The following is a 57,671-nucleotide window of genomic DNA, read 5'->3' as shown; positions in this document are numbered from 1 at the left end:
TCATCCGCTTAAAGCTAGATTGTAGCATGGCAGTGATGTTCCCGACGAAAAGCGTGATGATGACAATCACCAGTAACACCGGCGTCCAAAAGTCGTGCAATGGAATCAACACCGTGTTAAAAAGCCGTAAGAATCCAACAAAAGAAGCAACCTTTACAACGGTACTCATAAAGCTAGTGATCAATATTGGTGCGCCCTCATATACGTCGGGCGTCCAGAAGTGGAAAGGAGCCGCTCCCACCTTAAAGCATAAACCACAAAGCAATAGCAACACCCCGCCATAAAATAATGGTGAAATCTCGGAGGATGTCTGTACATAGGCTTGTAGTTCCGTGAGGTCAAATGTGCCCGAAGCGCCATATAAGAGGGTAATACCAAAAAGAAGAAATCCCGTAGAAAACGCACCCATCAAAAAATACTTGAGTGCCGCCTCGTTAGAGGCAAGATCCGTTTTCCGAATCCCCACAAGGATATATAAAGCGACTGACATCACCTCAATTCCAATAAAGAGCATCGCAAAGTTATGGTAGGCATTGACGAGCAAAGCCCCCGTCAATGAAAATATAATCAAACAAAAATATTCAGAAAGATACTTGCTGATGTTCCTAAAATACTCTCTAGAAAGCAAAATGACAAAACCTGTAATTATCACACATAAGATAGAAAAAGACAAAGCTAAACGATCAAAAATCATCATCCCGTGAAACTGCGGCAGCGCTTCGCTGTTCCATCCCGCCACCAGAAAACCTAGCGTTGCGACCAATCCCAGCAAGGTTACAGGAATGAGTGCATTCTTCGCTTTGAACAAGCCTAGATACAACACCACTATTCCCAAAATACACAATGTAATAATTGCCCCCATAATATTCTACAATCGCTAATTAAAATTTAATCTGATTCAATAAATTGGTTACCGACGCTTCTGAAAGCTGTAAAATCACTTTCGGCCATACCCCTAAAAATAGAGTAAAAAACGCAATAATTACCAATACTAATAACTCATACCCTTTAATATCTACCACCTTTACATACCGTTCTGGTAAAGCTCCCAACATCGATTTCTGATAAAGACGCAACATATATACAGCTCCCAAAATCAAAGTTAGTCCACCAAACACAGCATACCATACGCCGTAATCAAACACACCTTTTAACAGCAAAAATTCGCCGATAAAACCGTTGGTTAAAGGCAGTCCCACTGCACCCATCAAAATCAGGAGAAATACGGCCGCTAAACGAGGAGCTTTGCTCGCTACTCCCCCCCACTCCGCGAGCGTACGCGTCCCTGTCCGCTCCTGTAAGATATCAATAATAAAAAACAACCCCACCACATTCAAACCATGATTCACCATCTGGATGATTGCCCCTTGCAACCCTTCCGAGTTCCATGAAAATACACCGGCGGAAATAAGGCCAACGTGCGCAATAGAAGAGTACGCAATCAAACGTTTAGCATCTTGTTGCCTAAAAGCAATGATAGAAGCATACACGATACCGATCACGCAAAGAACCATGATAACCTGACTATAAGCCAACGCGCCGAGCGGAGCAACAGGCAATAACCAACGGATCAATCCATACACGCCCATCTTGAGCATGATACCTGCCAACAGCATCGTTCCGGCGGCAGGCGCATGTGTATAAGTATCTGGTTGCCAAGTATGGAATGGAAAGATCGGAATCTTTATAGCAAACGCGAAGAAAAATGCCCAAAATACCCAACGTTGGGTAGACTCGGGCAAGTCCAATGCTACGAATGCGCTCCATTCAAAGCTTGGCGCAGCACTCTGGTTGTATAAGAAGATAAGCGCCACCAACATCAACAAGCTTCCAAAAAACGTATAAATAAAAAACTTGAGGTTAATACGAATCCGGTCGCCATCTCCCCACAACGCACAGATAAAATAAATAGGAATTAAAGCCGCCTCCCATCCAACATAGAACGTAAAAGCATCCAACGCTAAAAATACAAGCAATAATCCCGCTTGCATAAAAGAGATTAACGCAAAGAAATTACCTTTATGCGCCTTACGAAATGAAGACAACACAATGAGCGGAATCAACCCATTTGTCAACAACAACATGGGCAGGCTGATACCATCTAAGCCAATATGAAACTGAATTCCTAAGGATTCCACCCACATCCAACGCTGTTCAAATTGTACACTCGCATCCGGCACAAACCCACACAAAAAGGGGATGGAAAGCCCCAGTTCAAGCAGTGAGGCAATCAGTGCTATCCATTTTGCCCGTACCACATCCTTTACGAAACATAATACTAGTGCTGAAATAATAGGTACTAATAGTAATATAAATAGGTTACTCATTGTTTAATTGTCAAAATTATGTACTAAATACAGCATAAAGCAGAATAGCAATCACACTAATCACCATCATCATAATATAAAACCCTACGTGCCCGCTTTGCAATTGCCTTATACCTTTTCCAGTTCCGATAAAAAAGTTACCCACCCCATTCACGAATCCATCAATGCCCAGGCGGTCCACATATTTATAAAGACCAACTGATAATCTGTTTAACGGCTGTACAACGAGGGCATTATAAAATTCGTCCACATATAGCTTGCGAAAGGATAATTTATGCAATCCTTTAGATGATTGCGTATCTGCTACCGGAACCGCTTCTTTTCTTACATATCGGTTGTAGGCAACAAAAGCCATGATCAAGGCACCGCCGGCGGATACACCCATCAACAGGTATTCCGTACTATGACTTAACGACAGCGCTTCCGCATGTTCACTGCCCGCTTCAAAAATCGGAGCCAAGAAAACCGCTAAGTTATGATGTCCGCCCAAAGCTTCCGGAATGTTGATAAAACCACCGATCACGGACAACACCGCCAAGACAATCAACGGCACCGTCATTTGCCAAGGCGATTCGTGCAAATGTTGTTTCTGCGTTTCCGTCCCTCGGAACTTCCCGAAAAATGTTAAATACAAAAGACGGAACATATAAAACGCAGTGCATAGGGCGGTCAAAAAGCCGATTACCCACAAAAAGGGCTGATGCTGAAATGCATGTGCTAATATCTCATCCTTAGAAAAGAAACCAGCAAAGGGTGGAATACCGCTAATAGCAATCGTTCCGATTAACATCGTGATAAACGTGATGGGCAACGCCGTTCTTAAACCACCCATCTTACGCATATCCTGTTCATTGTGCATCGCGTGAATCACCGACCCCGCTCCAAGAAACAGTAAAGCCTTAAAAAATGCATGTGTCAGGACATGAAAAAAAGCCCCGGTGAACGCACCTACCCCGAGGCCTAGAAACATGTATCCCAACTGAGATACCGTAGAATATGCCAATACCTTTTTAATATCAGTTTGTGTAATCGCAATAAACGCCGCCAACAATGCCGTTGCTAACCCTACAACCGCCATGATCTCCATTGTTATCGGCGAAAGCGTAAACAAGATGTTCGATCGCACGACCATATAGATACCTGCTGTCACCATAGTAGCCGCATGAATTAAGGCAGATACTGGGGTTGGTCCCGCCATGGCATCAGGTAGCCACGTAAACAAAGGAATCTGCGCTGATTTTCCTGTCGCTGCAAGAAACAATAATAGCGTAATCACAAGCAGTATAGAATTACCCATCGGCATGCCTGCTGCAGCGGCGAATACAGTTCCGTATTCCAAGCTGCCGAAGGTTTCTAAGATAAAAAATAGCGCAATGAGAAAGCCCAAATCACCGATACGATTCATCACGAAAGCCTTCTTCGCTGCCGAAGCATACGAAACATTTTTGAACCAAAATCCAATCAACAAATAAGAACAAAGCCCAACGCCTTCCCATCCAATAAACATCACCAAGTAATTAGACCCTAATACAAGGATGGTCATGAAGAAAATGAATAGATTAAGGTAAGCAAAGTATTTTCCAAATCCTGCATCACTAGCCATGTAGCTACACGAATACAGGTGAATTAAAAAACCAACGCCCGTAATAATCAGGAGCATAATAGCACTCAGCGGATCAGCTAAGAAAGATAGCGCTACCTGCAGTTTACCGACCGTAAACCAGTCAAAGAGATGGACGTATATTTCTCCCGAGGCACCAGTCGCGCGCGCAGCTGCGATCTCAAAGTAAACCAACAAGCTTAATACAAAAGAAGCGAGTACCACCCCACAGCCCACAATGGCCGTAACCGCTTTCGGCATACGATTTCCCATTAAGCCGTTTATTACAAAACCTATAAAAGGTATCAATGGGATCAGCCAGATTAATTCAGACATACAATTTGTTACTAAAAATTCTCCTATTTAATTACCAACGCAACTTGCTTAACGATTCAATATCCACCGATTTGGTGTTTCTGTATACCATGATAATAATTGCAAGGCCAACAGCCACCTCCGCTGCTGCCAATGCCATGATAAAAAAAACGAACACCTGTCCTGTCGGATCGCCCCTATAGGCCGAAAAAGCGGCCAACAATAAATTGACTGCGTTCAACATCAACTCAATGGACATCATGATAATGATTACGTTCCGACGGATAAGCACCCCCATAACACCGATAGCGAAAATGATACTACAAAAAATGATGTAATGGTTGAGTGGAACACCTTGAATTTGCGTTACTATATTCTCCATTATGCTTTTTTAATCTCTTTAACTTCCTTTTTTGCCAATAATACCGCTCCGATCATCGCTATCAACAATAAGATCGCCGAAATCTCAAAAGGCAGTAAAAACTCATTAAACAACACATTTCCCAGGTGTTCTACGAGTCCAATATTCGTATTGCCAGTTACGACCTCATTTGATGGCTCAATTACACGAAAAGCACCTAGAAGGGTTGCAAACAAACACATCCCTGCAATAACACCCATAATCTTCACCAAATTGGATCGCACGGGTTCCGTATCCCCATTGAGATTCAGCAGCATGAGGACAAATAGAAAGAGCACCATAATGGCCCCCATATATACGATAAAGTTGACTACAGCTAGAAATTGTGCGTTCAATAAAATATAATGAACGGTCAGCGTAAAAAACGTAACCACCAGGTACAACACACTGTGTACAGGATTTTTAGTAAAGATTGTCATCAACGCAAAAAAAATAGCGACAAAAGCGACAAAATAAAATAAGGACATGTTAGTTCGTTTTTTCCGGGTTTAGTTTCGTAATGTCAAATACAGGTTCGACCAATTTGTCTTTCCCGTAGATAAAATCCTTTCTTAGATATTCCGCCGTCACATGGGGACCGTCCAGATAAATCGCTTCTTTCGGGCAGGCTTCCTCACACAAACCACAAAAAATACAACGCAGCATATTAATTTCATATACTGCAGCATATTTTTCCTCCCGGTACAAATGCTCCTCCTCCTTTGTCCGCTCTGCGGCAATCATAGTAATCGCTTCCGCCGGACAAGAAAGCGCACAAAGACCGCAAGCAGTACAGCGTTCACGCCCTTCTTCATCCCGCTTCAATGAATGCAGCCCTCGGAAATTCTTCGAATAAGATCGCTGCACCTCTGGATATTTAACCGTCGGAATTTTCTTGAAAAAATGTCGTATCGTAATACCCAGCCCCTTCGCAATAGCAGGCAGGTACATACGCTCCCAAAAATTCATGGGTTTCTGTTCGATAACTTTTTTTCTATTTGATAAAGATTGCATAGTCTCAAAAATAAGTATCCTTCACGACGATTACCACTGCTGTCAACACAATATTTGCTATCGCCAGCGGAATCAATATCTTCCACCCCAGACCCATCAATTGATCATAGCGAAAGCGGGGCAACGTCCAGCGCACCCACATGAAGAAAAAGATAAAACCAAAGATTTTAAGGAAGAAAGCCAATACACCAATAATCGTGATCCAGTTCTGCGATAGGCCTAATTCGTACATGAACGGGAAATTATATCCCCCAAAGTACAATGCTGCCATTAACGCGGAAGACACAAACATGTTGATATATTCGGAAAACATATAAAGACCGAGTTTCATCGAAGAATACTCCGTATGGTATCCTCCAATCAGTTCCGTTTCGCACTCCGGCAAATCAAACGGTACCCGGTTACATTCCGCAAAAGCACATACCATAAAAATCAAAAATCCCAATGGCTGTACCCAGATATTCCAGTTCACAAATCCCGACTGTTGGGCAACAATCTCTCCCATTGACAGCGTTCCCGTCACCATTAATAAAGCAATAATCGAAAGCCCCATCGGAATCTCATAGCTGATACTTTGCGATGCCGCACGAATAGCCCCCATTAACGAAAACTTATTATTTGATGCCCATCCGCCTAACATGATACCATATACACCCAAGGCTACAACGCCAAAAATATAAAGTATGCCCACGTTGATATCAGCCACCTGCAAGGTCACTTCGCGTCCGCCAATGGTTAGTGTTTGTCCCCACGGAATAACGGCCGAACTGATACAAGCGGTGATAATCGCCAAAGTGGGGCCCAATATAAACAACGGTTTGTGCGCCCCTGCCGGAATAATTTCTTCTTTAAAAAAGAACTTACCTCCATCGCAGAGCGGCTGCAAAATCCCACCAAATCCCGCTCGGTTAGGCCCATAGCGATCCTGCATAAACCCGGCTATTTTACGCTCCGCCAACGTCGAGTACATCGCAATAACCAACGAAATCGTAAAGACCACCACCACCAAAATCAATTTTTCTAAAATAAAAGCTCCTTCCATGTGTTTCCTTTGCTTATTTTAAACGTTCCGTTCTTTCCAACTGCTCCTCGTTCGCTTCCTGTAACTGCAAGTTCTTTTTGATCACCGGCGGTGGATTGAACACGTCGTAATGATTGGCATCGATGACAGATTGTTTGCTGATCGAGGTAGGTTCTTCCAATACCCAGTCGGCTGTCTTCTTTGTCTCAAAACGGCAAGTATCGCAGATAAACGCTTCCACCTCGTTATATTCATCTTTACGAGCCGTGACACGTAAAACTTCTTCACCCTTATACCACAGAGTGACTTTGCCAGAGCATGTGGGGCAATTGCGGTGTGCATTTACTGGCTTGGTAAACCACACGCGGCTTTTGAAACGGAATGTCCTATCCGTCAATGCACCCACAGGGCATACGTCAATTACATTTCCGATAAAATCATTGTCCAATGCATTCTCGATAAAAGTAGAAATTTCCGCATGGTCGCCACGGTTAATGATCCCATGTTCCCGTTTGCTAGTCAATTGATCCGCCACGTAAACACAGCGATAGCACAAAATACAGCGATTCATATGTAACTTTATATTATCGCCGATATCGATAGGCTCAAACGTGCGGCGTTTAAACTCATACCGTGTTTGCGACACACCGTGTTCATAACTCAGATCCTGTAGTTTACACTCTCCCGCTTGGTCACAAACCGGGCAATCCAATGGATGATTAATCAATAACATCTCCACCACACCTTTGCGTGCTTCCAATACGTCCGGCGAAGTAATATTCTGCACTTCCATTCCGTCCATCACGGTCGTCCTGCAAGAAGCGACTAATTTAGGCATCGGACGAGGATCCTTTTCTGATCCTTTGGATACCTTAACCAAACATGTACGACACTTTCCACCACTACCCTCCAATTTCGAGTAATAGCACATCGCCGGAGGCACAATATCCCCGCCGACCTGACGCGCCGCGTTCAATATCGTCGTTCCTGGTGCCACTTCCACCGGAATCCCATCTATCGTTACCTTAAATTTTTCGTCTGCCATCGTTTATTTTTTAACTCTCCATCCGTCACTCACTACTCATCACTCCCTCAGTCACCAATCCATAATTCCTTGTCTGCGCCTCCTCCGGATGTAAGATATGCCATTCAAATTCGTCCCGGAAATGCCGTATGGCACTCGCTACCGGCCAGGCCGATGCATCGCCTAACGGACAAATGGTATGTCCATCGATTTTTTGCTGGATGTCCCACAAAAGATCAATGTCAGAAATATCTCCATATCCATATTCGATCTTGTGCAATACCTTTTCCATCCATCCAGTTCCTTCTCTACATGGAGAACATTGCCCACAACTTTCGTGATGATAAAAACGCGTAAAGTTTAGTGTATTGCGCACGATACATTGATCTTCGTCAAACGCGATAAACCCGCCAGAACCCATCGCCGTACCCGTTACAAAGCCTCCATCCGCCAACGACTCATACGTCATCAGACGAGGTTCCCCGTTGGCTGTCTTCAGCGCAAGGTGAGTCGGTAAAATCGGCACCGATGAACCGCCCGCAACCACCGCTTTTAGACGCTTTCCGTTTGGGATACCTCCACAATATTCATCAGAGTAAATAAATTCCTCCATGGGCAAGCCCATTTCAATTTCATATACTCCCGGACGAACCAAGTTGCCCGAGGCCGATATTAACTTCGTGCCCGTGCTGCGCTCGATACCGATTTTTGCATATTCTTCTCCACCGTCATTCACAATGGGCACGGTTGCCGCAATTGACTCCACATTGTTCACCACCGTTGGGCAACCATATAGCCCTGCCACCGCAGGGAAAGGAGGTTTGATGCGCGGGTTGCCCCGTTCACCTTCAAGCGATTCCAACAACGCCGTCTCTTCTCCACAAATATAAGCCCCCCCTCCGGGTTGAACATGTATTTCTAAATCATAGCCCGTTCCTAAAATATTTTTGCCCAGAAAACCCGCCGCTTTCGCTTCCGCAATCGCTTTTTCCACTATCCGAATCTGCGGCATCATTTCCCCTCGGATATAAATATACGATGTATTCGCGCCCAATGCATAGCTCGAAACAATCATGCCCTCAATCAGTGCGTGCGGGATATGAGTCATTAGAAAGCGATCCTTAAAGGTTCCCGGCTCCGATTCATCTCCATTGCAGACTAAATAACGAGGAACGCCTTCTGGCTTCGCCAGAAAACCCCACTTCATTCCGGTGGGGAACCCTGCGCCACCACGTCCGCGAAGTCCCGATTTCTTCACCTCCTCCACGACCTCGTCTGGCGACATCGTCCGGAGTGCTTTTTCTACTGCACGATAGCCACCATTTTGACGATAAACGTCAAAAGTATGGATTCCCGGAACATCAATATGTGCCAATAATAACTTACGTGCCATACCTATTTTGTTTGTGCTTTTTGCTTCAATTCATCAACCAACTGGTCCACTTTCTCCTCTGTCAGGTTTTCATAAAACGTGTATTCGGGGCCGATCTGTAACACAGGAGCATAACCACAAGCCGCAAGACACTCTACGCCACGCCAAGAAAATAGGCCATCCGCCGTCACCTCCCCCTCTTTAACGCCCAGCTTATCTTCTATATGTTGCATCATACGTTCAGCTCCCACCAAACAACAAGGGCCTGTACGGCAAATTTCCAAAACATATTTACCCTTAGGTTGCAGAAAAAACATCGTATAAAAAGAAGCAACCTCATACACCTCAATTGGGCGTATGTCCAAATAAGCGGCAACCTTGTCCATCGCATCCACACTCAGCCAACCGTATTCGGCCTGCACCAAGTGTAAAATAGGTAAAAGTGCTGATTTCTGTCTGCCTTCTGGATAGCGCGCTACTGTTTCCGCAAACTTGTCCAGCAAAGTTAGACTAAATTCCACCGTCGTATTTTCTTTAACACTAAGCATCTAATTCTCCTGCAATAACGTTTAAACTACTCATATTGATAATCGCGTCAGAAATCAGCATCCCACTACTCATAGGAGCAAACATCTGGTAATTAATAAACGATGGTCTCCTAAAGTGTAAACGATAAGGCGCTCGGCCTCCATCATGGATGAGATAGAATCCCAATTCGCCATTTGCACCTTCCACCGCGTGATATACCTCAGATTTTGGCGTTTCCCATTCACCCATGACGATCTTAAAGTGATAAATAAGCGCTTCCATATTGGTATATACCTGCTCCTTCGGAGGCAAGTAAAAATCGGGCACGTCGGCGTGGAATACACCTATCGGTTCTTTCTTAATCTTTTCCAGCGCCTGCTCGATGATACGTAGCGATTGCCACATTTCATCATTGCGTACCATAAAGCGATCGTATACATCACCGTTTGTGCCTACAGGAACATCAAAATCAAATTCCTCATAGGAAGAATACGGCGCTGTGGCACGCACATCGTAATCCACTCCCGTCGCACGAAGAATCGGGCCCGACCAGCTGTAGCTCAAGGCATCTTCCGGTGTAACCGCCGCTACTCCCGAGGTACGCTCAATAAATATCCGATTACGGACAAATAAGTTTTCGAATTCTTTGAGCACAGGTGGGAAACGTTTGATAAACTCTTCTATCTTACGGAACGCAATCTCGTTAAAATCACGTTCGAAACCGCCGACACGTCCGATATTAGTGGTTAAGCGCGATCCACATATCTCTTCATAAATCTCGTATATAAATTCCCGCTCCTGCATCAGGTAGAGAAACCCGGAAAAAGCCCCCGTATCCACTCCTAAAATTCCGTTACAAATGATATGGTCCGAGATACGCGCCAATTCCATCACGATAACCCGCATGTATTGCACGCGCTTCGGCAGCTCAATGTCCAGCAACTTCTCTACCGTCATGTGCCACCCCATATTATTTATTGGGGCCGAACAATAGTTCAACCTATCCGTCAGCGGTGTTATCTGGTAAAAAGGCCGGTGCTCCGCAATTTTCTCAAAAGCCCGGTGTATATAACCTATTGTAGAGACACCGCTCATAATGCGTTCGCCATCGATCTGTACCACGTTTTGGAACACCCCGTGCGTAGCTGGATGTGTGGGTCCTATATTGAGGGTGATAAACTCATCCTGTGGATCGTTGTCAAAGAATACGGCTGCATCCGGTGTTATCTTGGTTATCGGTTTACTCATCTTACTCTCCTGTAGGGTTTAACGTCCAAAATAAAAATCTTTTTTATCTACCCGATTCGGATCCTCGAGCGGATATTCCTTGCGCATCGGAAACACTTCTAATTCATCCATATTCAGGATCCGTCTCAAGTCGGGATGTCCATCGAACACTATCCCGAAAAAATCGAAAGTTTCGCGTTCCATCCAATTGGCCCCGTGCCATATGGGGGTAGCCGAAGGAATCACCGGTGTAGGCCCACTAATAAATACCTTTACCCGCAGACGTAGGTTTTGCAACAGGTTATGCACATGATATACCACACAAAAATCTCGGTCTTCATTTGGATAATGCACGCCCGTAATATCCGTCAAATAATTGAAACGTAAGTGCGCGTCATCCTTTACAAAAGCAAGTAAATCCAGGATAGTCTCTGCTTCCGTCGCCACTGTCAATAAACCATGCGGCTCCGCAATTACCCGTACCTGCTCTCCAAACTTATCCTGCAGATGCTTTATAACGATTTGATTATCCAGTTTATCCATTGTCTGTCGCTATTCCATATTTCTCCAACAATGCCTTATACTCCGGCGTATTCCGGCGGTTTAACGATTCATTCCGCACGATTTCCTGCAATTTCAGCACCCCGTCCAATATCGCTTCAGGGCGTGGCGGACAGCCGGGAACATATACATCCACCGGAATAATCTCGTCGATACCCTGCAGCACCGAATAGGTGTCAAAAATTCCACCACTCGAGGCACAGGCGCCGACAGCTATCACCCACCGGGGCTCCGCCATTTGCGTATATACTTGCTTTAATACAGGCGCCATCTTTTTGGCTATCGTACCCATCACCAACAGCATATCAGCCTGCCGTGGCGAGAAACTTGGGCGCTCAGCACCGAAACGGGCCAAATCGTACGTAGATCCCATAGTCGCCATAAACTCAATTCCACAACACGACGTGGCAAATGGAAGCGGCCACAGCGAGTTAGCCCTAGCCAAACCAATCACTTTATCTAAAGATGTTGCAAAAAAACCCGCTCCTTCTATACCCGGAGGCGCCTCTGCCAATGTCACTTTACTCATGGCTATCGTTTTTTAAATTACCAAACACTAATCCCAATCCAACGCACCGCGTTTCACTTCATAGATTAAGCCGAGAACGACTATACTCAAGAAAATCCCCATTTTCCATAACCCATCCATACCCATTTCTCTAAAGTTGACCGCCCAAGGGTACATAAATATAACCTCCACGTCGAAAATAACGAACAAAATGGCAGCCATAAAATACTTCACCGAAAAAGGTTGCCGTGCGTTACCAATCACCTCGACGCCCGACTCAAATGCCCCCAATTTGTTCTCCGTACGAACTTTTGGACCAATTAAGTGCGTACCAATAATAGTTAAAACACCAAATGCCACAGCCACCCCTAGTTGTATCAGGATAGGTATATAATCTACTGAAGTGCTCTCTAAGTTTACACTTTCCATAATAGTTCACTAATTTGTTCTCTCTAACAAATATATCATTTTTTCCAAATAAAAAAAGGGGCTCCGTAAAGCCCCTTTTTATTTATTTCCATTCTAAATTACAGTTGATCAACGAATTGTCCGGCGAACTCATCTTCTGGGCTAACCTTGATCGTTTCCTGAAAATGCGCTTTCGCTTTTTCCGTTTCTCCTTTTAAATAAAAGTAGTAACCTAAGTAGTTATTTGCATCAACAGTATAAGAAGTTACTGTGGTTTCAGGCAAGTCTGTATTCTGAATCTCCTGCAATAATCTCGTGAAAGAATCTACAAATAGCCCCTTCGCATTTTCGGGATCATACATTACCCCGTCCAACGCAAGCTCAGATAAACCCTTGTAATACAGAGAGTTCACCAAGTATTTCTTTTTTACGTCCTCTTTTTCCGTTCCGATAACTGTCGTAAACGATTTGATCGCTTCATCAAGGGTAGGTTTTGCTGCTGCAATTTTCTGCGCACCAAGCTCTGGTGTTATTTCTTCACCTTCTGCTGGCGACACCAATCTCGACCCTTTTGTATACTGGCCTAAACCGACGAAATAGTTTGCATCGAAATAATAATCAGACTCCGGATTTGCCGCTGGTAAACGGAAAATCTTAACGGCTTCTTCGACCTCACCATCTTGATACTTTTGAAACGCAGTCTCTGCAATTTCCGTTTCCAAGTTATCCTCTTCTGTTTGTTTCTCCACCGCTTGTTTCAACAACGCTTCACCTTTTTCTGCATCGCCTGCACTTAGATTAGCCAAACCTGCATAAAGGTAGTCACGTGGGATCAAACGCTCCGGCTGTACTTTTTCGAACAAGATGTTCATGTTCTCTGCAGCTTTCGCATAATCTTTATCTTGGTTATAAGCGATATACCCTAGATAACGGTAAACTTTTGCATCTACTCCTGGCATAGCCGATAATTCTTCCGCAACGGTCTTCAACTCCGCGTAGTTACCAGAATACACCAAGAAGTCAGCATAACGCGTTTTTGCCTCAACAGACGCATCTCCCGTCAAGCTTAGGTATTTTTGATAATACTCCAATGCTTTTTGGTTGATCTCCCGATAGTCGTCTTCTGGAGCTTTCAATGAAGATAAGTAATACGTCTCCGCCAGCTCACGATAAAGTGGTGCATAATCCGGGTTCTCGCTGGACAGCTTCGTCAATGATTCGACAACTACATCGTATGCTTGCGCCCTTCTCGAAATCAACGCTTGTCCAATCTTTGGCGCCAATAAGCTAGGATCCATATACTCCGCATCGCGATAATTTACAAAAGCCTGGCTGCTCTCGCCCATACCCGAATACGCATCACCTAAGGCGATCAATATCTCCGGATCCTTATCATTCTTTTCCTTTGCTTGCGTTAGGTATTCTATTGCTTTCGTATAATCAGGCTCTGGTGCTTTGATATAGGCCTGCCCGATATAAAGCAAAGGCAGATATTCCTTACGTTTCAAATCCGAAACAGCTGTTGAAAATTTCGTTTCAGCCGCCGTCTTGTCGCCCTTCATTAGATCAACAATACCGAGTCCTACGTTATTCAGTTTTTCCTTTGGCGCATTCGTTACCCCTTGGTTAAACACATACGCAGCAGAATCAATTTTATCATTGATTAAATGGATTTGCCCAAGATAAAACCAGTTCTCTCCATCTTTCGCTTTCTTCTCTACCAAATTCTGAAGCATACTTTTCGCTTCATCATATTTCTCTTCAGCTATAGCCGTCTTAGCATCCTTTAAGCTCTGTGCACTTACAGACCCTATTGTACCCGCCAATAGAAGACTTAAAAATAATTTGCTTTTTGTCATAATCTATTTGTGTTCTATTTTTTCCTTTTTAACTAATTACCCACGAATTTAACACGAATTATCGCAAATCTAAATGAATTATACGATTTTTTGTACTTCGCTCTCGTCTCTATTTGACATCCTATCTGTCCAAATGTTTAATTAATGAACATTCTTGCCACGCATCATGCGTCATCTAAAGAGAAATATCATCCCTTATAATAATGTCGCGTCCCGGCATTGTTGCAGGTACCAAACCCGATTTCAATACGATACGTTGACCTCGATCACCAGTCAAAAACGCAGAAAACCCTATACCCAATCCTAAGTTAGGCTGATAATTCTGCACGTAAAATGTACGACGCAACGGATACTGCTCCGCGGCAATAGTGGATTGATTAGGCTTATAATATTTATTGTCAGCCGTCTCTCCCACCGTATTCTGCACGCTCAAGATACGAATATTATTCTTATCTGGAAACGAGGAAATCAAATCTAAGTATACGTTATACCCCAAAATCCCAATTTTGTCCGGATCATTCGCCACCGCTTCGAGCACTTCTTTACTGCCATCTTGTGCCTCCACGTAATTTGATGCAACTTTTTCCAATTTACCCAAGTCCTTCAGATGCCTAAACGTACTCGAATTAAGATTATCGAAAACAATCTTTTTCTGGTCCACACTTTCACCCTTCATAGCATTCACCAAATATTCAATAGTAACGGTCGTATCTGCAAGTTTAGTATTATTGACGACGACAATTGCGTCCGTCCACACAGGAAACTTCCGTGGGGTAATCGAACGTTTTTTGAAATAATCATTCTCCGTTTCATTCAATTCCCTTGCTAACACGGCCACTCCAGCCTCATTGGACAACAACTCCCGGATAGCCAATAACTCCGGCTTCATAATGAGGTTCAACCTGGCATTGGGATACGCCGCCAAAAAAACATCTTCCTGCTCTTTCAAGATTGGATAGGCTGTTTCATCTACCGCAACATTCAGCACACCCACCAAGACGTCCTCCTTTGGGGCTACTTCTTTTGCCACCGAGCTGTCACCAGTTGAAGCGCCCTTCTTCTCCGTCCGTGAACAGCCACCACAACCCGCCATGCTCAGTAGCAGGATGGCCAACATGCTTATCTTAATTACTTTCTTCATTTCTTTGATCGCCCCCTATCTAATACGTATTAAAAATTATTCTGCCACAAACGAGCAAAGCGCAGAAAAGAATAAACAATGAGCAGGATGCCAAACATATTCTTATACGTAGGATCGATATCCAAGGGAAAATTATCCCAAAAGATAACTAAGATGCCTAAAATAAAATAGAAGGCAAACATCGCCAACCCCAAAATAGACAGAAATCGCTTTGTTGGCGATTTCTGTTTAAATTTACTCGTGTTGTTACGCAAACCACTCATATTTATTGTTGAAGGTTCAACGTAATAGGCAATGTGTAAGCAACACGTACCGGACGACCGTTCTGAATACCCGGCTTCCAAGGTTTCGCTTTCTTCAACACATTTACCGCAGCTGTTCCCGTACCATACGACAAGTCTTTTACAACTTTGATATCTGTTAAGCTACCGTCACGCTCTACTACGAAAGAAACAACAACTTGACCTTTAACACCTGCATCAATAGCACCCTGCGGGTAGCTATAGTTACGTCCCACCCACTCACGGAAGGCATTTAAGCCGCCGTGTGGTTCCGGATTCACCTCTACCGCAGTAAAGATTTTGTCTGCACCACCATCTGGATCTCCAGTCGCACTACCTGTTATCTGTCCCTCTACTTTCTTCGGGCCAAACTCTCCGGTAGGTACGCCTGATGCACCTTTTGTACCTTTCAGGGTGATACGTGCCGGCGTTTTATTTTCTTTCTTAATTTCCTCTTGCGATACCACTTCCTCTTTTACCTGGCTTTCAGGCACCACCTTAGGCTCCGGAAAACGCACCAAGTCCTCTGCCGGCGGTTCCTGTGCTATCCTTTGCACTGGTTCTTCCTCCTGTGGAAGTGGTTCTTCTTCCTCTTCTTCTGGCTCCGGTATTTCTAAGTCTTCCAGCGTTACCTCCGTTATCACGGGAGCTTCTTCGACTGGTTTGTCTGGAAACACCTTAATGTTAAACATTTTTGGAGCACTCAAAACAAGAACGATTGAGACAATCGAGAATAGCGCAACGTTGGTTGCTCTTGGGGCAAACTTACGTAAGTCATAGGCGCCATACTCTTTATTTCTATTCTCAAAAACGACCTCAAGCCATTCTTTTTTGAATATATCTAATTTAGAACCAAACATATTTTACTTAAATTATGCGATTAATCGTTAAAAAGACCCTCGCTTTTCAACACTTCTATTTCGTCACTATTGATTTTTGAAATCATGTAGCGCTTTACATCTACGATACGCATCTCGTCTAAAATATCGACCAAATTACGCTGCACAGATTTTTCGCTAGGTCTGATTACGACAATCAAATCCTTACCTCCGGCACGCTGAGGAACCTCTTTCTGCATTCTGAGCAACACCTGACGAATCCCCTCACTACCATAATCTATCGTTGTTGGAGGATAGATAGGTTTCGCCAATTGACCATAATACCAGGAGATTTTATCATCCGATCCCAGCAAAAGCGTGATGGAACGATTATCAGCAATTTCCAGATTATCGGTTTGATCCATCTTATTCTTATCCGGCATCGCCACGTCCATAGCCTGTGGGGTATTTAGTGACGTGGTAAGCATGAAGAAGGTAATCAATAAGAATGCTAAGTCCACCATGGCGGTCAGATCGACCTTACCACCGGCTTTCTTGGCTCTTACTTTGCCACCTTTGTCCTTACCACCATCTTGATTTAATTCTGCCATTTTCTTCTCATTTATGCGTTTAATTCTCCCTTCTCAAGCCCGTTACAAAACTAAATTTGTTCTGTTTCTGATTCCGTAGCGTTTCAATAATCAAATTGATCGTTGGATACTTCTCTTCGGCATCCGCCTTTATTGCTACCTTCATCGGACCTGGATCCACATATCCTTTTTCTCCCTCGCGTGATCGGTTGAACTCAATAGTTGCCCTACGCGCTTCCTGCACCCAAGCGTACAGTTCGTTCGAGTTTGTCTCTGTACTATCTACAGGAATACCCGGCTGAATGTTTTCTGTACGTTGCTCGTTCGGCAATGAAAGCAGCTGTCTTAGATTATTGACAGGAACACCAAACTCATCCAACTGCCTAAATTTCTCATATTCCTCTGCGGAAAAGTTCACATTGTACTTTTGCGAAATGTTTCTTAGCGTAAGTTCCCGTACGTTAGGGTTCTTAACGCTGAAGAATATTTTTCCGTTTGACACCGAAATGATACCTAAACCATCGTCGGGCAATTTTTCTGGACTTGTCGACTGCGGTGTATCTACCACTAATACCTCAGGTTGACGCGCCGTTGCCGTTAATACGAAGAATGTAAGAAGCAAGAACGATACATCACACATCGCCGTCATGTCGATGGAGGTACTGGCTCTTTTTACTTTTGCTTTACCCATTATCTTTACTTCTTTTAATTAACAATCCTTATTCCTTTATCTCTATGATGCATGTCTTTCACAAATTCCATAAAAGAATTTGTAAAAAGTACCCTTCTCTTATTTGTGGTTTGCTGCGTACGTTTGTACGATAGAGAAACCAGCCTCATCGATAGAATAAGTCAACTTGTCTATTTTTGCCGTCAACATATTATAGAATACAATAGCGAAAGTCGAAGTCGCGATACCAGTTGCTGTACACATCAAGGCTTCAGAGATACCGTTAGCCAACTGTGCAGAATCTGGTGCACCACCTGTTGCCAAAGCCGCGAATGCTCTAATCATACCTGTTACTGTACCCAATAGACCGGTCAATGTACCGATAGAAACCAAGGTAGCTAATACATTCAAGTTTTTCTCCAACATTGGCATTTCCAACGCCGTCGTCTCTTCGATTTCTTTTTGAATTGCTATAGCAGATTTTTCTGAGTCTAAACCCGGATTTGCCGATACGTCTTTGTATTTCAATAGACCTGCTTTTACTACGTTTGCTACTGACCCTTTTTGCTTATCACATTCAACGATTGCCGAATCGATACCACCGCCGTTGATTAAGGACTGTACTTTTCTCACAAAGTTGCCTACATTACCGGTACCCGATGCTCTACCAATTACAATAAAACGTTCTACTGCGAACACGAAAACCATCATAAATAAAGACAATAGGACAGGAATCACTGGTCCACCATGGTACATCATCCCCATATAGTTCCCAGGGAGTGGTTGGTTTTCCGGATTGTTATCGATAAAGTTCGATGGATCACCCAATACAAATTTATACACAACAATTCCGACAGCAAAACAAATGATGATTGCTAAGCTCGCAAATAGATTACCTGAATTTCCGCTTTCTTGTTTTTTAGCAGGAGTACTAGTTTTTGGTGCGTTTGCCATTTTACTAATTTTTAATTTTTACTGTTGTTTAATATTTAACTGTTTAATTCAATTTGTGCAATTCAAAAGCACTTATTCTGCTATAAAGCAAAACAAATATACTATTTTGTGTTAAAAATAAAATTTTCCTGACATTAATTTATACATCTTTCAATGCGTCACATATTAGTAAACCATCAGCGGTTCCATGTCCTTCCTAATATGTATTAACGATACGGATTCACATTAATACTTAACGCCCGTACTGCGTTAATATTTTACAATGAAAACCATTTTTTTTGGTTTATGCAAATTAAAAAATCATTAATAAAAAAAAATAAGTAAGTATTTACTCACGGTTATACACCTTATTTTCGAATAAAAACAGCATCAGCCTATTGTCATATTTTTGAAGTCTACGATCACGATTCCGTCATAATTCTGCCGCCTTTTGCTGTGTAAAACATTATCCTCCAACCGTTTTCACACCATACCCATCCTCTTGGAGTAATTCAAAAATCTTCTGTTTAAAATCGCCTTGAATTAAAATTTCACCGTCTTTCGCCACTCCACCCACACCACATTTCTGTTTTAACTTTTTCGCTAGGTTGTTCAAATCAATTGCGCTTCCAACGAATCCTTGTACAATTGTAACAACTTTTCCCTTCCGCGCTTTACGGTCCAATAGTACCTTTAGCTTTTGCTTAGCCGGAGGTAACGTCTCTTGATCTTCCGTTTCCTGCGGATCCACATACGCAAAGTCGTCTGCAGTAGAGTAGACGACGCCTTCAAAACGTTGCTTCTTCTTTTTCATATCTTCCTCTTGAGAGAACTGTACCAGCTCTTTACTAACAAATAACCTTCAATGACTTCGGTTTGATCGTAATTTCCAACTTTTTACCCATTTCCACAGGCTCTCCATCCACATGTACAGGGCCTTTTTGGTCCCGCAAAATAGTGATGTCCCTTCCCGGGATTATCTCCACGTATTCCGACTGGTCTGCACTTTTTGTGAACAAATGAAACACCATTTTTGGAAAAAGATACAGTGGAAATTTTTTTACGATACATACATCAAGCAAACCATCATTGATCGATGCCTGAGGCGCAATATACGCATTATTACCATATTGAGGGGAATTGGCTACGCTGACCATAAAGGCTTCTTTCTTGTATGTTGCTCCATCGATCAGCAATGTATACATGCTGGGTTGGAAATCGCTTAGCACATTAATCGCCGAACGCAAATAGCCGATCGGCCCTCTAATGCTATCCGTCGCAAAACGATCACTCACCGAAGCATCAAAACCAAGTCCAGCAATGTTAAAGAAATGTCGTCCATTGACGACCCCTGTATCGACCTCTGTCGTCTCGAACCGATTTATCCGGCGGATGGCTGCTGATTCGTTGAGCGGAATCCCCAGGTAAAGCGCTAAGCCGTTTCCCGAGCCCTCGGGGATAATCCCCAACGGCATGTCGGTTCCCAAGATCGCAGAACCCAATTCGTTAATCGTACCGTCGCCCCCCACAGCCACAACCGCATCATACCCTTCCTCAACCGCTGCCTTTCCCAGTTCGAACGCATGGTTGGCGTGATCGGTAATTTTAAACGTCGGATCAAATTTCTCCAGATCAAGCACTTCCAACACCTGTTTGTTGAACGCTGTCTTCTTTTTCCCTCCGGAAATTGGGTTGATAACAAACAATATTCGCTTACGTTGCCGCATATCTTCATCTGAAATAGGTTATAAAGATAGCGTTATTTGTGTTCTTTTTTTCCTCAAAAAAGAACCAAAAAAAAATCGTCGCTTCGAATATTTAAAATAATGTGTAGTGCAAAGAGCAAATTTCTACATACTTCAAATATTCGTATGCGACATCAAAGGTTAATTGGGGTTTGTGCAATACCGCGTATACTTTCTATATAAAAAAGTAGAGACACCGTGTTGGTGTCTCTACACGTTATACGGAGAAGCGTCCTTAAAGGCTAAGAGGGCAAGGTCGAAATCTATTGCTGTAAATCCATATTTGGTTCGCTTCCCATCTGGAATTTCAGCACACCCCCATTTACCACATCCGCGAATGGGATGGATACCGATTGCTGTGCTGTTCCGTTTTTGCTTAAAGATTGCACATAGATATTCTCCGGCGAATTATTCGCCACTTCGATAACAAATTTATCTCCTTTATAATATTCTTGATTCAGCTTGACCTCGATACGATCAAATATCGGGCTACCAATCTGGAACTGGGGATCGATCTGTGTTAAACCCTTCACATCAAACAGCCCCATACCAGCCATCACATACCATGCGCCTAATTGTCCTTGGTCCTCATCCTGACCGTAGCCATAACCATGAAGCCCATCGACACCGTAAAATTCATCACAGATCGTGCGTACCCATTTTTGGGTTAAATAGGGTTTTCCAGAAAAATTAAACAGCCACGATACATGCAGGTTTGGTTGGTTGCCGTGATTATAAAGTGCGTGTACACCCGCGAAAGCATCCACCGTTTTACCGCCGCCAAACGTGTTTTTCTGCGAGCGCACAAAAATACTATCGAGGCGATCATTAAACACATCGCTACCCACCTTGTCAATCAATTTTCCGGGCTCGTGCGGCACATAAAATGTGTATTGAATAGCATTTCCCTCCTGAAAACCTGCCCATGCGGCCATAGGATCAAAATCTGGCAAGAAATTTCCTTCCAGCGTGCGCGGACGAATAAGCTCGGTTTCCGTATCAAAGAGATTTTCCCAGTTCGATGCCATTTTAGAAAGACGTTGATAATCCGCTTCTTTATTTAAGTTCTTCGCGAATTGTGCAACGGCATAACTACTAAACGAGTACTCCATGGTGTGGGAGGCGCCGAATACCGACCCTTCATCCTGCTTGGTAATAAAATAGTCGTCACTTGGAATATAAGGGCAATAGCCGCGTTCCACAAATGCCGCGACATCCAGTTTACCAGCGCCAGCCGGGCGGTTCTGACCATCTATCTCATTCTTTAGCGCTGCCTCATATCCCAACTGATAATCAAAATCACGGATTCCACAATTGTAAGCAGCAGCAACAGCCAGGCTAGTGAAGTTTGTACCTACCCCAGAAACATATTTGCTGTTGGCAATACCATCGCCCAGCCAGCCCGTTTCTTTATATACCAATAATTGGCTCTGCACCCAATCGGAGTAATATTCCGGATAGGCCAATGCCCATAGCTGGGTAAGGTTCCAGTATCCGCCCCAAATGGCGTCCGTATTGTAGTAATTAAAGGCAGGCTGTTTATCTTCGTCTAGCTCAAGGAGCCCAACCGTACCATCGTTTTTCGGATAAGCACCGTTCACATCGTTAGCAAGGCCACGCCCCAGCAACGCGTGATACAGTCCCGTATAAAACTTAACTCTATCGTCTTTACGGCCACCCTCGACTTTTACACGCCCGAGCATATCATTCCACCGGAGCGAAGCATCTTCTTTGACCGCGTCAAAGCTCCGATCGGTAGCTTCCTTTTCATAATTCTGTTTCGCATTTTCGATGGAGGTATACGATTGGCCAATCCGTACGGTAATCTGTTCATCAGCAGCTGTCTCATATTGAACAGCCAAACAAGCCCCCACTCCTTTTATTTCTCTTGTCGAACGAACCGAATCTGCGCGCAGGAAAGTCTTGACATCGTTGAAAGGTCTGCTCAATTTGGCGTAAAAATACATGTTAACGGTCGCATCCGGCTGATACTTTTTGACATACTCAGGTTTTGTAACAACGTACCCTTCAATAGTGGTTTCGTCAACCACTTTGATATACGCATCACTTACCGCACCGCTTTCGCCTAATTTATTTCCAATATCAAATAAGATATAAGACTCTTCAGACTGCGGAAACGTGTAACGCTGATAACCAACCCTGTCGGTCGCCGTAAGCTCCACGTTGGTTTCGTATTTATCTAGCAAAACACGGTAGAATCCAGCGGTGGCATACTCGTTCTCTTTTTTAAAAGGGGAGCGATAGCCCTCGGCAGGATTTTCGAGCGTACCCGGCGTAGTTCTTAACTCTCCTACAATAGGCATCAGCATCACGCCACCGATCTGAAATTCATGGAAGCAAGCAAATCCTTCTATGGAATTATGGTTGTCCTCATAGCCAACCGCTTCCCAACCATTGGCATTTCCATAGGAACCATTTGTGGACGGCCCCAGTTTGGCCATTCCAAACGGCACAGCGCCTGGCGTATAGAAAAACCACCTGCTGTGTACGGAGCCGATGTTGGGATTCACATAATCCGACAATTGTTCCGTCACTTCTTTCTTCCCCGCGCAGGATGACACCACGAACGCGCAAACTATTAGTAGTATTGATAAATGCTTCTTCATATTATTTACTTTATTGACATTCTTTTTATTTGCCCTGTGCTTTAATCAAGACGATAAGTGCATGCCCAACCTGCCCGCTCGAGTAGTATAAAAAAGCGCCCTTTTTAAGGGCGCGTCCTTGCCATTAATATTGATAGCCTTCCGTAGGCGTCAATTCTGGATTACGTTGCAGTTCATCCATCGATATGGGCCACAGCAAATCTGACTCTTTAAAAGTGGCTCCCGATCCACTCTGAGCACCAATTAATGGAACAAAATCAACCGTGCCCTTTTCCGTAGCAGAAACTACAGGAAACATCCTCGTCCGAAGACAATCGTCCCACATTTTGAACTCAAGAGGCAATTCCCTTAAACGTTCTCTCCACACCTCTTTCACAAATTCGTCCGGAGACAACCTTTGCAGTTCCGTTATATAGCTCGCCACATCTTTGCCATTCATATCAGCACGGGCTTTAATCTCTGCCAGGTAGCCCGCTGCCTCCGCCGTGACACTTTCGGATTTCGCGATAGCTTCCGCGGCGATCAGTAGCGCTTCTGCGTAACGGTATATATTCCAATCTTTCGTTCCTATACCAGTTCTTAAGACAGCTTCTTCGTCATGGTAATACCAGATACCTGCAGTGGCAGATCGCCATGTCCTTCCATTTTCCGGATTCGTGTATTCCCAATGATAGAATTGATTCGGCTGAATGCGTAAGTCATCATCCTCATACACGTTTAAAAAACGGTTTGTAGGTCCAAAAACTCGCTCGAAGATGGCATATGTACCAAAAACCGCAGTTGCCGACGAACTGAAAGCGTAACCAGGCCAACGGCCACTGTTGCTGATAGTCTCGTTAAATTCGTAGGAATAAATGGCTTCAGTCAGGTTATCTTCTGTACGAAGTTTATTATACGCGCTGCCCAACGCCAGATCATCGTGCTGCGCTAAGGCATGCGCAGAATTGGTTACCTCCCGGATAGAAGTTGCCGCGTCGGCGTATTTCCCTTGCTGCAAATACACATTGGCCAGCGCCATCGCTGCTACATATCTCGTCACGCGGAATCCATTGTTCGTAAAAAGCGCATCCGGCAAGATCTCTACCGCCTCCCGCAAGTCTTCTTCCATCAATGCGTAAATCTGCTCTTCCGGTGTCCGCGGCAAAAAGACATTATCCAATGACTCATAAGGTTCCGTAGGGAAAGGAATCGCGCCAAAGGTCTTTACCAAGTAGAAATAATTAAACGCTCTGAAGAATTTAGCCTCCGCGACCAAGCGTCGTTGCGTATTCTCCGGCATACCGATATTCGGGATATGTTTAATCGCTCCGTTCGCCACATTGATCGCACGGTAAGAGTCTGCCCATATACCATTCATTGTATTGGACACAATACGAATATTCTGCTGACGGGTCAACTGCCTGGAGTACATAGAGATAAGCTCCTGTCCTTCATAGTCATTTGAAAAGTACCCTGTTAAAAATGAATTTATCGATGCCGTAGGCCCAATATAAGCTGAGCTTGCTACGCCATACCGTACAGGTGCACCCATACGGTACAAGGTCGTCACATTTTCCAAGGCTTGAGCTTCATTCTGGTAAAAATCCGACAACGTGACCTGTGCACGAGGACCTTCTTCCAGGAAACTGCTACAGGAGCTTGTTCCGAACAGGCCCGCACACATCAAAGCAAATACTATATTTTTCGTTCTCATAACTTTATCTCGTTTGTTATTATAATGTAAGGTTTACGCCAAAGGTAAATGTCTTCGCTCTCGGATAGGCGAAGAACGTCATGTTCTGCCCGAACTGGTTGTTATCCCCCTGCGAGGTACTTTCAGGATCATACCCTTTGAAGTCTTTAGAGGTAATCAACCAAGGGTTGTTCGCGCTCCCGTAAATACGTAGTGCGGAGAAGCCCATTCGCCTCGCTAGGCTCGACTCGAACGTATAACCCAGTTGGATAACGTTGAATCGCAGGTACGAACCATCAACCACCCAGGAGGAATCGACATTTGTGTCTTGGCCCGCGTGTCCACTGTTTGTCAACACAACAGCCTGCTGCATCGTATTCGGATTACTGCCATCATATGCCCCATACAAGATCTCCTTTAATCCATTGGTAATACCGAAGCGATCGTATGTAGAGTGGTAAAACTGCTGCATGGTTTCTACCCCATACACAAACTGCAAGTCCACCATCAAATCGAAGCGCTTATAATTAAAGTTGTTGATAAAGCTCCCTGTCCAATCTGGAACACCCTTACCCAAAATCTCCTGCGTAGCGGAACGTTTCGGGCGGCCAATCATATTTTGTTCTATATCCCCAGCCTCATAATCCGCTATCGTATATACACCATAACGACGGTAACCATAGAAACTGTTGAGGTTCTCGCCCACACGGATAATACTGTTTGGTCCGCCCACCCAGCTGTTCAGCAAAATATCTTCATTGTTTGCCCCCAGTCCTAATACCTCATTCTTGTTATACGTCATGTTCAACGTACTGCTCCACGAGAAATCTCCATTCTGCACCGGCGTAGCGGTTACTAAGAACTCCCACCCCTGGTTGCGCACAGAGCCAATATTCTCCATTACGGTCGAAAAACCGGTCGACTCCGGCAAAGGGCGACCTAACAACAGGTCGGTTGTTCTACGGGTATAGTAAGAAATATCAAAGTTCAAGCGGTTCTGAAAAAGACCAAGCTCAATCCCCGCGTCATACGTGGCTGTTGTTTCCCAACGTAAATCTGGATTCCCCATCGTGCCGATGTACGCATAAGGAGCCCGTCCGCCATTCATCAAAATCGTGCCAGAGGTGACATTCGCTCGGGTCGTATAGGGGTCGATCTCCGAGTTTCCTGTCAGACCGTAACTGCTCCGCAGCTTTAAGTTACTGATCCACTCGTAACCCGACATGAAATCCTCATTGGATACATTCCACGCTAAACCGAGGGAAGGGAAGAATGCGTACTTATTGTTGTCACCGAATTTAGACGACCCGTCGTAACGCGCGGTAAAAACAGCAGAATACCGGTCATTATATGTATACGCACCTCGGACGAAATAAGAGTTCATCGCCCATTGATTCCAGTTGGATTCCGGCGACGCAGGAATACTGCCTACCCCCATATTGTACCATTGAAAAAAATCATTCGTAAAACCTTCGGTACGTGAACGATTGAAGTCCCAAGTACGTTCCTGCCAAGACAAACCCGCCACCGCGTTGATACGGTGCTTATCGAAATCCTTGTTGTAGGACAAGTATGTCTCTTGTTGCCAGTACAGCGTTTCAGCATTCTCTATTTGCGCCCAACCATTTGGCATGGACAGGTTATTCAGCGTTATAGAGGAATACCCCTTATATGTTTCTTTTTGATTGTCAACACCAAATTGCGTTTTTAAATCCAGTCCGTCAGCTAGGTGAAAGGTCAGCGCTGCATTACCGAAAATCTGCGTATTGGAGCGCATCCGGTTTTGCAAGTCTAGAATGGCTACAGGATTCGACATCCCCTCGAAGCCCAGTACCTGGGATACCGTTGAGGAAGCTGCGGACGTATATCCTCCTCCCGGTTCGTATATTGGATACCAGGGGATCATCTCAATCATGGTACGGCGTGCGTCCTGTCCGCCGCCATCTTCCGGCGTATAGCGACCCCATGTATGGTTAGCCGTTAGGTTGATGCTGGTCGATAACCAGTCTTTCGGCTTGGTATCATACGCCAGCTTGCCGTTGACACGCTTATTATCCGTATTGTTGACGATTCCTTGCTGGTCAGTATAGTTCAGAAAAGCACCCATAGATGAGGTTTCGTCCCCCTGCTGAATGTTCAGCTGATGGTTGTGCGATAATACCGTACGGGTAGCTTCCCGTTGCCAGTCCGTGTCGTACAAGGGATTGCCATTCGCATCGAAATAGTTCGGATCGTCGAACCAATCCCTTCTGTCCAGCGACCAATCGTGGCCATGCCAGCGGTTTTCGTTCTCCAGGCCCTTTATAAACGCCTGCATCCACTCCTCCGCGTTTAGCACACCCATAAAGCGTTGCGGCGAACTAACACCTGCCGAACCTTGGTAACTCACGGTTTTTCGCCCGTCTTTCGTCCCGCGTTTTGTCGTTACCAAAATTACACCGCCCGCACCACGCGCACCATAAATAGCCGCCGAGGAAGCGTCTTTCAGCACCTCAATGTGGTCTATATCATTTGGGTTCAGCAAATGGAAGTTTTCCATGACCACACCATCCACTACATAAAGCGGGCTGGACGAGGAGTTGATCGTCGCCTGGCCACGGATAACCACCCGGTTCGCATAAGCCCCTGGCTGGCTGGAGTTGGAGTAGATATTGACGCCGGCAGCTTGACCACGCAGGTTTTCCAGCGGGCTGAAGTTCTGCGCTTTGACCATATCCTCCCCTTTTACCATCGAGATAGAACCCGTAACGTCCGATTTACGCATCGTACCGTAACCCACAACAACAAGCTCTTCCAACACTTCGCCTTCCGGAGCCAAACGGATATTTATTGGGTCATCACCTACCGTGGTCTCCGCTTGGCTGTAACCCACAAATGTGGCCGTCAGCACCTGCCCCTTTGATCCTTCTATCGAAAAATCGCCATTTTCATCGGTTTGCGTAGCGATGGTCGTTCCTTTAATTGTAATCGTCGCCCCAATAACCGGCTCGCCCGAACGTGCATCCGTGACCTTCCCAGAAATCTGTGTTTGATCGGGTTTACTCATCTGCACAGGCGAGGCAATCGGTGGTGTTGCCGCATACACGTGATTATAGCTACATGCTGCCAGTAAGGAAAGTGGAATAATCCACAACTTCCTATTCAATCGTTTTGTTAGTTTTTCCATAGCGTCTATAATTTGAATTGATGAATTATTTATTATTCCGGTGTAGCTTCCGAATATTCTTCCAATAGAACGATGGCATCATATAATACGCCTGCTGATCCCCTGAACGATCCGGAACCACTAGGTTTATTATCGATAGAGTAGAATTCATAGAAACCGTTATTGGCGAGTACTCTGTCCAGCATAGGGCCAAGCTGCTCGTAAGCCATTTGGTAGAAACCATTTTTGATCATCTGTTTGATAATACGACCACCAAACCAGGTCCAGTCTCCTCCATTTTGATAGTTGTAGGGAAACATACTCTTGTTTTGAAAAACACCTTCGGGATAGGTGGGATAGAGGGTGAGGCCCACGGAGGGCGCTCCGGATTTCTGTACGTTTTCTATCATTTTATCAAATGAAATCCGGGCTTGTTCTTTGGAGAGTAAGTTTGCTTCAATAGCAACAGCAGTCCCGCCATGATAAAAGATTTCATCTTCATCAAAAGTGGAAGGAAAGGGTGATGCATCCAAATAAAGGTGTGGTTTAAATTTTTGTCGATCGGTATCCCACAAATGTTTCATGGTATTAGCAGCAATATTTTTTCTGATTTTTTGCCATTTTCCGCTATCATCAGGGGCAAGTTCCAGGTAATTATCGATCGCCACCAGAAACATGGCATTATCATAAATATCAATAGCAAGGTTAGAATTTTCGTCGAGGTAAACGCCCCATGGATGTTCGGGCTGTACATCGCCCCAGTCAGCCGTTGTAGCTCCCCAGAGCAATCCATGTTTTTTATCGTATCGATGCTCCATAAGAAAACCCAAAGCTAGCGCCAAACGTCTCTTGACGGCAATACCGTCAATTTTCTCGTCGAGGAAAATCTTGTCGCCTGTAGCCTTCACATATTTATAAACAGCTTGAATCAACGAAGACTCCTGATCGGTTTCTACCGTGTTTTTGTGTCCGGCATAGTTGGGTTCCAGCTTAGAAACAATGTATTGATACCCTCCGCTGGAGCTTTCTGCTTTCTCTTTGGGAACAAATCCGTCAACGATGTTTCCGTCCTCACCCTGCAACCGGAAGAAAACCCGCAAGTGCTCTTTAATCGTTTCAGGATCATGAAGAGTACTGGCCACCGTGATAAACGTGTTATAGTCCCTGATCCAGACCTCCTCGTAACCATCGCCTGCCGTAAAACCGCTTTTAACAAGCTCGACAGCTTTCTCCTTTACGTTGGATAAGCGCGAATCTGAACGGATTTGAGCTTTCAGATTACCTAGGCCCCAACTTTTGTTGGGTTCCGGGCCCATCTCTAGCACTAAACTGCCCCCTTTTAGAAGTTCGCTAGCCGAAAATTTAAAGTCATGCAAGGGTTTCCCATTAAGCGTTGCTTTTTGTACATAGATATTGGTCCTACTTGTGTTTTTAGCCTCAATGATAAAGCGCTGCCCGCGATTGTATCGACCACCAAGGTCGATAGCAACCTTCCTAAATATCGGGCTGCCTATTTCGTACACAGGATCTTCCCGTGTACCTCCATCTATTTGGAATAGTCCCAAGGCATTCATGAGATACCACGCGCTCATCTGCCCTTGATCCTCATCTCCTAAATAAGCGTTCGATACGCCTGAGCCGTAATAGCGTTCGCCAATGGAGCGGCTCCATTTTTGCGTAGCCCACGGCTTTCCGAGCCAATTAAAAAGATACGCAAAATGCATAGACTGCTGATTGCCTTGCACAACAGGATAATCCCAATACTGGTCGTTGGGTCCGTTGTAGCGCCATTTATCGCTTTCCTCAAAGCCCCATTCAAGGCGATCCAGCATTTTATCGCGGCCGATTAGTTCGGCTAGGCCAACCACATCTTGTGGCACGAAAAAGGTAAGTTGCCACGCGTTACCCTCCACATAATGTTTATTTGCACCCGACTTGAACGGATCAAAATCTGCAAGCCAGTTGCCTTTCGAATCGCGCATACGGGCATAACCGGTCTGCGGGTCTATCGCATTCTTCCACCACTGCCCCCGTTTGTTAAACATCGCATAATCATCCATTTTTCCTAGCGATTTCGCGAATTGCCCGACTGTCCAGTCGTCGAAACTATATTCCAGTGAGTTAGAAAATCTCCCCTCGTCGTAGGGTACGTACTGATGTTTTAGGTAGGTTGCTAAGTCGCGGTTCCCTGCAAAGCCACCCGCTACAGCAGCAGGCATTGTCGTCTGCATTTTTTTTACTGCTTCAAAGGCTTTGTCTACATCGTAATCACGGATTCCCATTTGATAGGCTCCTACGATAAGTGGGATTTCATGCTCTGCCACCATCACCGGAACGTACTCCATTCCGGCAGGCCCCTTCGCAAGCCAGCCGTTCGCATCATACATCGCTAACTGCGAACGCACCCAGCGGTTGCTCCACTCCGGTGTAACGAGATTCCAGAACTGATTCAAGTTCCAGAACGTATTCCAAAAAGCATCGCATCCCAAGGCCACATCTTCGGGACGGGTAAATTTCTGAATCTTCTCGTCTGCAGACCGCCAACTTCCATCCACATCACTGAAAATATTACGGCTAGCCAGTGCACGGTACATATTGGTATAAAATTTCTCTTTCTGGAGATAGTCGTTACTGCTGATTTCTATCCGGCCAAGCAGCTCATTCCATGTAGATCTGTTCTGAGCAACAACCGCATCAAACGACCAGCCAAAGGGATTGGAGATTTCTTCCTTTAGATTTAATGCCGCATTTTCTATGCTTACATAAGATATGCCCGTACGGAGCTGAACCGTTCTGCTTTTGCTAAGGTCGAACTCTACAAACAGACCCGCATTTTCGGCGCTATCTGCTTCTAGGTTTTCTTTGACTCGAGCTTGATTATTCAACCATGACCCGTGGTTGATGATTGGCTGGTCAAATTCCATCACGAAATGAACAATGTAGTCTTGGTTAACGTCGCCAGACCATACATTTTTTGATATTTGTTCGCTCAGTCCCTCAATTCGGTTGTCGGTTACTTTGGTGATCTTCACCTCCTGTAACTCGTAGTTATATTCGGCCGGAATCTTCAGATCAATCATGATCCGGCCTGTGTCGCCTTGATTGTACGTGTATCGCTGAAAGCTACTGCGCGTTAATGCCGTTAACTCCGCGCGGATATCGTAGTCCATGAGATCGGCCTTATAGTATCCCAGCGGAGCTTCCTCGGTCGTTTTATCGATTTTGGAACGATATCCGCCGTCCGCTCCGCTTTGATCGCCTATAAAAGTGATGAGCTGCCCGGTGACGGGAAACGTTCCTAGGCCGGCCATCGTCCATTCGTGGATATGACTGAACGTGCCGATGGATTCAAAAGTTGGGTCGTATCCTGCCTGCCAACCGCTGTTCTGGTTGTCCGGACTCAGTTTGACCATGCTGAAAGGCATCCAGGGACCAGGCGCTAACATCCAGCGGGAGTGCGCGGCACCGATCATCGTATTGACGTAGTCGGCGTAACTACCTTCGTTTTGAGGTTGACGCACGATTGTTCCACTGCTGTACTCCTTGCCATTGATCAGTATCTTATACACGCTATGCTTCTTCGTCGCTACTGCTGGCATAGGGGCTTCCAAGACCGAGCTTCCACCCTCAAGCTGCTGGCGCATGATCTCTTTACCATCAAGCCGAACGCTTATGGTTGGCTTCTCCCAGGCATCAACTATGTTTATCAGAAGGGGTTGTTTGTTGTCAGCAGTCTGGAAGTTGGCCGGTCTAACGCTTCTGATTAAGGCGTCGGACGCCGGCTTTAACGTTGTTTTTTTGGGGCCGGATAGCTTAATTTGATCAAAGGCAACCCATCCGCCGTCAAGCGACGTGATCACGATTTCATTATACCCGTCTCTTATCAGATCATTTGGCAACGCCAGGTTAATCATCTGCTCACTATCTTTAGAAAAGGGGCCGACCGGGTCCGCCTTTCCTGGCCCCCTGTCAAACGTAAAAGTATAAGGGTTGTCGTTAATCAGCAGTTTGAGCGTAGAACCATATTGAGGATCTACTCCCAGAAGGTCTAAGGAAAGGCTCCATAGCGAATCCGATAGGTTGGAATTTGTGCTACTAGCGGGCTTTGCTGCTGTCTGGCCAGGATTTAAGCGACCTTTGGCTGCAGCATCTCGTTGAACTGGTACATTATGAAGTTCGAAACTCACTGTAATAAAGTGAGAACGTATGCCTGCCGTGCGCCCGGTGCCCCCCCATGCGTTTTTTGGCCCAGGTAAGACAAAAGGAAAAGTTGTCCGGGCATCTGATGATCCGACCAGAAAGTACCGGTCTTCGTATCCAAAATCGTGCTCAAGAAATTTGTCAAAAGATGCGGGGTACAGCGCCATATCTGCAGCCTGATTGTCATCATGTCCGATTTGCCAGATAGTAGCCTGCTGAGCGTATGTTCTAGCTACCGAAAGCGTCCCGCCACCCAGTAAAACAAATAATAGGTACCGAAGGATAGTGGTTAACTGCTCTTTCATATTATCATAATTGAATGTTTAGTATTTATAGTTTAATCCGCCAATTGATGCAAAGCATAAGCGTAAGCACCAAGTGAGATGGCCGTGCTCGTTCCTAGCGATGTTGTCATAACAAATGTTTTTTTATGCGGGTTGTAATTGATCTTTTTATTGGTATTCGGAATGTCAATCTCCCTCCATTCCTCCAAAACAGCCTGTTTCAAACCGTCTTCGTCCTGCGCATCGACCACCTCCATCTGTAGGCGCGATAAGCTATCACCGGAAAAGGTAGATAAAGAAGACCTCAGTTCGCCTATCAGTGCAGGCATAATGTATTTCGCTGCGCCAATGATTCCACCGCCAATAACAACGATTCCATCTCCAACGGTCAATAAGTGCGCAATAACATCGCCAGCAACCTCACCCAATTGAGCAAAACTTCGGATTGCCGCCTGTCGGTCGCCCTGTATCTCGCCCTCTGCAATGCGGAATATATCGTTAGGCGTCAATGTTTCGTCTCGCACAGCCGCATATTCGTTATACACCCTGGTGATAGCGCGTCTACTAACACTCTCTTCGGCTATTTTATCGGGGTAAAGTTTATTGCGGAATACCCATACATCGCCACCACAATCGTTGTCGCCCGTCAACAAACGGTTATCGATCACAACGCCTGATCCAAATCCGGTTCCAAACGTGACACCAATAAGGTTGCGATATTCTTTATTGTAACCCAGTTTTTTTAATCGATCATTCAAGGTTGGGAGCGCACCTGCCAATGCCTCTCCATAAGCGAAGAGATTACCGTCATTATTGATAAAAACGGGAATCTGAAAATGTTCCTGCAAAAACGGACCAAGCGGAACGCCGCCGCGGAAAGACGGAAAATTCGGTAAATCATGAATGATCCCGTTCTTATAATCCGCCGGACCTGGAAACGCGAAGCTAATCGCAACCGGCGCTTTTGGCAAGAGACTCCTGATGTGTGTAAACCCATCAATCAACGTATCGAGACATTTCTGCAGATCATCCGGATAAGCCGGTAAGCAATAGGGCTCCACTATTTCAACATTACCTTGAATAGCCGAGAACACCATATTTGTACCGCCGGCGTCCAATGTCAATACAATGCGGTTATCGTGATTATACATATGACTAATACTTAAGTTTATACGAAATTGAACCGATGATTATCATACTGACAAGAATCACCAGCAGACCAGCCGTGAAGCTCGTCAAGTCAGTAATCAAACCTTGCAATGGCAAAACCAGCGCTCCACCAGATACCCCCATGATCATCAATGCCGAGATTTCGTTGGCATGCTTCATATCATGTTGCATTGCCAGTGAAAAAACAATCGAAAATACATTCGCACAGGCCAGGCCGACTACAGCAATAGACAGTAATAACACCCATAACGAGGAGCCGACTAGCATACCTATAAACCCTAAAACAGCCAATACTATAGTTCCACGCAGAAATTCTACGGCTGATAGTTTGACCAGCAGGATCGCCCCCACAAACGTACCGACGGTTCGGGTTGCAAAGTAAAGGCTAGTCCCCAGTGCGGCGTCTTCCAACGGCATGGCGACGCGATTCATTAACAGCTGGGGGATACTGGTATTCAAGCCTACATCAATTCCTACTATCAATAAAATAACAACGACACAGCGAATGAGAAACCCATCGCGCAGCAAGGCAAATATCTTGCGAAAGGAAGAAGAGCTTACCGCGGTGTCCGATTTCGGTTCGTTCGGATGCATCGTGTGCAGCACAATGATAGACAGCACCGTTGCCAGGCCATAAAATAAAAACGTAAGACGCCAGTTGCCCAGTTGTACAGCAGCCACGCCCATCAATATCGGGCCCAAAAAAGAAGAAATTGCTTTGATAAACTGCCCCATGGTAAGGGTGCTGGTCAATTTTTCCTTGCGTACAACGAATGCGGCCAGCGGATTCAACGAAACCTGCAACACCGTGTTTCCGATTCCGAGCAAAGCAAAAGCGAACAATATTCCCGCGTAACTATAGCTCACAAACGGGATGCCCATCGCAATAGCCGTGATGATCAGTGAGACAGATACCGTATGCTTACGTCCGATTCGGTCCATCAATAGCCCTGTGGGAACAGCACATATAGCAAACCACACGAATACCATCATCGGTATCAGGCTGGCCGTCGTATCCGACAGCAAGAAATCTTTCTTCACATAATTGGTCGCAATCCCCACGATATCGACAAACCCCATAATAAAGAAATTGAGGAATATCGGTATCAGTACAAGGGATGGTTTATTTTGTTGGTTATTTGGCATAGCGTTTATGTTTTAACTCCCCTAATCAAATTCTGACCGATGCTTTAATCGTCATGCAGGTTTTGCCTGTCGACGCGCCATGCGGTCGAATACGATATGTCCCCACGGCTGCCGGAATAATAAACGTTTCCGCGTAATGAATAATTATCGGCTCAAATGCACCCGTAGGACTTTCCACGATAATTTCATCGCCATCTACGAGATTCAGCACATTCACACTGTCCTGCGTATCATGCGTAACCGGAACCGAGAAGGTATGCCGACGCGTTTCAATAAACTCACTTTTGTGCAACCCGGTCTTTTCTTCCACCCATCCGTCACCCTTATCCACAATCTGCACATTGTTTACCAACTGCGCTTGGGCGTAATCGGTATCGCAATTCCAGTCGAGCACCTGTTTACCCCGCTGCACGTTGATGGGCCGGGGCTTTCCGTCCAAACCCAATCGTTGCCAGTCCCACAGCTTAAACGTAAATAGATTGGGCGTCGAGCTAATCTCGAGCACCACCGCGTTTGTACCTGAACAGTGGATTGTTCCTGCCGGAATAAGAAAGTGATCGTGTTTCTTCGTCGGTATTTTGTTTACATATTTTTCCGCATCGAAAACCAGCTCACCTCGTTCTGCTTTCTCCAGCTCGTCTATCACGGCGTCCCGGTCCACATCCTTTTTAAAACCGAGGTACACATGGGCATCATCTTTTGCGTCCATGATGTAATAACTTTCATCCTGCGTATAATGCAATCCGAAATGATCACGCGCATACTGGGTAGTTGGGTGTACCTGAAGGCTGAGGTTACCCCCACCAACCGTGTCCAAAAAGTCAAAACGAATCGGGAAGTCCTTCCCAAATCGAGCTTCCACCGGCTTTCCTAACACCTCACCACTCTTTATATAAACGAGATTCACCGCAGGCATCTCGAACATCACGTTATCGATATCGAAGAGTAGGCTGTTCTCCTCCGGCACACAGTCGAAACCCCACCCGTAATTCACTTTCGACGCGTCGAGCGCAAATTCTTCCTTCATCCATTGACCACCCCAGGGTGCAGGATCAAAGAACGGTACCACGCGTAATGGCGACGCCGCCGCTTTGTCCATACCGGCATAAAATGTCTGCCTGTCTATCATCTTAGGTTCATTTGGTACCACCGTATCCAACCAATAGTCAACGCGGTTATAAATCGACCGCTTATGCTTGTCCAGCACCCGCCAGTCATTAAACAGCCCACGCTTATACTGGTGAGAAAAAGGTGCGTTGCTATTATCAATACCCAGACCTTTCGCATGCCGCTTACGCATCCGCTGCTGTATTTCCCAACGCGGCATATCCGCATAAACTAAGATATCTGCATCAACCACCGACTGCGCGCCCGGACCAAGCACTAAAACACGTCCGCTAGATGCTGCAATTGCCTCCCGCGCCGATTTCAGCTTCTTCCCGTCAACGTATTCATCTAATGTAATATTGGAGATATACCCGAACAACGTATCTTCGGTCATAAACCTGTCCGTTAAGGCTGCTACTTCTTCCTCGGAGATAAATAAGTCACTGGTTTGCAAAAAGATATCCGGTTTGAGTTGTGCCAACTGTGTTTGCAGCTCATCTTGGCTTATCCCGGTGTAACAATCCACTGCGATGACACTATTGCTTTGCTTTGTCAAAACAGCAATAATCGCCTCCCATCCTTTAACAGCAAAACCGTCTAAATTGATTGCAGGCTTCTTCTTGTAAGTACTTACCATGTCTATAATTGTATTATTGTTCAGCTATATGTTCAGTATGTATGCACATACTACTTCAACAAATATGAATACTTTTATTTTATCATGCAACACTATTCTGCAATTTTTTTTACTTTTGTAGAACACCATGAATTTAAAAATCGACCATACCAGCCCGAAACCTCTTCATAAACAGGCAGAAGAGCTTATCCGGAATCTTATAGACACACCCGAATATAGAGATGGACAATATCTCCCTAAGGAAGTCTATTTGTCTGAACAATTAAAGATATCCCGCAACACTTTACGGCAAGCGATTAGCACGTTGGTTGCCGAAGGGCTGCTGGTTCGTAAAAAAGGTGTAGGAACGCGTGTCCAAAAAAAGAAAATCTTTAGCGGAGCCAGCAATTGGCTGAGTTTTTCCGAAGAGATGCGCATTCTAGGGATCGAGATCCATAATTTTGAATTGCAGATTATCCGGCATGAAGTCTCTGCAGAAGTCGCCACCTTCTTTGGAATCGAGGTGGGCACAAAGGTGATGCGGCTAGAACGACTTCGGGGAAAAAAGGACGCGCCGTTCGTATATTTCATTTCGGAATTTAGTCCACAGATACCCATTTCGGCATCGGAAAATTTCAATCGTCCGCTGTACGAAATACTGGAAAGAGATTACGGCGTGGTCGCTTTTACATCAAAAGAAGAAATAAGCGCCGCCGCCGCCGATTCCTTTATCGCCGCCAAGTTGGAAATTAAACAGGGAGAACCCGTCCTCATCCGGAAACGCTATGTCTACGACATCAATAACAATCCCATTGAGTTCAATGTCGGGTGCTACCGGGCGGATTCTTTTACCTATACCATAGAAAGTAAAAGGAATATATAATATGCATAAAAATTTGCTTCCATTCGTATTATTCGAATAAAGAATTGTACTTTTGTCCACGAAAAATGTGGACGGGACCACTCTCCTCTCGTACGTTCAATCACAAAAGCAATATGTAATAATGGCTTATTTATTTACATCCGAATCGGTGTCGGAGGGACACCCTGACAAAATAGCGGATCAAATCTCCGATGCGCTGATTGATAATTTCCTAGCTTGGGACGAAGATGCCCGAGTTGCTATCGAAACTTTAGTGACGACAGGGCAGGTTGTTTTAGCCGGCGAAGTGAAATCAAACATCTACTTAGATGTGCAGAAAATCACCCGCTCTGTTATCGAAAAAATAGGGTATACCAAGTCCGAATATATGTTTGAGGCCAACTCTTGCGGTGTGCTGTCAGCTATTCACGAACAATCCGCTGAGATTAATCAAGGCGTCGATCGTCAAAGCAAACAAGAGCAGGGTGCCGGCGACCAAGGTATCATGTTCGGATATGCCAGCAACGAGACGGAGAATTATATGCCATTGGCCTTAGACCTCGCTCATCGCTTATTATACGAACTAGCTGCATTGCGCCGGGAAAATAAGGATATTACCTATTTGCGTCCCGATGCCAAGTCACAGGTTACACTTGAGTATAGCGATGACCATATACCGCAACGGATTGACACCATCGTCATTTCGACACAGCATGACGACTTCGCCACCGAGGCCGCAATGGTAGAGAAAATTACAGACGACGTCAAAAATATTCTTATCCCGCGTGTAAAGGCCCACTTGCACCCCGATTTGCAGGCATTGTTTACCGACAACATCAAGTTCCACATTAACCCCACCGGAAAATTTGTTATTGGCGGACCGCACGGCGACACGGGATTAACCGGCCGTAAAATTATTGTGGACACCTACGGCGGAAAAGGAGCACACGGCGGTGGTGCATTCTCCGGAAAAGACCCATCCAAAGTCGACCGCTCAGCGGCATACGCTACCCGCCACATTGCCAAAAACCTCGTAGCTGCAGGTGTTGCAGACGAAATATTGGTACAGATATCGTATGCTATTGGCGTAAAAGACCCGATGGGGATCTATGTCAACACCTATGGCAAAAGCAACGTTAATTTCAATGATAGCAAAATCGCGGAAAAAATAGGCGAAATATTCGACATGACACCCTACGGTATCGAAACCCGCTTAGGGCTTCGCAAACCTATCTATTCGGAAACAGCCGCCTATGGACACATGGGTAGGACACCAAAAACCGTAACCAAAACCTTCGAAAGTTCCAACGGCGAACAAAAAACCATGGAAGTGGAATTGTTCACCTGGGAGAAATTGGATTACGTGGATGTCATTAAAAAGGCATTTGATCTTTAATTCTTTGTTCGTAATCCGTGGCGAGCCACGGATTACGAAATATATAAAACCCGGCTACATCGCTCTGTGAGCATAAGGTCGTGGGTCACAAAAACCAGTATCTTATTTTTTCCAGCCTCCAACAAACGATCGGTTAGTTCCACAGCCGTCGATGGATCAAGAGCCGACGTTACCTCATCAAACAGCCATACAGCACAATCCTGCAAGAGCGCTCTCGCTACCGCGATCCGTTGCGCCTGCCCTTCCGAAAGCCCATACCCAGATTCTCCTACCAAGGTATCTAAACCCGCGGGCAAGTCGTACACAAACGTGGCGCAAGCTGTTGTTAACACCTCCCGAATACGCTCGTCCGAAACAGGTTGAGTATTTACCTGTAAATTTTCGCGGATCGTTCCGCTAAAAAGCTTGTCACCCTGCGGCACATAAGCAAAATTTGTGCGATGCGCGCTGTCCAATGGTATTTCCCTTCCGTCTACGTGAAGCTGGAGGGTGCCACCGTTCGGTTTAAGCAAACTGAGCAGCAAGCGGATAAGCGTTGTTTTACCCTTTCCACTTGCGCCGACTACCGCCGTCGGTTTTCCGCGTACAAAATCTGCGTCAAACCGGTTAAAGACTTCCTTATCTTCATAACGGAAATTCACACTTCGCAAGCTCACCTGCTGAATGTTAGGCAGATATTCCGCTTTTACTTCTTCTTCCTTTTCCGATTGCAACATCTCGTCCACGCGTTCCAGCGCCGTCCGGAAGCGGATAAACGTCGGTATAAACCCCATCAAGGTCAAAACAGGCCCTTGGATACGTCCGACCAATTGTAAAAAAGCCGACATGGTACCAAAGGTAATCTCCGCGGCATGTAGTCGGAAAACACCCCAAATGAAGGTAAGCAGAAACCCAGCATTAACCGTAAAACGTAAAATGCCCTTCGAAACCGTCGAGAAATTTAGGACGCGCATTTTCATCGCGTAAATAGCCGCCTGGCTTCCGGTAACCTTATCCCAGCGGATCCGTTGTAACCCCAAGGCTCGAATCACTAACCGAAACCGCATATTCTCCTGCACCACATTTCCAAGGTTACTTTCTGCACGCTTCAGCTCCTGGTTCATTTTCTTCAGTCGTCTAAAATACAACTTAGAAAACACCACCAACGGGGAAACACAGAGGATCACCACCGCCAACATCGGATCCATAATCCACAAAAATCCAAACGCCGAAAGCAATCGAAAAACGGTGATTACCGCGTCTACAGCTGTTGTGCCGATCATCTGCACCACCTCCTGGCAATCCGTATTGACGCGTATCATGACATCCCCTGTGTGCCAATTTTTTACCAATGCCCATGTGGCACGCATCTGCGCATCTACCACATCTTGCTGCAAACGGATCAACATCCGAGAACGCATGCGATCATTCACCCAAGTAGCATATAAGCTTGCTGCTTGGCCACCTACCACACTCCATATCGCCAGCCACAACGACTGCTTCATGAGGGCGGTATCGCCAGCAATCGCATAATCAATGGCATATTTCGAATAATAAATAAAAAGTAAGGATAATCCCAAGGCAATCAGTTCTGCTAAAAAATAAAGCAGCAAAGCACCTCGATAAGGCTTTGTAAAAGCCCATGCCCACTTGATTTGATACGTCAGTTTATGCTCCAATTCTCTTGTTCGTAATTCTCCGTCTGATGGCTACAACGACGCGTCTTGGTAAGCGCAAGTAATACCAGCACATGCCCAGCATTTTGGAAAACGGACGTGAAACAAGCAGTCGCCTTCCGTCGCGGCTTGCTTCCACCAATAGCGCTATGATATCCTCCCCAGCAATCTGCTCCAGCTGCACCAAGTTGTTATCGCCAGCGAGCCACGCCGATTCCGCTTTTTTTCGCACTACTCTGTGCAACATGTACTTCTGCCCCCATCGCGCCAGTACAATATCACCGACAGCAATTTCCGCCATATTTGCCGTCTGCAGCAACACCTGGTCCCTTTCAAGCAAAAAAGGCTCCATACTCTTACCTACTACCGGGATACGCACCCGGTCGCCTGCATCAAGTCGTTGCCTTACTATGTTAAAAAAATCCTCGTTCTCCACCCGGAGGAACTGCTTATGGTCCATGTCCATTCGTTCGTACTGCATGATTAACCACGGGAAACCAAGTTCACCAAATAGCGTAAGGTGACATCGAGTGGCGCATCTTTCAGCAACACCGTATTTGCTTCATCGAGCAAAAAGATGGTCGGGTACGCGCGTATATTATACAGACCGTCGTTTATTACACTCCCCGTGTCATCCCAGCCATTAACCCAGTTATCTGGAATCCGCTGTTGATACCCGATCCAGCTATCTTTATCAGGATGCAAACTTACCGATACAATATCTAAAAACCCGTTCGTTATACAATTATTTACTGCCGGTGTTTTCGCCAAATCCTGCATAATCGCGGCACAGTGCGTACACGTCGGATCGTAAAAAACCAGCATTTTATAGGGCCTTGTACCCTCGTGCATGCTGCGGTACTTCCCATCTTTTGCTAAATACTCGAAATCGGTTGCGACCGTTCCAACCTGATTCTTCCGCACAAGCTCCAATAAGGTGGTATATTTATCCCTTTCATCTTGTGACAAGGTCGTATCTGCCGCAAGGTAGGTTAACGTATGTTCATAATAATCTTCATTTCGCATTGGCGAGTTGGGATCGTAAAGATAATGTCTGTACTTTTCCAAAAAATACGCAAAGGTGCTCGGTTCTACGGAGGCCTTTTTCAGCATATCGTGTACACCTACCTGTACAACGGTATCAGGTACAGTCGCAAACAGCGCAATAAAGTCCACTAATTTCTGTTCCATTTTTTCGGGATCGTTAGCCTGCATCTTGGCCTTAAAGTTAAAATCATCCCAATAACTAAGCAAATGCTTAGCAGGAATCGAAGCCATAACTTCGTTATCCGAATTTGCGCTATGGTTTTTCACAGACTGTCCTTCCCCTGGGTTGCCACAGGAGATTCCGATCAATAGGATGGCTACTGCCCAATATAGCTTCCCTCTACGTAGCAATACTAAATTCATAACTTGGTGATTTGTTGGTTAAGTTAGCACTTTATCTGTAATTACGCAAACAAAAAAAAGCCATCCGCAATGGATGGCCTTCTTATTATAAGCTATCGATATCGATAGGCTTGCTTTATTACTATAAGTTTGAAAGGTCTGGCATTGGATCGTAGCCAGGAGCGTTTGGATTCCAAGAGCTGTTACGTGTACAACGAACATTTTGGAAACCTGATCCCACCAAACCAAGATTAAGTAGGTCGATATTTAGCACGCCAGCACTTCTCCCCGCGATAGCTCTAGCCGGTCTAGGTGGAATCCCGAGTTGCGCCGGAGCTGTTGCACCAACATAACCCCATGCGCCGACCTCTACAATAGCAAGATCAGCAACACGGTCGCTAGACCAAAGCGAAGCAGCTTCTCCTACACGTCCAAGACTAAGATTTACCAAGCCAGATACAAGCGAGACGTTTGTCTGAATGCCATTATAGTTAAAGCGCAAGCTATTGGTTGCAGCCGTATACGCAGGATTGGCTCCAGTAGCTCCTGTGTATTGAATATAGTTATCACCAAAAGTCGTCCCAGAGGTAGCCGGTTCAGGAAATAAAATGCTCAATATATTTCCAAGAACGTCAAGAACTAATCCTGATGTCGATGTTAGCGACCTAAGTTCTACATCAGTAGGCGTTTTCCAAAGCCCGGCAGGATATACTAATGCACACGGATCTAATTGATTTGCCTCATTTGCATCTGCCAAAACACGCGGAAGATGACCTCTAAAAGCGAAGAAACTTGTAGTAGGATCTGGATTATAAGGATTTGTATGGTGAAAGCGATAAGGGTTATGCCCTGCTTCGTAATACAGGTTTGACCTTGCCCAACTTACGACCGTGCTGTTACGATTTGTGGTCAAAGGTGACTCTACAAAACCCAACACGATTTGTTGTTCCATCCCCGGCTCAGGGATAAATGTTTGGGTCATTTCTGCTTCCCCAAAGTTTCTAGTATTACCATCATCAGTATTAATAATAAGGTTTGTCACGCTAACGGTGACATTTTCGCTCGCGTTAGCGGCAACATTCACGTACGCCACTTTACGATCTCCTTGTCCGGTAACAACATCTGCAAAATCAGCATAACTCACAGTAACAGGGGCAGCAGTACCTTCAAAATCACCAGTAGTGACATTAATCGCGTCCGGTGCAGCATAACCTCCCCTAACAGAAACATTTGCAGAAGCTATAGGCGCAAACATACCCATCGTATTGATCTCGATTGCTACTCGGGTTAGCTGGGGTTTAAACGTGACGTTCAAAGGAACAACAACATCGCCATCACCCGAAGGAACACTGAATTCCCCTTTTGCGTACAAGACACCACTGTGATCGTCTATCGCCACACTACCATCTGTACCAGCAGGTACTTCCTCCGTGCTATTAAATGATAATGCGAACCATTCATAGCTAGCTCCTTTTTCCACAGGAATAGAACCTACAGTTCCAGAAGTAAAAGGCTCTGAAACGAGTGCTGTTTCGCCGCTCTTACGTAGGTATACGCGATATGCATTTCCATCTGGCATCGCTTCAGCTCGTAACCCGTTTGAAGAATTCGATGTTGTACGACGTTTGGCGGTCGCCAAGTTTGATTGAGTCGTGATTTGGCTAGTTTGCGAAACAAATACATCAAAACCGTCGCCTTCTACTAATCTTGCCTCATTACCAGATGAAGCAGTACCACTACCTGCTTTTGCTTTTAATGCTGGAGAACCCTGACCGTTCTCAATACCTTCTACCCGGATGACGACACGCGTGCCTTCACCAGTATCCTCAGTAATATCTTGTTTTGCATCCTTGGCACAACCCGTGACAAACATCGTTCCTAATGCTAGCAACGCTCCGGTCGCCAGCTTCCCCATTAAATTTGTATATCTTTTCTTCATGATTTCAAGTGTCTTTAAATAATGATTAAAACTGTCCATCATCACTCCAGCCCGATGATCCAGTTCCAGTTCCATAGCCGTCAACCGTCGGGGTTGCTCCCGGTGCCGCCGAGCCCCCGGCAATACCTTCTTCCATTTCGATTTCGAGCACCTCAACGGTAGGCGCCACATACTGCATTTTTTTAATTGTTTTCATATTTATACTATTTAGTTGAAATTATATTGATTGTTTGTTTTTTCTAAGTGATTGACCGGACGGAAACTGATAGCATAGCGGATAGACCCCATAATTTTAGTGGAGCAATGTGCATTTTCAACCAAAAACAGCCCTTCCTTAGCGGATAGTTCAGCGTAACTTTTCATACGTCTGGCAGTTAATTAATAACAACAACGTAGTTATTACAACTACAAAAACTTCATAAAACTACATATTAGCAATAAAACAAACAAAGAAATAAATCAAATTATTGCTTGCTCTATTACGAACAATACGTCTCAAGCAGCAATAAAACGCTCTCAGACAACGAAAGTACAACAAACAAGAAGTTTGTTTTGTTTGCACAAATTTTGATTTTTTGTAGCTGATAAACTACATCAACGAAATATTCAATATAGCAAGCAAGGAGATAAAGTCGCCGTAGGGATACGACAACAGAAGAAAGACAATGTGAAAATGTAGGGTTTTACTCGTCTACAGACTTGCGAGAAGAAATAAGGCTGCTCAATCGAGCAGTAGCACGGCGGATGGGGAAGAAAACAACTTCTTGGGGAGCGTAGGGAAAGTAGAGACGCAAACCTCGCCATAAGCGACGGGCACCATCAGGGTGAACGGAAATAAAAGAAACTTTCCCTTCTAGGTAACGTTTATCATAAAAACCAAAATTGCCGGAATACCAGATCTCGTCCATCATCCAGTCGGTTTTCAGCTTTTCCGGACAGGGAAAAGGTAAGTCTTCTTTTGGTAAGCCCAAATCGTTGACGAGTATACCGTGTAGTACGTGCACCCATTTTAAAATACCGGTCTTTTTATACATGTTGCGAAGCTGCTCTGCATCGATCTTATCTCGATAAGTGTAATATAAGATTGCTGCGTCACAAATTTGACGTAAACCAATACCGAAAGACAGCAGATGCTTTAAGATGTGGATATTTACCTGCAATATTTGCAATTCCGGAGCCAACAGGGTAATAGCTTGATTTTCGATCAACACCGATTGTTGTTTCGGACGATAAGCCTGTTCCAGTTTTTTCAAATAAGGCAACTTGAAAAAACTACGGATATCAAACAGGCGCCGATGGTGTTCGATGTGTATACGCTGCCAATCATAACCTAAGCTGGCACTTATCGCCAAATCAACTTTTATTTTCTTTTCCTGTAGACGATTTAATACCTTATCGTAACCGTCCTTTTCATCAAAATACCAATCGATATCGCCCGATATTCGATGCAAAGGATTCGGGTAACAACTCGCCACCCCTTTTCCCTTTAACAGAATAGGTTTTGCACCCAGGCGACTAAAATCCACAAATTGTTCGGCTGCAACTTGTGCCATCCGTGTATTATGGCGTTCAATCTGATCGACCCGAACTGCCCACTTCATCCGCAATGCGCGAGGTGGTAATTGGTCGTCAGGCAATAATGGAAAAGCATCAAACAAAATTCCTTCAACCGTATGGTTCAGCGCGTATTGATACAGCACAGCCCAATCCTCATCAGACAATGGCGCTGCCAAAGCTAGCTTGCCTTTTCCCCAAAGCCCCATCCGGAGCAGCTGAAAAAATATATACCGTAAGTTGTCTTCCATCGTTATTTTGGCTGTGGTCGTCCATTCAAAACTAATGGTTTTTTCTCATAGTACAATATGAAAAGAAACGAATAGCGCTAACCAACACGCACAGCCTCCGTCTCATGTAGATGATCGAGGAGGGTCGGATTCAATATTTTGCACGTCTTCAAGACGTCCTGAAGCGGGTACTTCTCAACCACATGTTCCAAAGCCCGGAGATGCTTTTGATGGTGCAAATCCGTCCCAACAAAATCATACATACCAGATTTTATGAGTGTCAATGCCGTACTCTTTACGTCCACACCATAATATCTACTGATGGACAACAGATTAAGTTGCAACAGACAACCAGCATCTTTAATCTTCTTATACATCTCGAACTCAAAATGATAATAATTATAGCGCTCGGGATGCGCCAATATTGGCTTGTAGCCAAGGTTTTGTATATCCAGTATCGTCTTAAACAAGCCGTGTGATGGTGCTAAATACGACATTTCGATGAGAACATAGCCTCCCGGCATTACGCACAATTCATCCCGATCGATCAGGCGGTCGATACCTTCGTCCACCATGTGTTCTGCTGCGGCATATATCGTAGATGGATTGTTATTTCTCTCTAGATGAGCGCACAGCTTCTGATGGGCCGAATCTATCGAGTTTTTTGTATTAGGGTGAACGTCCTGTATAATATGCGGGGTACTTATGAACTTTGTCAAACCCAGTACATTCAAACTAGAGATGAGCGCTAAAGACTGTTCTAGAGATTCAGCACCATCATCGATACCCGGCAACAAATGGTTATGCATATCAACCTCTAGAAACCGCAGTTTGCCGAAGCTTGCCACTTTCAATGTGTTGTTTCTACCCTTTCCAAAAAGCTTAGAGAAAAAATTCATATATAAAAATTACGATAATAGTTGGTTCATCCACGAACCCCTGTGCGAAACTGGGTAATCATGTTTGCTTGCAAAAATACAGATAAAATTTATAATCGCCCGATTCAATCGTAACAAATGCTTTACATTTAGAGCGTACTGGGGCTATACATATCTATGAAAGGTTAGTTATCTTCGCTACTTATTGCTCTGTGCTAACGACGAGCGGAATCTCTTCAACAGGCCACTCTCCATTTTCAATAGGGAACGTCTCTAGCTTATTGGGATCAACTACAATGTGTTTAATGCGTTCGCGATGCCAGGTATATACAATATGTACCAACCCGTCCGAGGTTTGGATGATCGAAGGATACGAATATTGCTTTTCCGGCGCGTCCAAGTAATCCAGCACCAGCGCAGCTTCCCATTCCTTGCCATCCTTACTCACCGCTAGGTTTAGCACCCCTCGGCCCTTATGCCCCATTCCTTCTTGGCCGCGCGTTGCATGGTTATAGATCAACAGATGCCTTCCATCTTGGAGCGTCACAGCATCTAAACCTGAGTTGTTGTTAGGCAAGGTCGTCTTCGTCATTTCAGACCAGGTAAGCCCGTTGTCGCGAGACCATGTCTCCGCAATACGCTCACCCTTCGTACTGGTACGACAAAGCATCTGTATACACCCATCAGCGTGTGTGAGCAGGGTTGGTTGTATTGCGCCGATCTGCTCTCCATCATTCAGCGGACCAATAAATGTCCAGCTTTTTCCGCCATCAGTACTCCGTTCGATGTGTGCCTTCCAACCATCGTTCTCATCGCTAGATCCGGACAGGATGGTCCCATCGGCTAGCTGTATAGGCTTGTTTTTGATTGGGCCTAGCAATTTACCCCCAAGCCTTTTTGGCGTACTCCAAGTATGACCATTATCTTCTGATGTGATAAACTCGCCCCACCACTCTTTCGGGCTAGGGCCTACTTTGTAGTACAGCATCAAGGGTTCTCCTTCCGGCTGGAACAGCACCGGATTCCACGTCGGGAACCGTTCGCCATCCGGCTGGATACCATGGGCAACCGATACAGGGGCTGTCCACGCGCCGTCCAGTTTTTTGCGCTGTAAGCGTATCTCCACATCAGGATGCCGCTCATAAGTGCCCCCAAAATAAGTACAGAGCAGTTCCTTATTGGGCAGCTCGACAATAGTAGCCGAGTGGCAAGACGGAAAATCTGCTTTGATAAATACAAACTCTTCTAAAACGATACCCGCTCGGTGTTTCGGACGCTCTGGTTGCGACTGGGCATTCAGGCCATTAAACAACAGCGTTATCACAATAAAACAAAGACTCTTTTTTATATTCATATTCAACAAACGTTTATCCGCGAAAGTCCTAGACCTGGGATAGATTTCGACATACCTATTTTTTTCTGGCTTCCGTTGAACAAAACCTATCCAAAACTGTTTTAAATCTACAAAAAAATTTTTTCTTTCGAATATGCATGAATTTGTCGGGACAGGTTGCCCACTTTAGGAAAAACCGCTGGAAATCGTAATTTCGAAAAAAAAACAGATATATTTGCTGGCTAAAGAAAATAATAAAAACGCGTTACATGAAAGGAGTGAAGGAAGAACTAACTGTATTTATAGCACGATTTAATCAGGCACTTAAGCAGGTGTTTCATGAGCAACAAGATATCAATGAGTTGAGTCATGACCGGGGTTTACCGCCCGAGGTATGGCGCGGCATCATGGACACACAGCCCCTTGCGGTTGCCGTTCCGGCGGAATATGGCGGACGTGGAAGTGTTGTCAAAGAATGCTTGAGTCTCCTTTCTGCGGCTTCATACGAATCGCTTCCCTTATCCTTAACGTTTGGCATCAACATCGCCTTATTTTTAGAACCATTGGCCAAATATGGCGACCGTACCATCCAAGAAAAAATCTTTCCGGAGTTTCTAGCCGGCCAGCGCATGGGTGGCCTGATGATTACCGAGCCAGACTATGGCAGTGATGCGTTGAACATGCGGACTTCTTACCAAGCCACCGACGCAGGTTATGCCATCAACGGCCGGAAGCACTGGCAGGGCTTGACTGGCCAGGCCGACTATTGGTTAGTCGCCGCCAGAAAGAATTTAGGAAACGGCGAACTCGCCCGAGATGTGGACTTTTTTGTTACGCGCAATGCGGAAGAAAAGCAGCGCATCGAGGTCGAAGCCTTGTATAGCAACCTAGGATTGTATATGATTCCCTATGGGATGAATGTTATCGATATCGAAGTACCCACCTATCAACGTTTACAGCCCGAAAGCACCGGTATTAAAATGATGTTGGATATCCTGCACCGCAGTCGGTTGCAATTCCCGGGTATGGGTATGGGCTTTATCAAACGCATGCTGGACGAAGCGCTTCAACACTGTACCACGCGAATGGTCGGAACAGGAAACCTCCTTGCCTTGGATTCGGTGCAATTTCAACTTTCCAGAATACAGACAGCTTTCACTTTGTGTTCCGGTATGTGCGCCCGGAGCAGCGATATCAGTGGCATCGAGTATAACTTAGCAACCGAAGGTTTGGAAGCCAACAGCATGAAAGCCTTGGTGACCGACCTTATGCAGGAATCAGCGCAGCTCTGCCTGCAAGTGTCGGGCGCAAATGGTTACAAAATTAGCCATATCGCTGGTAGAGGGATCGTAGACAGCCGTCCGTTCCAGATCTTTGAAGGATCGAACGAAATGCTTTACACGCAGATTGCGGAAATCGTTTTAAAACGGATGAAAAAACAAAAAGAAACCTCGCTCTATCAATCCCTCGCGACGTTTGCACCAACCGAAAAGGCCGCCCCACGGTTCCGGGAAAACCTGCAATTTATATTAAGCGATAACCTTCCCCAACGAAAATTAGTCGATCTAGGAAAAATCATTGCGCGGATCGTCAATATGCAATATGTTATCAACTTGCAGGAGAAAGGCTTCCGAAACGATCTTGTAGAGAACTGTCTATACAATATGCAGCTCGACGTGGCGCAGTTGGCATCGAACCTATCGCTCCACAACCACGCCGAACTCGTTGTTGCCTATCAAGGCGAAAGCGACTGGTTGGATTTTTCTTAAAGACGATCCAACCAATCTAGAATCAGCTGTAAAGTACTGTTGGGTATAGTACTTAAATCGGCGTATTCTTTCGTGTTGCACGTTTCACAAGCTTGCATCAAGTGGTTTACGTTAGGCAACAATCTCGTTGTCACCATACCCTTGTTCGCCGACCGCGTATACTTCTTCCAGTAAGCTAAATTTACAGGGTCCACAAAAGGATCTTTGTCGCCATTAATGGCCAGCACCGGAACATCCACTTGGCTCAGCACCTTCTCTGCATTATAACGAACGAAGTACCGATACCAAGGGCCTGTTGCCTGCTGTACATAATACCAGATCGGGAACCGGAAACGATCATGTTCCATTCCCACAGAGGTAGCATAAATACTGTCTTTTTCCTTCCAGTAGGCATATGTTTCCTCCAACCGGTTTTCCAAGCTGTCCGAATCCGCATATTGATAAGCCACAGCGAACATCAACCTGTTGATCTCATTTGAACGCTTTTTGTCCACGTCCGACATCGGCGAATTTGCCACCAAATTTTCATTCTGCACAAACAGCGATTTCAGTCCATCCGTGGCTAAACCGGCCAGACTAACCAAAAACGCGACATCAGCAGATTGCGATGCTGCGATAGCAATCGCTGCTCCACCTTCGCTATGGCCCAGTAGTCCGATACGCTTGTTATCCACCTTAGGATGCTTTTTTAGGTAGTTTACGGCTTCCAAAGCATCATGGGCAAAATCACTTGTTGTTGCCATACTGTAGTCACCCGTGGTCTGGCCTACACCACGGTCGTCCATCCGGAGCACCACATAGCCTCTTGCACTTAAGTACTCGGCTATTGGACGAAAGAGCGGCTTTCCGGCCATTTCGCAGTCTCTGTTCTGCGGCCCTGTACCAGTGACTAGCACCAAGGCCGGGAATTTACCTTCTCGTTCTGGGCTCGTAATCGTTGCCCCAAAGGTAATCGTATCAAGCTGCGCGTCAAACAGTACATCTTCACGCGCAACATCCTGCGCCCATATAGGACTTATCATCATGACAAGCCCTAACAACACTACTAATCTTCGCATAGCTTGCATCTATTCTTCTGCTTTTAGAAGTCGTACCATCTCGCTTATTTCATCAGCGAGCTCCGAAGCACTACCCATATAGCCCACTTCCGAAAAGCGTAACCTACCATCCGGGCCAATAACCATCTTGTGCGGAATGGCGCTGACGCCCGCAGCCTTCGAAGCCTTACTGTCTGTATCAAGCAGAACAGTGAATGGATAGTTGTTTTCCTCCATATACTTCGTAACATATGCTTTCATATCCTTACGTTCCTGCGTATCAATAAAGAAGAAAAGCACGTTTTCATCGTCCTGAAAGCGCTCCACCGCGAGCTTCATTCCTGGAAACGCCGCCTTACACGGAGCGCACCAAGAGGCCCAATAGTCCAGTACGATGATTTTGCCTTTAAGGTCCGCGGAGCGAACAAGATTACCGTGTTGGTCATACAGTTCGAAACCAGCGAACGCCTCATTGATGAGCGCTTGCCGCACTTTTTCCTTCAATTCGGCACTTTTCGTGGCGTCCTTCAAACCCTGCAGGTAAGCCGTATAGCCGGCTTCCGAGCCATGTGCTGTGACGTAACGTGCTTTCATCAAATCCAACATATACGCCGAGCTTTGATTAAGCGCATAGCTCTTCTCAAGCGCCGTTTGCAACTCCCGCGCCTTGCCCTGTCCTTCCAATACCCGTACATAGGTATCATTCACGTCCGCATCTTGATATTCCGTTTTGTCCTGTGCGGCGGCCGCATAAACGAACGCTTCATCGTACAACTTGTTTTGCACTAAAATTTTTGCAAAAAGAGCGGCATTGGAATAATACAATTGGGCATATTCTTCCCTTTCAAAATTATCCTTATAGTAATTCAGCCTATCCATGACCACCCGCGCATAGGGCAAAATCTCCGCTGCGTCCATTAATTGTTGCGCCTCAAAAGGCACATAGATCGCGCGGTAGGCAATATTCGCCAAGGCCATGTAAGGCTCCGCTTTAGACACATAATGTTCGAAAGCGTCCAAGTCCCGTTCCATACTCGTATGCACCGCTATAATCCAATACGCATCGATATGGCTGATGCGATGTTTTTCGTTGAACAACCTATCCTTCTCCGTGTAGGGATATTTGTCAACAAAATCCATCGCTGCACGCGCACATTCCGCTTGCGTTTTAGCCTCTCGAACCAATTTGAAATCGGCCAAGCGCTGCTGGTCGGTGACGTACTGCCCGGTAGGATATTCGTTGCGTATACGGGCTTCGACAAGACTTGCCTTCGCCGAATCCTGCAAAACATCCTGATATACCTGCAGCACCTGTACGAGCTCGTCCTCCCCGATGTCGGGCATACCATCCAGGGCAGCGAGTTCGGTATTTAATTTCCCTAATGCTTCCGTGGTCCCCATATGTTTCAATGCGCTTGCCGCCGCGTACAACACCTTAAACCGGTTCTGCGGATAATCCTGCAACTCATATTTCACCCACATTAACAGTACCGCATCGGTTTTGTATGCAGCCGTATCCACCACATAAGGCACTCCGCGTACAATGTGCGGCGTACGCAACATTCCCCAACCCAATTTAGCGCCCGGGACCTGACGTCCGCCGTCACCCGAAATCAAATAGGAGTAGGTCATTTCGCCACCTTGGTCGCGGACCGTATCGGCTTGAAACGTCAAATTGATCAAGCTCATTTTATCGGGCACTACGTAGGATGCTACCCAAGCCGAATCCGTTTTCTCAAAAACAAGGTCGTCATACACCCATTGAAAGTCCTGATAACCCGTCAAGTTTGCCGACACGGAGGTCGCGTCCTTCCACGGGGTGCTGCGAATATCGTATACCAATTGAATGGTATCCCCTTCTTTTGGATATTCCGGTATCACGCTAAAAGTCGCTTCCTGCGCCATCCCAGGGTTCGGAAAATAACATATGGCTAGAACTATCGCCCCCAGCTTCTTGATTATATCACTCATATCTATCATCTCTATTATACTTTTTTAGCAATAACGCCACTCTCGCGTTTATGGATTAGGTTGTAAACCTGGGCTTAAATCAATCTCGTATTGCGCAATTGGAAACACATACCGGTTGCTTGTCGGTGCAAGCGTAAACGACTGGCCGCCAAAAGTACGCGTATACGTTTTTGTAAACAACGGCTCATCTTTGAGTCGCCGCATATCCCACCAGCGCAGCATCCGAAACATGAACTCCCGACGGCGCTCCGCCATCACTTGGATTAAAGCCTCCTCGGCGTTTGCAGCCGTAAGTTCCACTTGGCCATCCGTCAAAATCCGTTTTTCGCGCAGCTGATTCACAAGCGACATCGCCGCGGCCGGCTGATTGCTCCTCGCTTCAGCTTCCGCCTTGATCAACAGCATCTCCGGTACCGTAGGTCCCACATTCCGGCCTTCATTCAGTACGTTGTCCAGATAATAATACCTTCCCTCGTAAACCTCCCAGGAAGAAATCTTACCTCCAGGCACCGTAAATAAGTTATAGCGCTGGTCATGTTCATCAAAGAGGCTCAGCAGATCGTCACTCAAACGGAAGGCTGTGGGTGAGTAGGAGGTCACCCCATTGACGGGCACCTTTGTCAACAGGATTTCCGGATTTATAAACCGTCTCGGATAGGCTTCCGCTTTCAGTTCCGGAATCGCGGTCAGGTCAATGAGTTCGTTATGCGTAGTTAATGCCTGATCAGCGGCTTCCTTGGCCTCTACGTACCTGTTCATATACAGATAGGTTCTGGCCAATATACCATATGCAGACGCTTTGGTGGGCAAGGTCCTAAATTGCTGCTCGGTCGGCAACGCGGGAATCGCAGCTAAAAGGTCGTCTATAACCGCATCGTACACCTGTTGCACCGTAGCCCGCGCCAACGATTGTTCGGTTGTCTGCTGCAATACCAACGGCACGCCTAGATCGGTCGAAGCTGTTTCTATTTTATAGGGTTTCGCGTAGGTATTGACCAACATCAAGTAGGCGCTGGCACGGTGTACTTTCGCTTCCGCTATCAATGCCTCCTTTTCGGCGGCTGATCCATCTTTGGCATGCGGCACCTCACCGATAACCGTATTGGCATACACTACCGTATTGTATATCCTAGCCCAGTTATCATCTTTGTAATACTGGTTATCAATCGGATAAATCACATCCGACCATTGGTATGTTCGTGCGTAATACCCCTGATAATCATTGCCCGCCAATGCCTGCTGTTGCGCACTGCCATCAACGATCTCCAAGTCATCGGACGCGATATCCGATAGGGCCGGCGCAGCTTCCCAATTCGTTGTACTGTTCAACAAGTATCGGAAGTTTTCGATCGTGCCGGGCGTCAATTGCCCTTGTGTCTTGATATCGACGTATTTTTCACATCCCACCAAGGCGAGAATAGAACCTAAAGCTAAAATAATATGCTGTATTTTTTTCATGGTACTGTACCTTTAAAAGCTAACATTTACAGAAAAGTTGTAGGAAGGAACCGGGCGAAGGTTCGTTGTCTGCCCCACAAAACTAACAAAGTCGGGGTCATAGCCTTCCTTATTTGCTGTCCAGATCAAACCTAAATTGCGTATCGATCCCGATACGTTCACTCGCTCTAAGCCCATGCCGTTCGAGAACGACTTTGGCAAGGCATAGCTAAGCGAAATCTCCCGCAAGCGAATGTAGTCTCCCTTAAGCACGTTAATATCCGAATACGTATAACGCTGTAAGCTATATTGACCAAAAATATCGTTCGTCAAGGCCGGGATATTGGTCCGCGCCTCATCGCCCGGTTCACGCCAACGGTCCGCGATGTCCGCACTTAAATCAAATTTCGGAATCGTCAGTCCGCGGCTTGGTGTCATGTAGGCCTCGACACTTGGCTTGGTGAATACATTGCCAAACTGGTAAGTAAGCAAGGCAAATACCGACCAGCTCTTATAGCGTATATTGGTACGAACACCACCAAAATACGGCGCAGTCCTACGTCCTACCGCTAACAAATCATCCACGCCCGATAACTGTTCATTAGCCGCTACGATTTCGCCCGCTTTATTATATACCTGTGTCAGGCCATTTTCATCCAAACCCGCATGGCGGAACGCGAATACCTGATCGCTTGGATGCCCCTGTATATAGCGAATGCCAATCGGGGTATACGAATAATTGTACGAGGGAATATCTTCCGGGTCGAAACGATTGTCCGTAATTTTGTTGGTATTATAGGAAAGGTTAGCTGTGAGGTCCACGTGCCAGTCCTCTTGGCGCACCACCACCCCCGTCAAACCGATGTCTATCCCCTTTCCAACCATCGTCGCGGTGTTACGATCGAGGTTCCCCGAATTTACGGTACCTCCGTAAGCGGCAGCAATCGGAAAATTGTACAACAGGTCACGACCATCTTTATGGTACCAATCAATGGTACCCGTCAAACGGTTAGACAACAGGCCAACATCTAAACCGATGTTGGTCACATACGTTTTTTCCCAGCGCAGCTGCGGATTAGCCAACGCAATAATATCCGCGCTAGGCAGGCTCGTCACGTTCAGATGTTCCGAATTCATAGCGATGTAAGTAAATGGACGCAGATCGTGTGAGATGTTACCATTGACGCCGTAGGTTGCCCGTAAACTGAGCTGGTTTAACCAAGCGGACTGCCCTTGCATAAAACCTTCCCGCATCACATTCCATTTGGCACCCGCCGACCATAGCGGTGTTGCCCGGAAACTCCGATCCAAGCCAAAATTATTATAATCATCGTAACGCACGCTTCCTGACACCGTATACCGCCCATTATAGGTATAGGCCGCATTCCCGAAATAAGATAGGAAGCGGCGACGGCGGTCGCCGTAACTAGGTCCGCCAGGTAACCCGGCAGGCCATCCCATAAGTGTCGGATAGCCAATCAGCTGATTATAACTCACATCCGTATTAAAGCCGGTTTCCCGGTTATACCCATATAATGTGCTGCTGCCATGGCTCAGCTGGGTTTGCCGGATTTCCGACCCTGCAAGGGCCGTAACCTCGTGCAGCTGCTGAAACAACCGATCGTAGTTCAGTTGTCCACGAAGCGTATAGTTATTAACGTTCGTATTCATGACTGTGTAAACGCCCCCCCGGGTAATCCCGATTGCATTCTGGTTTTGGTCCGGCGGCGTAAAGCGATTCAGTAAGTCCCGATTATAATAAGACTGTTCGTCTTGATACATCTGATTACTCCCAAACGTACGCTCGTTGGCGTACATAACCGACGCTTTCAAGCCTTTATACAATGGCACATCTAGATTGATATTCGCCATGTAGTTGTTGTTTTGTAGTTGATTATCTGCGAGATCGAGCTCTTGCAGGTAATTGTACCGCCAATCTTTGTATGCTGGGCCGAGGCCGCTTACATAACCCGGTGTCAGCCGATCATAGGATAGGCCATTTCCATGTGCATCGGCCAACATCTGAAAAGGTAAAAGCGTAGTCGATCCGGTACTATAAACGCCCAGTCCTAATGCGTTTTCCTGATGACGCAGAAAATTCCCCTTGATACTTGTACTCAACGTAGCCAGATTGAATATTTCCCATGTGTTGTTCATATTCAAGGTCAACCGCTTGCCATTATCTCCTTTCGTATAAGGTGTTTCGTTCGCGTAGGAGGCAGAATAGAAATACCGGCTATTTTCCGTACCATTACTAATGGAAAAGTTGTACTGTTGGCTGTGCATCGGTTGCAGAATATATTTTTCAACGTCAGACCGATTGTCCAAGCCGCGCAAAGGATCCACGAGTTGATTATATTCCTGCTGTGTAATATCTCCGCGTTTTAATCGGATAGCGGCTTCCGCCACGGCACCACCATAATAGGTTGCGTTTTGGTAAACGCCGTCTGCTATGTTGTTTACGGTTAAGATATCTTTATCGACCAGCTCCTCCAGATAATCAATCATCTGCCCACTATTCATCATCTTCAGGTAGTCCAAATCAGGCCGGCCCGAAAACGTGCTATTGACAGAAACATTGATGCGGGGAACTCCAGTAATGTTTCCTTTTTTGGTTGTGACGACAATTACGCCGTTCGCTGCACGCACACCGTAAATGGAAGCCGCAGCCGCATCCCGCAACACGGTAATCGTTTCAATGTCATTCGGGTTTAATGTCCCCAAATCCATCGTCGAAATGGCACCATCAATAACCACCAACGGTGCCTTTTCGGTGTTGGTAGCAATCGATCCCACACCGCGAACAGACATGCTGTAATCGTTCGTCCCGACCGTTCGCGTGCTGGAGTACAACGATAACTGATTGTTGTTATAATTAAACGATCGATCGCCAGAAAGTAGCGAAATCTGTAATCCAGGTACCGCCCCATCTAATCGTGCTATCAAATTGGCGGTCGGAACTTTCTCCATTTCCTTTGCTGTAATCACGGCTGCCGAACCGGTCGCCCGCTCTTTCGATATCTTCTGGTAACCTGTGGATATCACCACCTCTTCCAATAGATTTTCCTCCTCTTCCAGCGTTACGACTAATTCCTTTCGTCCCGCTACGTTTATCTTGGTGTCTGCATAGCCCAGTGCCGACACGACGACAATATCTGCCGGCTGGATATCGTACAGCAAGAAAACACCGTTTTCATCGGTCTTTGCTCCTTTACGGGTATCTTGCACCCATACGCTCGCAAAGCTGATTGGTCTGCCTGAAGCCGAGCGGACAGACCCTGATACCCGATCGATAACATTCGGGTTTTGCGTGCGCGTAATTTGTATGCTAGTTGTACGCGTATGGCCGCTGTCTTCTGTACGTTTAACAATTGTATACGATTTTTCGTCAACGTAGAGAAATACCAGCTGATTGGGATAAAGCACTTTTTTCAACACTTCTTCCAACCGTGTTCCTTTTAACGCATCAGCATCCGTATACTTTCCTTGTAACAAATTATGCTCATAACTGAGGTTCGCATTAAATCGTTGTTCGATGTTTTTGATGGCCTCGGCGAGTGCCACCCGCTGCTGCGCAATCGCGGGTTGCCATAACGAGAGCAACGATGCGCCCATCCATAGGAGTAGGACTACGCGTTTCAACTTCGCTTTGTTCGTGTTCATTTTCATTCGTTAATGATAGGTTAATTATAAAACTTGTTATTTAGCAATTCCTTTCTTCGGATCTAGATAGACCGTGTCCTGATCTATGCGAATATTCGCCTGTAAAATATTCGCCAGCGAGTAAATCACGTTCTCCGCCGTGTGGAGCGATATCCGGCCATCGATTCGCGTCTTTAATAAAGTCGTATCTGTAATCACGATTTCACGCCCGTAGATATAACGGAATTCGTCGATCAGTTCTCCTACAGA

The 57,671-nt window shown here is 45.6% G+C and carries 47 protein-coding genes (2 of these 47 cut by a window edge); 3 read left to right on the top strand and 44 right to left on the bottom strand.

Annotated features, from left to right (window positions below; genetic code table 11):
• From C5745_RS12900 to C5745_RS12755, 30 genes are all read right to left on the bottom strand, one after another.
• On the bottom strand, window positions 1-862 hold the 5' portion of the coding sequence (locus C5745_RS12900; protein ID WP_105717426.1) for an NADH-quinone oxidoreductase subunit N. 521 nt of this gene lie to the left of the window's left edge; the window shows 862 of its 1,383 coding nt (coding positions 1-862); it begins with the start codon at window positions 860-862; its stop codon lies beyond the left edge, outside the window.
• A 19-nt stretch (window positions 863-881) separates the two neighbouring features.
• Complete coding sequence (locus C5745_RS12895; protein ID WP_105717425.1) at window positions 882-2,327, bottom strand: complex I subunit 4 family protein; 1,446 nt, start codon at window positions 2,325-2,327, stop codon at window positions 882-884.
• 16 nt (window positions 2,328-2,343) lie between these two features.
• A complete protein-coding gene (gene nuoL / locus C5745_RS12890; protein WP_105717424.1) occupies window positions 2,344-4,263 on the bottom strand; it encodes an NADH-quinone oxidoreductase subunit L in 1,920 nt (639 codons plus the stop codon).
• Between the two features lie 31 nt (window positions 4,264-4,294).
• Entirely contained in the window at window positions 4,295-4,624 is a 330-nt protein-coding gene (gene nuoK, locus C5745_RS12885) for an NADH-quinone oxidoreductase subunit NuoK (RefSeq protein ID WP_105717423.1), read from the bottom strand.
• A complete protein-coding gene (locus C5745_RS12880) occupies window positions 4,624-5,130 on the bottom strand; it encodes an NADH-quinone oxidoreductase subunit J family protein (RefSeq protein WP_105717422.1) in 507 nt (168 codons plus the stop codon). Before C5745_RS12880 ends, nuoK begins: the two co-directional genes overlap by 1 nt.
• 1 nt (window position 5,131) lies before the next feature.
• A complete protein-coding gene (locus C5745_RS12875) occupies window positions 5,132-5,656 on the bottom strand; it encodes a NuoI/complex I 23 kDa subunit family protein (RefSeq protein WP_105717421.1) in 525 nt (174 codons plus the stop codon).
• Between the two features lie 4 nt (window positions 5,657-5,660).
• Window positions 5,661-6,698: an NADH-quinone oxidoreductase subunit NuoH gene (gene nuoH, locus C5745_RS12870; protein ID WP_105717420.1), complete on the bottom strand. Its 1,038-nt coding sequence runs from the start codon at window positions 6,696-6,698 to the stop codon at window positions 5,661-5,663.
• 13 nt (window positions 6,699-6,711) lie between these two features.
• Window positions 6,712-7,722 (bottom strand): 2Fe-2S iron-sulfur cluster-binding protein, encoded by a 1,011-nt coding sequence (locus C5745_RS12865; protein WP_105717419.1) that lies wholly within the window; start codon window positions 7,720-7,722, stop codon window positions 6,712-6,714.
• Between the two features lie 25 nt (window positions 7,723-7,747).
• Complete coding sequence (gene nuoF / locus C5745_RS12860; protein WP_105717418.1) at window positions 7,748-9,094, bottom strand: NADH-quinone oxidoreductase subunit NuoF; 1,347 nt, start codon at window positions 9,092-9,094, stop codon at window positions 7,748-7,750.
• A gap of 2 nt (window positions 9,095-9,096) precedes the next feature.
• Entirely contained in the window at window positions 9,097-9,621 is a 525-nt protein-coding gene (locus C5745_RS12855; RefSeq protein ID WP_105717417.1) for an NADH-quinone oxidoreductase subunit NuoE family protein, read from the bottom strand.
• Complete coding sequence (locus C5745_RS12850) at window positions 9,614-10,849, bottom strand: NADH-quinone oxidoreductase subunit D (RefSeq protein ID WP_105717416.1); 1,236 nt, start codon at window positions 10,847-10,849, stop codon at window positions 9,614-9,616. Before C5745_RS12850 ends, C5745_RS12855 begins: the two co-directional genes overlap by 8 nt.
• Before the next feature lie 18 nt (window positions 10,850-10,867).
• On the bottom strand, window positions 10,868-11,371 hold the full coding sequence (locus tag C5745_RS12845) for an NADH-quinone oxidoreductase subunit C (protein ID WP_105717415.1): 504 nt from the start codon (window positions 11,369-11,371) through the stop codon (window positions 10,868-10,870).
• Window positions 11,364-11,918 (bottom strand): NADH-quinone oxidoreductase subunit B, encoded by a 555-nt coding sequence (locus tag C5745_RS12840; RefSeq protein WP_105717414.1) that lies wholly within the window; start codon window positions 11,916-11,918, stop codon window positions 11,364-11,366. The genes C5745_RS12845 and C5745_RS12840 overlap by 8 nt, the downstream gene beginning before the upstream one ends.
• A 27-nt stretch (window positions 11,919-11,945) precedes the next feature.
• Window positions 11,946-12,326: an NADH-quinone oxidoreductase subunit A gene (locus tag C5745_RS12835; RefSeq protein WP_105717413.1), complete on the bottom strand. Its 381-nt coding sequence runs from the start codon at window positions 12,324-12,326 to the stop codon at window positions 11,946-11,948.
• Between the two features lie 98 nt (window positions 12,327-12,424).
• Window positions 12,425-14,164, bottom strand: a complete 1,740-nt coding sequence (locus tag C5745_RS12830) for a tetratricopeptide repeat protein (protein ID WP_105717412.1) — start codon at window positions 14,162-14,164, stop codon at window positions 12,425-12,427.
• 175 nt (window positions 14,165-14,339) lie between these two features.
• A complete protein-coding gene (locus tag C5745_RS12825) occupies window positions 14,340-15,305 on the bottom strand; it encodes a PstS family phosphate ABC transporter substrate-binding protein (protein WP_105717411.1) in 966 nt (321 codons plus the stop codon).
• 29 nt (window positions 15,306-15,334) lie between these two features.
• The gene (locus tag C5745_RS12820) at window positions 15,335-15,568 is read right to left on the bottom strand and encodes a hypothetical protein (RefSeq protein WP_105717410.1); all 234 of its coding nucleotides are present in this window, start codon (window positions 15,566-15,568) and stop codon (window positions 15,335-15,337) included.
• A gap of 2 nt (window positions 15,569-15,570) precedes the next feature.
• Window positions 15,571-16,446 carry an energy transducer TonB gene (locus tag C5745_RS12815; RefSeq protein ID WP_105717409.1) on the bottom strand — a complete coding sequence of 292 codons (876 nt, stop codon included), beginning with the start codon at window positions 16,444-16,446 and terminating at the stop codon, window positions 15,571-15,573.
• Window positions 16,447-16,466: 20 nt separating this feature from the next.
• On the bottom strand, window positions 16,467-17,015 hold the full coding sequence (locus C5745_RS12810) for an ExbD/TolR family protein (protein ID WP_105717408.1): 549 nt from the start codon (window positions 17,013-17,015) through the stop codon (window positions 16,467-16,469).
• 19 nt (window positions 17,016-17,034) lie between these two features.
• Window positions 17,035-17,685, bottom strand: coding sequence for an ExbD/TolR family protein (locus tag C5745_RS12805; RefSeq protein WP_105717407.1), 651 nt, complete (start codon window positions 17,683-17,685; stop codon window positions 17,035-17,037).
• A 99-nt stretch (window positions 17,686-17,784) separates the two neighbouring features.
• Window positions 17,785-18,618 (bottom strand): MotA/TolQ/ExbB proton channel family protein, encoded by an 834-nt coding sequence (locus C5745_RS12800; RefSeq protein WP_105717406.1) that lies wholly within the window; start codon window positions 18,616-18,618, stop codon window positions 17,785-17,787.
• 445 nt (window positions 18,619-19,063) lie between these two features.
• On the bottom strand, window positions 19,064-19,411 hold the full coding sequence (locus C5745_RS12795) for a translation initiation factor (RefSeq protein WP_105717405.1): 348 nt from the start codon (window positions 19,409-19,411) through the stop codon (window positions 19,064-19,066).
• Window positions 19,412-19,445: 34 nt separating this feature from the next.
• A complete protein-coding gene (locus C5745_RS12790; RefSeq protein ID WP_105717404.1) occupies window positions 19,446-20,324 on the bottom strand; it encodes a diacylglycerol/lipid kinase family protein in 879 nt (292 codons plus the stop codon).
• Window positions 20,325-20,605: 281 nt separating this feature from the next.
• Window positions 20,606-22,969 (bottom strand): GH92 family glycosyl hydrolase, encoded by a 2,364-nt coding sequence (locus C5745_RS12785; RefSeq protein WP_105717403.1) that lies wholly within the window; start codon window positions 22,967-22,969, stop codon window positions 20,606-20,608.
• A 124-nt stretch (window positions 22,970-23,093) separates the two neighbouring features.
• Window positions 23,094-24,662, bottom strand: a complete 1,569-nt coding sequence (locus C5745_RS12780; RefSeq protein ID WP_105717402.1) for a RagB/SusD family nutrient uptake outer membrane protein — start codon at window positions 24,660-24,662, stop codon at window positions 23,094-23,096.
• A gap of 19 nt (window positions 24,663-24,681) precedes the next feature.
• Window positions 24,682-27,807: a SusC/RagA family TonB-linked outer membrane protein gene (locus C5745_RS12775; RefSeq protein ID WP_105717401.1), complete on the bottom strand. Its 3,126-nt coding sequence runs from the start codon at window positions 27,805-27,807 to the stop codon at window positions 24,682-24,684.
• A 32-nt stretch (window positions 27,808-27,839) separates the two neighbouring features.
• Window positions 27,840-32,291 carry a GH92 family glycosyl hydrolase gene (locus C5745_RS12770; RefSeq protein WP_105717400.1) on the bottom strand — a complete coding sequence of 1,484 codons (4,452 nt, stop codon included), beginning with the start codon at window positions 32,289-32,291 and terminating at the stop codon, window positions 27,840-27,842.
• Window positions 32,292-32,323: 32 nt separating this feature from the next.
• Complete coding sequence (locus tag C5745_RS12765) at window positions 32,324-33,421, bottom strand: ROK family protein (RefSeq protein ID WP_105717399.1); 1,098 nt, start codon at window positions 33,419-33,421, stop codon at window positions 32,324-32,326.
• A gap of 4 nt (window positions 33,422-33,425) precedes the next feature.
• Window positions 33,426-34,586, bottom strand: coding sequence for an MFS transporter (locus tag C5745_RS12760; RefSeq protein ID WP_105717398.1), 1,161 nt, complete (start codon window positions 34,584-34,586; stop codon window positions 33,426-33,428).
• Between the two features lie 25 nt (window positions 34,587-34,611).
• A complete protein-coding gene (locus tag C5745_RS12755; RefSeq protein WP_105717397.1) occupies window positions 34,612-36,330 on the bottom strand; it encodes a class I mannose-6-phosphate isomerase in 1,719 nt (572 codons plus the stop codon).
• 127 nt (window positions 36,331-36,457) lie between these two features.
• Here C5745_RS12755 and C5745_RS12750 point away from each other — a divergent pair, with 127 nt between their 5' ends.
• Window positions 36,458-37,192, top strand: a complete 735-nt coding sequence (locus tag C5745_RS12750) for a GntR family transcriptional regulator (RefSeq protein ID WP_105717396.1) — start codon at window positions 36,458-36,460, stop codon at window positions 37,190-37,192.
• Between the two features lie 121 nt (window positions 37,193-37,313).
• Window positions 37,314-38,567: a methionine adenosyltransferase gene (gene metK / locus C5745_RS12745; protein ID WP_105717395.1), complete on the top strand. Its 1,254-nt coding sequence runs from the start codon at window positions 37,314-37,316 to the stop codon at window positions 38,565-38,567.
• 32 nt (window positions 38,568-38,599) lie between these two features.
• On the opposite strand, the gene C5745_RS12740 is transcribed toward metK, so the two are convergent.
• From C5745_RS12740 to C5745_RS12710, 9 genes are all read right to left on the bottom strand, one after another.
• Window positions 38,600-40,225 carry an ABC transporter ATP-binding protein gene (locus tag C5745_RS12740; RefSeq protein ID WP_105717394.1) on the bottom strand — a complete coding sequence of 542 codons (1,626 nt, stop codon included), beginning with the start codon at window positions 40,223-40,225 and terminating at the stop codon, window positions 38,600-38,602.
• The gene (locus tag C5745_RS12735) at window positions 40,215-40,703 is read right to left on the bottom strand and encodes a S24 family peptidase (protein WP_105717393.1); all 489 of its coding nucleotides are present in this window, start codon (window positions 40,701-40,703) and stop codon (window positions 40,215-40,217) included. The genes C5745_RS12740 and C5745_RS12735 overlap by 11 nt, the downstream gene beginning before the upstream one ends.
• 2 nt (window positions 40,704-40,705) lie before the next feature.
• Window positions 40,706-41,632: a DUF5106 domain-containing protein gene (locus C5745_RS12730; protein ID WP_105717392.1), complete on the bottom strand. Its 927-nt coding sequence runs from the start codon at window positions 41,630-41,632 to the stop codon at window positions 40,706-40,708.
• A gap of 121 nt (window positions 41,633-41,753) precedes the next feature.
• A complete protein-coding gene (locus C5745_RS12725) occupies window positions 41,754-43,550 on the bottom strand; it encodes a hypothetical protein (RefSeq protein ID WP_105717391.1) in 1,797 nt (598 codons plus the stop codon).
• Between the two features lie 25 nt (window positions 43,551-43,575).
• On the bottom strand, window positions 43,576-43,746 hold the full coding sequence (locus tag C5745_RS20245; RefSeq protein WP_165793085.1) for a hypothetical protein: 171 nt from the start codon (window positions 43,744-43,746) through the stop codon (window positions 43,576-43,578).
• Between the two features lie 11 nt (window positions 43,747-43,757).
• Window positions 43,758-43,913, bottom strand: coding sequence for a hypothetical protein (locus tag C5745_RS20240; protein ID WP_165793084.1), 156 nt, complete (start codon window positions 43,911-43,913; stop codon window positions 43,758-43,760).
• Window positions 43,914-44,233: 320 nt separating this feature from the next.
• Window positions 44,234-45,355, bottom strand: coding sequence for a nucleotidyltransferase family protein (locus tag C5745_RS12720; RefSeq protein ID WP_105717390.1), 1,122 nt, complete (start codon window positions 45,353-45,355; stop codon window positions 44,234-44,236).
• Between the two features lie 77 nt (window positions 45,356-45,432).
• On the bottom strand, window positions 45,433-46,233 hold the full coding sequence (locus C5745_RS12715; RefSeq protein WP_105717389.1) for a tyrosine-protein phosphatase: 801 nt from the start codon (window positions 46,231-46,233) through the stop codon (window positions 45,433-45,435).
• Window positions 46,234-46,414: 181 nt separating this feature from the next.
• Window positions 46,415-47,566, bottom strand: a complete 1,152-nt coding sequence (locus C5745_RS12710) for a sialidase family protein (RefSeq protein ID WP_105717388.1) — start codon at window positions 47,564-47,566, stop codon at window positions 46,415-46,417.
• 248 nt (window positions 47,567-47,814) lie between these two features.
• Here C5745_RS12710 and C5745_RS12705 point away from each other — a divergent pair, with 248 nt between their 5' ends.
• Window positions 47,815-49,314, top strand: a complete 1,500-nt coding sequence (locus tag C5745_RS12705) for an acyl-CoA dehydrogenase family protein (RefSeq protein ID WP_105717387.1) — start codon at window positions 47,815-47,817, stop codon at window positions 49,312-49,314.
• Here C5745_RS12705 and C5745_RS12700 read toward each other — a convergent pair.
• The 5 genes in view from C5745_RS12700 to C5745_RS12680 are tightly spaced (at most 48 nt apart) and all read right to left on the bottom strand, a layout consistent with a single transcriptional unit that may run on beyond the window.
• A complete protein-coding gene (locus tag C5745_RS12700) occupies window positions 49,311-50,372 on the bottom strand; it encodes an alpha/beta hydrolase family protein (RefSeq protein WP_165793083.1) in 1,062 nt (353 codons plus the stop codon). The two genes, C5745_RS12705 and C5745_RS12700, sit on opposite strands and share 4 nt — an antisense overlap.
• A gap of 9 nt (window positions 50,373-50,381) precedes the next feature.
• Window positions 50,382-52,322 carry a peroxiredoxin family protein gene (locus tag C5745_RS12695; protein WP_165793082.1) on the bottom strand — a complete coding sequence of 647 codons (1,941 nt, stop codon included), beginning with the start codon at window positions 52,320-52,322 and terminating at the stop codon, window positions 50,382-50,384.
• 48 nt (window positions 52,323-52,370) lie between these two features.
• Window positions 52,371-53,780, bottom strand: coding sequence for a RagB/SusD family nutrient uptake outer membrane protein (locus tag C5745_RS12690; protein ID WP_105717384.1), 1,410 nt, complete (start codon window positions 53,778-53,780; stop codon window positions 52,371-52,373).
• Between the two features lie 12 nt (window positions 53,781-53,792).
• Entirely contained in the window at window positions 53,793-57,422 is a 3,630-nt protein-coding gene (locus tag C5745_RS12685) for a SusC/RagA family TonB-linked outer membrane protein (RefSeq protein ID WP_165793081.1), read from the bottom strand.
• A 36-nt stretch (window positions 57,423-57,458) separates the two neighbouring features.
• On the bottom strand, window positions 57,459-57,671 hold the 3' portion of the coding sequence (locus tag C5745_RS12680) for a FecR family protein (protein ID WP_105717382.1). The gene runs 822 nt beyond the window's last position; the window shows 213 of its 1,035 coding nt (coding positions 823-1,035); its start codon lies off the right edge, out of view; it ends in the stop codon at window positions 57,459-57,461.

Source organism: Sphingobacterium haloxyli (genome assembly GCF_002980525.1).
GTDB lineage: Bacteria > Bacteroidota > Bacteroidia > Sphingobacteriales > Sphingobacteriaceae > Sphingobacterium > Sphingobacterium haloxyli.
This window is presented reverse-complemented; position numbering and strand designations above follow the sequence as displayed.

What these genes read in the sequence shown, in the direction of transcription:
- C5745_RS12715 (WP_105717389.1), bottom strand. Translation starts at nt 46,233, where the DNA reads ATGAATTTTTTCTCTAAGCTTTTTGGAAAGGGTAGAAACAACACATTG.
- C5745_RS12830 (WP_105717412.1), bottom strand. Translation starts at nt 14,164, where the DNA reads ATGACAAAAAGCAAATTATTTTTAAGTCTTCTATTGGCGGGTACAATA.
- C5745_RS12720 (WP_105717390.1), bottom strand. Translation starts at nt 45,355, where the DNA reads ATGGAAGACAACTTACGGTATATATTTTTTCAGCTGCTCCGGATGGGG.
- nuoF (WP_105717418.1), bottom strand. Translation starts at nt 9,094, where the DNA reads ATGGCACGTAAGTTATTATTGGCACATATTGATGTTCCGGGAATCCAT.
- C5745_RS12880 (WP_105717422.1), bottom strand. Translation starts at nt 5,130, where the DNA reads ATGTCCTTATTTTATTTTGTCGCTTTTGTCGCTATTTTTTTTGCGTTG.
- C5745_RS20240 (WP_165793084.1), bottom strand. Translation starts at nt 43,913, where the DNA reads ATGAAAAGTTACGCTGAACTATCCGCTAAGGAAGGGCTGTTTTTGGTT.
- C5745_RS12825 (WP_105717411.1), bottom strand. Translation starts at nt 15,305, where the DNA reads ATGAAGAAAGTAATTAAGATAAGCATGTTGGCCATCCTGCTACTGAGC.
- C5745_RS12820 (WP_105717410.1), bottom strand. Translation starts at nt 15,568, where the DNA reads ATGAGTGGTTTGCGTAACAACACGAGTAAATTTAAACAGAAATCGCCA.
- C5745_RS12790 (WP_105717404.1), bottom strand. Translation starts at nt 20,324, where the DNA reads ATGCGGCAACGTAAGCGAATATTGTTTGTTATCAACCCAATTTCCGGA.
- nuoH (WP_105717420.1), bottom strand. Translation starts at nt 6,698, where the DNA reads ATGGAAGGAGCTTTTATTTTAGAAAAATTGATTTTGGTGGTGGTGGTC.
- C5745_RS12725 (WP_105717391.1), bottom strand. Translation starts at nt 43,550, where the DNA reads ATGAAGAAAAGATATACAAATTTAATGGGGAAGCTGGCGACCGGAGCG.
- C5745_RS12760 (WP_105717398.1), bottom strand. Translation starts at nt 34,586, where the DNA reads ATGCCAAATAACCAACAAAATAAACCATCCCTTGTACTGATACCGATA.
- C5745_RS12785 (WP_105717403.1), bottom strand. Translation starts at nt 22,969, where the DNA reads ATGAAGAAGCATTTATCAATACTACTAATAGTTTGCGCGTTCGTGGTG.
- C5745_RS12755 (WP_105717397.1), bottom strand. Translation starts at nt 36,330, where the DNA reads ATGGTAAGTACTTACAAGAAGAAGCCTGCAATCAATTTAGACGGTTTT.
- C5745_RS12705 (WP_105717387.1), top strand. Translation starts at nt 47,815, where the DNA reads ATGAAAGGAGTGAAGGAAGAACTAACTGTATTTATAGCACGATTTAAT.
- C5745_RS12775 (WP_105717401.1), bottom strand. Translation starts at nt 27,807, where the DNA reads ATGGAAAAACTAACAAAACGATTGAATAGGAAGTTGTGGATTATTCCA.
- C5745_RS12735 (WP_105717393.1), bottom strand. Translation starts at nt 40,703, where the DNA reads ATGCAGTACGAACGAATGGACATGGACCATAAGCAGTTCCTCCGGGTG.
- C5745_RS12805 (WP_105717407.1), bottom strand. Translation starts at nt 17,685, where the DNA reads ATGGGTAAAGCAAAAGTAAAAAGAGCCAGTACCTCCATCGACATGACG.
- C5745_RS12710 (WP_105717388.1), bottom strand. Translation starts at nt 47,566, where the DNA reads ATGAATATAAAAAAGAGTCTTTGTTTTATTGTGATAACGCTGTTGTTT.
- C5745_RS12800 (WP_105717406.1), bottom strand. Translation starts at nt 18,618, where the DNA reads ATGGCAAACGCACCAAAAACTAGTACTCCTGCTAAAAAACAAGAAAGC.
- C5745_RS12875 (WP_105717421.1), bottom strand. Translation starts at nt 5,656, where the DNA reads ATGCAATCTTTATCAAATAGAAAAAAAGTTATCGAACAGAAACCCATG.
- C5745_RS12855 (WP_105717417.1), bottom strand. Translation starts at nt 9,621, where the DNA reads ATGCTTAGTGTTAAAGAAAATACGACGGTGGAATTTAGTCTAACTTTG.
- C5745_RS12865 (WP_105717419.1), bottom strand. Translation starts at nt 7,722, where the DNA reads ATGGCAGACGAAAAATTTAAGGTAACGATAGATGGGATTCCGGTGGAA.
- metK (WP_105717395.1), top strand. Translation starts at nt 37,314, where the DNA reads ATGGCTTATTTATTTACATCCGAATCGGTGTCGGAGGGACACCCTGAC.
- C5745_RS12895 (WP_105717425.1), bottom strand. Translation starts at nt 2,327, where the DNA reads ATGAGTAACCTATTTATATTACTATTAGTACCTATTATTTCAGCACTA.
- nuoK (WP_105717423.1), bottom strand. Translation starts at nt 4,624, where the DNA reads ATGGAGAATATAGTAACGCAAATTCAAGGTGTTCCACTCAACCATTAC.
- C5745_RS12850 (WP_105717416.1), bottom strand. Translation starts at nt 10,849, where the DNA reads ATGAGTAAACCGATAACCAAGATAACACCGGATGCAGCCGTATTCTTT.
- C5745_RS12750 (WP_105717396.1), top strand. Translation starts at nt 36,458, where the DNA reads ATGAATTTAAAAATCGACCATACCAGCCCGAAACCTCTTCATAAACAG.
- C5745_RS12700 (WP_165793083.1), bottom strand. Translation starts at nt 50,372, where the DNA reads ATGCGAAGATTAGTAGTGTTGTTAGGGCTTGTCATGATGATAAGTCCT.
- C5745_RS12795 (WP_105717405.1), bottom strand. Translation starts at nt 19,411, where the DNA reads ATGAAAAAGAAGAAGCAACGTTTTGAAGGCGTCGTCTACTCTACTGCA.
- C5745_RS20245 (WP_165793085.1), bottom strand. Translation starts at nt 43,746, where the DNA reads ATGAAAACAATTAAAAAAATGCAGTATGTGGCGCCTACCGTTGAGGTG.
- C5745_RS12765 (WP_105717399.1), bottom strand. Translation starts at nt 33,421, where the DNA reads ATGTATAATCACGATAACCGCATTGTATTGACATTGGACGCCGGCGGT.
- C5745_RS12845 (WP_105717415.1), bottom strand. Translation starts at nt 11,371, where the DNA reads ATGGATAAACTGGATAATCAAATCGTTATAAAGCATCTGCAGGATAAG.
- C5745_RS12690 (WP_105717384.1), bottom strand. Translation starts at nt 53,780, where the DNA reads ATGAAAAAAATACAGCATATTATTTTAGCTTTAGGTTCTATTCTCGCC.
- nuoL (WP_105717424.1), bottom strand. Translation starts at nt 4,263, where the DNA reads ATGTCTGAATTAATCTGGCTGATCCCATTGATACCTTTTATAGGTTTT.
- C5745_RS12695 (WP_165793082.1), bottom strand. Translation starts at nt 52,322, where the DNA reads ATGAGTGATATAATCAAGAAGCTGGGGGCGATAGTTCTAGCCATATGT.
- C5745_RS12835 (WP_105717413.1), bottom strand. Translation starts at nt 12,326, where the DNA reads ATGGAAAGTGTAAACTTAGAGAGCACTTCAGTAGATTATATACCTATC.
- C5745_RS12685 (WP_165793081.1), bottom strand. Translation starts at nt 57,422, where the DNA reads ATGAACACGAACAAAGCGAAGTTGAAACGCGTAGTCCTACTCCTATGG.
- C5745_RS12730 (WP_105717392.1), bottom strand. Translation starts at nt 41,632, where the DNA reads ATGAATTTAGTATTGCTACGTAGAGGGAAGCTATATTGGGCAGTAGCC.
- C5745_RS12770 (WP_105717400.1), bottom strand. Translation starts at nt 32,291, where the DNA reads ATGAAAGAGCAGTTAACCACTATCCTTCGGTACCTATTATTTGTTTTA.
- C5745_RS12810 (WP_105717408.1), bottom strand. Translation starts at nt 17,015, where the DNA reads ATGGCAGAATTAAATCAAGATGGTGGTAAGGACAAAGGTGGCAAAGTA.
- C5745_RS12780 (WP_105717402.1), bottom strand. Translation starts at nt 24,662, where the DNA reads ATGAGAACGAAAAATATAGTATTTGCTTTGATGTGTGCGGGCCTGTTC.
- C5745_RS12815 (WP_105717409.1), bottom strand. Translation starts at nt 16,446, where the DNA reads ATGTTTGGTTCTAAATTAGATATATTCAAAAAAGAATGGCTTGAGGTC.
- C5745_RS12840 (WP_105717414.1), bottom strand. Translation starts at nt 11,918, where the DNA reads ATGAGTAAAGTGACATTGGCAGAGGCGCCTCCGGGTATAGAAGGAGCG.